The organism is Ureibacillus thermosphaericus, from assembly GCF_002370195.2.
Lineage (GTDB): Bacteria > Bacillota > Bacilli > Bacillales_A > Planococcaceae > Ureibacillus > Ureibacillus thermosphaericus.
In genome coordinates this window covers 310,343-368,013 of sequence record NZ_AP018335.1, presented here as the reverse complement: position 1 = coordinate 368,013, position 57,671 = coordinate 310,343, and the positions used below count along the sequence as shown (strand labels likewise).

At 35.4% G+C, this 57,671-nt stretch carries 51 protein-coding genes and 1 riboswitch (2 of these 52 running past the window's edge); of the genes, 36 read left to right on the top strand and 15 right to left on the bottom strand.

Annotation, left to right across the window (positions count from 1 at the left end):
• Positions 1-1,304 carry the 3' portion of a hypothetical protein gene (locus UtA1_RS01745; RefSeq protein WP_096549855.1) on the top strand. It extends 391 nt beyond the left edge of the window, so only the last 1,304 of its 1,695 coding nucleotides appear in the window; the start codon falls outside the window, past its left edge; the stop codon is at positions 1,302-1,304.
• A 32-nt stretch (positions 1,305-1,336) separates the two neighbouring features.
• Here UtA1_RS01745 and UtA1_RS01740 read toward each other — a convergent pair whose 3' ends face one another.
• Together UtA1_RS01740 and nfsA are read right to left on the bottom strand one after the other, a co-directional pair.
• A complete protein-coding gene (locus UtA1_RS01740; RefSeq protein ID WP_096549854.1) occupies positions 1,337-1,789 on the bottom strand; it encodes a hypothetical protein in 453 nt (150 codons plus the stop codon).
• 103 nt (positions 1,790-1,892) lie between these two features.
• Entirely contained in the window at positions 1,893-2,627 is a 735-nt protein-coding gene (nfsA, locus tag UtA1_RS01735) for an oxygen-insensitive NADPH nitroreductase (RefSeq protein WP_016837656.1), read from the bottom strand.
• Positions 2,628-3,032: 405 nt separating this feature from the next.
• Here nfsA and UtA1_RS01730 point away from each other — a divergent pair, with 405 nt between their 5' ends.
• Complete coding sequence (locus UtA1_RS01730) at positions 3,033-4,697, top strand: amidohydrolase (protein ID WP_096549853.1); 1,665 nt, start codon at positions 3,033-3,035, stop codon at positions 4,695-4,697.
• A gap of 55 nt (positions 4,698-4,752) precedes the next feature.
• Here UtA1_RS01730 and UtA1_RS01725 read toward each other — a convergent pair whose 3' ends face one another.
• The gene (locus tag UtA1_RS01725; protein WP_016837658.1) at positions 4,753-5,397 is read right to left on the bottom strand and encodes a glycerol-3-phosphate acyltransferase; all 645 of its coding nucleotides are present in this window, start codon (positions 5,395-5,397) and stop codon (positions 4,753-4,755) included.
• A gap of 145 nt (positions 5,398-5,542) precedes the next feature.
• A riboswitch (SAM riboswitch) is annotated at positions 5,543-5,650 on the top strand.
• Between the two features lie 112 nt (positions 5,651-5,762).
• On the opposite strand from UtA1_RS01725, the gene UtA1_RS01720 reads away from it, so the two are divergent.
• From UtA1_RS01720 to UtA1_RS01710, 3 genes are all read left to right on the top strand, one after another.
• Complete coding sequence (locus tag UtA1_RS01720) at positions 5,763-7,064, top strand: O-acetylhomoserine aminocarboxypropyltransferase/cysteine synthase family protein (protein WP_096549852.1); 1,302 nt, start codon at positions 5,763-5,765, stop codon at positions 7,062-7,064.
• Between the two features lie 622 nt (positions 7,065-7,686).
• On the top strand, positions 7,687-8,076 hold the full coding sequence (locus UtA1_RS01715) for a hypothetical protein (protein WP_096549851.1): 390 nt from the start codon (positions 7,687-7,689) through the stop codon (positions 8,074-8,076).
• 289 nt (positions 8,077-8,365) lie between these two features.
• Positions 8,366-9,352: a homoserine dehydrogenase gene (locus tag UtA1_RS01710; RefSeq protein ID WP_016837661.1), complete on the top strand. Its 987-nt coding sequence runs from the start codon at positions 8,366-8,368 to the stop codon at positions 9,350-9,352.
• Positions 9,353-9,633: 281 nt separating this feature from the next.
• On the opposite strand, the gene UtA1_RS01705 is transcribed toward UtA1_RS01710, so the two are convergent.
• Complete coding sequence (locus UtA1_RS01705) at positions 9,634-9,864, bottom strand: DNA-binding protein (RefSeq protein WP_096549850.1); 231 nt, start codon at positions 9,862-9,864, stop codon at positions 9,634-9,636.
• Positions 9,865-10,040: 176 nt separating this feature from the next.
• Here UtA1_RS01705 and UtA1_RS01700 point away from each other — a divergent pair, with 176 nt between their 5' ends.
• The 6 genes from UtA1_RS01700 (at position 10,041) to UtA1_RS16930 (ending at position 15,465) form a co-directional block, all read left to right on the top strand.
• Complete coding sequence (locus UtA1_RS01700) at positions 10,041-10,961, top strand: DMT family transporter (RefSeq protein WP_096549849.1); 921 nt, start codon at positions 10,041-10,043, stop codon at positions 10,959-10,961.
• A gap of 127 nt (positions 10,962-11,088) precedes the next feature.
• Positions 11,089-11,781 carry a response regulator transcription factor gene (locus UtA1_RS01695; protein ID WP_096549848.1) on the top strand — a complete coding sequence of 231 codons (693 nt, stop codon included), beginning with the start codon at positions 11,089-11,091 and terminating at the stop codon, positions 11,779-11,781.
• Positions 11,759-11,914 (top strand): hypothetical protein, encoded by a 156-nt coding sequence (locus UtA1_RS16935; protein WP_172597806.1) that lies wholly within the window; start codon positions 11,759-11,761, stop codon positions 11,912-11,914. The genes UtA1_RS01695 and UtA1_RS16935 overlap by 23 nt, the downstream gene beginning before the upstream one ends.
• A gap of 12 nt (positions 11,915-11,926) precedes the next feature.
• Positions 11,927-14,122 (top strand): sensor histidine kinase, encoded by a 2,196-nt coding sequence (locus tag UtA1_RS01690; RefSeq protein ID WP_096549847.1) that lies wholly within the window; start codon positions 11,927-11,929, stop codon positions 14,120-14,122.
• Between the two features lie 212 nt (positions 14,123-14,334).
• The gene (locus UtA1_RS01685) at positions 14,335-15,165 is read left to right on the top strand and encodes an undecaprenyl-diphosphate phosphatase (protein WP_016837667.1); all 831 of its coding nucleotides are present in this window, start codon (positions 14,335-14,337) and stop codon (positions 15,163-15,165) included.
• 153 nt (positions 15,166-15,318) lie between these two features.
• Positions 15,319-15,465 carry a hypothetical protein gene (locus tag UtA1_RS16930; protein WP_172597805.1) on the top strand — a complete coding sequence of 49 codons (147 nt, stop codon included), beginning with the start codon at positions 15,319-15,321 and terminating at the stop codon, positions 15,463-15,465.
• Between the two features lie 521 nt (positions 15,466-15,986).
• Here UtA1_RS16930 and UtA1_RS01680 read toward each other — a convergent pair.
• Both UtA1_RS01680 and UtA1_RS01675 read right to left on the bottom strand, forming a co-directional pair.
• A complete protein-coding gene (locus tag UtA1_RS01680) occupies positions 15,987-16,403 on the bottom strand; it encodes a hypothetical protein (protein WP_145986152.1) in 417 nt (138 codons plus the stop codon).
• A 3-nt stretch (positions 16,404-16,406) separates the two neighbouring features.
• Entirely contained in the window at positions 16,407-17,204 is a 798-nt protein-coding gene (locus tag UtA1_RS01675; RefSeq protein WP_016837669.1) for a TIGR00266 family protein, read from the bottom strand.
• Positions 17,205-17,376: 172 nt separating this feature from the next.
• Between UtA1_RS01675 and UtA1_RS01670 the strand changes: the two genes are divergently transcribed.
• The 3 genes from UtA1_RS01670 (at position 17,377) to UtA1_RS01660 (ending at position 22,481) form a co-directional block, all read left to right on the top strand.
• On the top strand, positions 17,377-18,855 hold the full coding sequence (locus tag UtA1_RS01670) for an aldehyde dehydrogenase family protein (RefSeq protein WP_096549846.1): 1,479 nt from the start codon (positions 17,377-17,379) through the stop codon (positions 18,853-18,855).
• 21 nt (positions 18,856-18,876) lie between these two features.
• On the top strand, positions 18,877-20,046 hold the full coding sequence (locus tag UtA1_RS01665) for a saccharopine dehydrogenase C-terminal domain-containing protein (RefSeq protein WP_096549845.1): 1,170 nt from the start codon (positions 18,877-18,879) through the stop codon (positions 20,044-20,046).
• A gap of 266 nt (positions 20,047-20,312) precedes the next feature.
• Positions 20,313-22,481: a beta-propeller domain-containing protein gene (locus UtA1_RS01660; RefSeq protein WP_096549844.1), complete on the top strand. Its 2,169-nt coding sequence runs from the start codon at positions 20,313-20,315 to the stop codon at positions 22,479-22,481.
• 377 nt (positions 22,482-22,858) lie between these two features.
• On the opposite strand, the gene UtA1_RS17565 is transcribed toward UtA1_RS01660, so the two are convergent.
• A complete protein-coding gene (locus UtA1_RS17565; protein ID WP_096549843.1) occupies positions 22,859-24,259 on the bottom strand; it encodes a polysaccharide deacetylase family protein in 1,401 nt (466 codons plus the stop codon).
• A gap of 118 nt (positions 24,260-24,377) precedes the next feature.
• Between UtA1_RS17565 and UtA1_RS01650 the strand changes: the two genes are divergently transcribed.
• On the top strand, positions 24,378-25,127 hold the full coding sequence (locus UtA1_RS01650) for a threonine/serine exporter family protein (RefSeq protein ID WP_096549842.1): 750 nt from the start codon (positions 24,378-24,380) through the stop codon (positions 25,125-25,127).
• Positions 25,128-25,139: 12 nt separating this feature from the next.
• Complete coding sequence (locus UtA1_RS01645) at positions 25,140-25,619, top strand: threonine/serine exporter family protein (protein WP_016837675.1); 480 nt, start codon at positions 25,140-25,142, stop codon at positions 25,617-25,619.
• Positions 25,620-25,670: 51 nt separating this feature from the next.
• Here the strand turns inward: UtA1_RS01645 and UtA1_RS01640 are convergent, their stop codons facing one another.
• Positions 25,671-27,683 carry a GGDEF domain-containing phosphodiesterase gene (locus tag UtA1_RS01640; protein ID WP_096549841.1) on the bottom strand — a complete coding sequence of 671 codons (2,013 nt, stop codon included), beginning with the start codon at positions 27,681-27,683 and terminating at the stop codon, positions 25,671-25,673.
• A 184-nt stretch (positions 27,684-27,867) separates the two neighbouring features.
• On the opposite strand from UtA1_RS01640, the gene UtA1_RS01635 reads away from it, so the two are divergent.
• The 3 genes from UtA1_RS01635 (at position 27,868) to UtA1_RS01625 (ending at position 32,447) form a co-directional block, all read left to right on the top strand.
• Positions 27,868-28,779 (top strand): DMT family transporter, encoded by a 912-nt coding sequence (locus UtA1_RS01635; RefSeq protein ID WP_096549840.1) that lies wholly within the window; start codon positions 27,868-27,870, stop codon positions 28,777-28,779.
• 111 nt (positions 28,780-28,890) lie between these two features.
• On the top strand, positions 28,891-30,615 hold the full coding sequence (locus UtA1_RS01630) for an ABC transporter ATP-binding protein (RefSeq protein ID WP_096549839.1): 1,725 nt from the start codon (positions 28,891-28,893) through the stop codon (positions 30,613-30,615).
• Entirely contained in the window at positions 30,615-32,447 is a 1,833-nt protein-coding gene (locus tag UtA1_RS01625; RefSeq protein WP_096549838.1) for an ABC transporter ATP-binding protein, read from the top strand. Before UtA1_RS01630 ends, UtA1_RS01625 begins: the two co-directional genes overlap by 1 nt.
• A 189-nt stretch (positions 32,448-32,636) precedes the next feature.
• Here UtA1_RS01625 and UtA1_RS01620 read toward each other — a convergent pair whose 3' ends face one another.
• From UtA1_RS01620 to UtA1_RS01610, 3 genes are read right to left on the bottom strand one after another with little or no spacing between them, the layout of a single operon-like run.
• On the bottom strand, positions 32,637-33,242 hold the full coding sequence (locus UtA1_RS01620; protein ID WP_096549837.1) for an ABC-2 transporter permease: 606 nt from the start codon (positions 33,240-33,242) through the stop codon (positions 32,637-32,639).
• A complete protein-coding gene (locus tag UtA1_RS01615; protein ID WP_096549836.1) occupies positions 33,236-34,111 on the bottom strand; it encodes an ABC transporter ATP-binding protein in 876 nt (291 codons plus the stop codon). The genes UtA1_RS01620 and UtA1_RS01615 overlap by 7 nt, the downstream gene beginning before the upstream one ends.
• Entirely contained in the window at positions 34,111-34,488 is a 378-nt protein-coding gene (locus UtA1_RS01610; protein ID WP_016837682.1) for a GntR family transcriptional regulator, read from the bottom strand. The genes UtA1_RS01615 and UtA1_RS01610 overlap by 1 nt, the downstream gene beginning before the upstream one ends.
• A gap of 389 nt (positions 34,489-34,877) precedes the next feature.
• On the opposite strand from UtA1_RS01610, the gene UtA1_RS01605 reads away from it, so the two are divergent.
• Positions 34,878-35,756, top strand: a complete 879-nt coding sequence (locus UtA1_RS01605; protein ID WP_096549835.1) for a GNAT family N-acetyltransferase — start codon at positions 34,878-34,880, stop codon at positions 35,754-35,756.
• Positions 35,757-35,884: 128 nt separating this feature from the next.
• Positions 35,885-36,796 (top strand): 1,4-dihydroxy-2-naphthoate polyprenyltransferase, encoded by a 912-nt coding sequence (locus UtA1_RS01600; protein WP_096549834.1) that lies wholly within the window; start codon positions 35,885-35,887, stop codon positions 36,794-36,796.
• 627 nt (positions 36,797-37,423) lie between these two features.
• Here the strand turns inward: UtA1_RS01600 and UtA1_RS01595 are convergent.
• Positions 37,424-38,356 carry an aldo/keto reductase gene (locus tag UtA1_RS01595; RefSeq protein WP_096549833.1) on the bottom strand — a complete coding sequence of 311 codons (933 nt, stop codon included), beginning with the start codon at positions 38,354-38,356 and terminating at the stop codon, positions 37,424-37,426.
• 970 nt (positions 38,357-39,326) lie between these two features.
• On the opposite strand from UtA1_RS01595, the gene UtA1_RS01590 reads away from it, so the two are divergent.
• From UtA1_RS01590 to UtA1_RS01560, 7 genes are all read left to right on the top strand, one after another.
• Positions 39,327-39,512, top strand: coding sequence for a hypothetical protein (locus tag UtA1_RS01590; RefSeq protein ID WP_126434383.1), 186 nt, complete (start codon positions 39,327-39,329; stop codon positions 39,510-39,512).
• A gap of 28 nt (positions 39,513-39,540) precedes the next feature.
• A complete protein-coding gene (locus UtA1_RS01585) occupies positions 39,541-40,377 on the top strand; it encodes a putative RNA methyltransferase (protein WP_096549831.1) in 837 nt (278 codons plus the stop codon).
• A 79-nt stretch (positions 40,378-40,456) separates the two neighbouring features.
• On the top strand, positions 40,457-41,059 hold the full coding sequence (locus tag UtA1_RS01580; RefSeq protein ID WP_096549830.1) for a lysophospholipid acyltransferase family protein: 603 nt from the start codon (positions 40,457-40,459) through the stop codon (positions 41,057-41,059).
• Between the two features lie 49 nt (positions 41,060-41,108).
• Positions 41,109-41,573, top strand: coding sequence for a low molecular weight protein-tyrosine-phosphatase (locus UtA1_RS01575; protein WP_016838364.1), 465 nt, complete (start codon positions 41,109-41,111; stop codon positions 41,571-41,573).
• A gap of 141 nt (positions 41,574-41,714) precedes the next feature.
• Entirely contained in the window at positions 41,715-42,434 is a 720-nt protein-coding gene (locus UtA1_RS01570; protein WP_096549829.1) for a YebC/PmpR family DNA-binding transcriptional regulator, read from the top strand.
• Positions 42,435-42,641: 207 nt separating this feature from the next.
• Complete coding sequence (locus tag UtA1_RS01565; protein WP_232019885.1) at positions 42,642-43,175, top strand: YdcF family protein; 534 nt, start codon at positions 42,642-42,644, stop codon at positions 43,173-43,175.
• Between the two features lie 133 nt (positions 43,176-43,308).
• Entirely contained in the window at positions 43,309-44,388 is a 1,080-nt protein-coding gene (locus UtA1_RS01560) for an AI-2E family transporter (RefSeq protein WP_096549827.1), read from the top strand.
• A 300-nt stretch (positions 44,389-44,688) separates the two neighbouring features.
• Here UtA1_RS01560 and UtA1_RS01555 read toward each other — a convergent pair whose 3' ends face one another.
• From UtA1_RS01555 to UtA1_RS01545, 3 genes are all read right to left on the bottom strand, one after another.
• Positions 44,689-45,705 carry an inorganic phosphate transporter gene (locus UtA1_RS01555; RefSeq protein WP_096549826.1) on the bottom strand — a complete coding sequence of 339 codons (1,017 nt, stop codon included), beginning with the start codon at positions 45,703-45,705 and terminating at the stop codon, positions 44,689-44,691.
• Between the two features lie 21 nt (positions 45,706-45,726).
• Positions 45,727-46,347 carry a DUF47 domain-containing protein gene (locus UtA1_RS01550; RefSeq protein ID WP_016838358.1) on the bottom strand — a complete coding sequence of 207 codons (621 nt, stop codon included), beginning with the start codon at positions 46,345-46,347 and terminating at the stop codon, positions 45,727-45,729.
• A 214-nt stretch (positions 46,348-46,561) separates the two neighbouring features.
• Positions 46,562-47,725 (bottom strand): class I SAM-dependent methyltransferase, encoded by a 1,164-nt coding sequence (locus UtA1_RS01545; RefSeq protein ID WP_096549825.1) that lies wholly within the window; start codon positions 47,723-47,725, stop codon positions 46,562-46,564.
• A gap of 273 nt (positions 47,726-47,998) precedes the next feature.
• On the opposite strand from UtA1_RS01545, the gene putP reads away from it, so the two are divergent.
• The 8 genes from putP to UtA1_RS01505 all read left to right on the top strand — a co-directional run.
• Positions 47,999-49,489: a sodium/proline symporter PutP gene (gene putP, locus UtA1_RS01540; RefSeq protein ID WP_096549824.1), complete on the top strand. Its 1,491-nt coding sequence runs from the start codon at positions 47,999-48,001 to the stop codon at positions 49,487-49,489.
• 234 nt (positions 49,490-49,723) lie between these two features.
• Complete coding sequence (gene hflX / locus UtA1_RS01535) at positions 49,724-51,007, top strand: GTPase HflX (RefSeq protein WP_096549823.1); 1,284 nt, start codon at positions 49,724-49,726, stop codon at positions 51,005-51,007.
• 349 nt (positions 51,008-51,356) lie between these two features.
• Positions 51,357-52,844: a peptide MFS transporter gene (locus UtA1_RS01530; RefSeq protein WP_096549822.1), complete on the top strand. Its 1,488-nt coding sequence runs from the start codon at positions 51,357-51,359 to the stop codon at positions 52,842-52,844.
• 351 nt (positions 52,845-53,195) lie between these two features.
• Positions 53,196-54,149: an ABC transporter permease gene (locus UtA1_RS01525; protein ID WP_096549821.1), complete on the top strand. Its 954-nt coding sequence runs from the start codon at positions 53,196-53,198 to the stop codon at positions 54,147-54,149.
• On the top strand, positions 54,139-55,095 hold the full coding sequence (locus tag UtA1_RS01520; protein ID WP_096549820.1) for an iron chelate uptake ABC transporter family permease subunit: 957 nt from the start codon (positions 54,139-54,141) through the stop codon (positions 55,093-55,095). Before UtA1_RS01525 ends, UtA1_RS01520 begins: the two co-directional genes overlap by 11 nt.
• Positions 55,092-55,859 (top strand): iron ABC transporter ATP-binding protein, encoded by a 768-nt coding sequence (locus UtA1_RS01515; RefSeq protein ID WP_096549819.1) that lies wholly within the window; start codon positions 55,092-55,094, stop codon positions 55,857-55,859. The genes UtA1_RS01520 and UtA1_RS01515 overlap by 4 nt, the downstream gene beginning before the upstream one ends.
• A gap of 205 nt (positions 55,860-56,064) precedes the next feature.
• On the top strand, positions 56,065-57,093 hold the full coding sequence (locus UtA1_RS01510) for a siderophore ABC transporter substrate-binding protein (protein WP_096549818.1): 1,029 nt from the start codon (positions 56,065-56,067) through the stop codon (positions 57,091-57,093).
• Between the two features lie 440 nt (positions 57,094-57,533).
• Positions 57,534-57,671 carry the start of a phosphatase PAP2 family protein gene (locus tag UtA1_RS01505; RefSeq protein WP_096549817.1) on the top strand. 192 nt of this gene lie beyond the right edge of the window, so only the first 138 of its 330 coding nucleotides appear in the window; its start codon is at positions 57,534-57,536; its stop codon lies off the right edge, out of view.

Genomic DNA, 57,671 nt, shown 5'->3' with positions numbered 1-57,671 from the left:
TTGATGAAACAAAAACACCTGCCAGCGTACCGCCGCATTTTGCGGAAAATAAAATGAAAAAAGCATTCGGACAGGTGCCTAATACAAGTTACTATGAGCTTGGGAACTTGCAAATTCAAAAAGTAAACGGTGAATTTGTTTATATTGCTCCCGTTGAGTTTTCAGGATTTTTCAAATGGTTAAATGGGGATACAACGCCCGGCTATTTTAAAATGAGTGCAACGGATTCCAATGATAATCCAGTATTTGTTGCGAAAGAAATGGTCTATGTACCGTCTGCCTTTTTCAATAAAAATTTAGAGCGCCATATACGTTTACAATATCCAACACTTATTTTCTACGGTGAGCCTCAGCTTGAGGTGGATGATGATGGTACACCTTATTATATCCGTTCCTATGGTGAATTCATTTCTGCCCGAAATGGATTTGATGTAAAAGGGATCGTCATGGTTGATGCTTATTCAGGAGAGACGAAAAAAATTCCTTTAGAAGAAGTGCCGAAATTTATTGATGGTGCTGTATCGCCTGAAGCAGTGAGCCTTCAAAATAGTTATTTCGGAAAATATGTGCATGGATTTTGGAATAGTCTCTTTGGAAAAAAAGATGTGAAATTGCCTTCTGATGAAGGAACAGAAGCGAATGTGAGTCCAGTCTTTAATCAAGATGGAGAAATGTATTATTTTACTGATTTTACAAGTCCGAAAGAAGGCGTTGATTCGATGCTCGGTTATTCATTGACTCACGCGCGAACAGGTGAAGCGGTGTATTATACAGGGAATTTAGAAGAATCATACATGGATTCTCAAGGGGCATTAGCTATTATAGAGAAGAAGTTTATTGAAAAAGAGTGGCAAGGAGTAATGCCTATTCTTTATAACTTCTACGGTGAAGCAAGTTGGCTTGCTCCTGTGCTTGATTCAAACGGCTTCTTGCAAAATTACTTTATTGTATCTGCAGCGAATCCGGAAATTTCCGTTTATGGATCCACACCAAATGAAGCGCTAAGACAATATAAAACGGCTTTAACAAGAGGAGCAAGTTCGGTGGAAGGATCGAGTAATGCAGAACAAAAAACGATTAAAGGGAATGTCCTTCGCGTCTATAAAGAGCGAGTAGGGGATTACACAATTGTGTCCTTCTTACTGCATAATGGTCAAAACTTTGTTGTCAGTTCTCAAAATGAACCGCTTTCCATTTACTTAAAAGAAGGGGACGAAGTGGTCATTCGGTATTTTGAAACTGGAGAAATGTTTTTACCGGTGAAAGAGTTGAAAATTGAAGGTGTAGTCAATATTGGCCAATAATAAAAATCCCGAGGCATTTGCTTCGGGAAATTTTATTGTTCAAGTTTTTCGTTTTTAGTTGATTTTTTTGAACGCTCCTTTATAAATTTGAGCATTTGTTGTTTTCTTAATTGTATTTGTTCTTCTTTAAATGGGTTCACTGTTGAAAAGAGCTTTCTTTGTTCTTCGAGCTGAAGGCGTTCTGATTTAAAACGATTTTTTGGTTCATGCTCAAAAATGTAGTCTAAATGAAAAAACTGCAGTAGTGCCACTTCTGGATTCTCTAAATTATATACGAATTTGATATTCCAGACGCTTGTGTAGGAAATATATTGATTTACATATTCCGTTGCATAGCGATATTTTTGCTTCTGGATTCTTCGTTCGATATTACGATGAATATTCCCTAAGCATAAGTTAATTTCTGCTAATGTACGATAGTAACTTTTAACATGTTTGAAATGCTGTTGTTCAAGGGATAAAGTGACTTGTTTATCTTGTTTCATGTTCATCTTTCCTTTGTAATTACCTTAATCCTTTATGGAAAGAATTTTTATAACTTATTAATTATACCGTTAAATTGTTTGGATAGCTCTACTATTCAATAGATTATTTCCAAGTAAAACCTTTAGAAGCTAAAAATTCTTTAATATGAGGACGTCGTTGTTCGATTAAGAAATCTGCCATTTGTTTCGTCCAGTTTGCCAATTTTTGATTCGAGCTTCTAGAAGCATAATATTTTTCCATGATTGCATCGTATTCATCTAACAGTTCATCATATTTTTCAACATTATATTCATTTTCGTGTAACACAGCTTCTACTGGTAATCTCGGTTTCGTTTCATTAACTTTCGTTGGTTTACCAATCGTCATCGCAAAGAGAGGGAAGACGTAATCAGGCAAGTTAAATAATTCGCTGATTTCTTTCGGATTGTTTCGTGCTCCTCCGATATAACAAATTCCATAACCTTCTGCTTCTGCGGCGATGACAAAGTTTTGAGCAAAAATTGATACATCGGCCACTCCAACTAATACATTTTCCGCTGTGTCCACAGTGATATCAACACCATGTTTTTTTCCAGCCGCTTCTAAACGTTTAAAATCTACGCAGAATAGAAAAGCGGCGCCTGCTGTTTGAAATTGAAATTCATTGTTTGATAGTTTCGCAAGCTTTTGCTTCTTTTCTTCATCTGTTACCCAAATTACGCTGTAAGCCTGTACAAAATGAGAAGATGCAGCCATTTGAGCAGTTTGAATTAAGTCAATAACCGTCTCTCTTGGAATTTCTTCTCCTGTATATTTACGAACAGAAGTATGGCTGCGTAATAACTCTTTTACACTCATGTTTTACACCCCTTATGTATTCATCAATAATAGCGTGAATTTCATCCTTTAAGGCTATATTAGTACACTTTCTTCTAGATGACAAAAATTTGAATTATAGAAGCCCCAATCGATTTACAGTACGTTGTTGAAAAAGAGTACTAGAAGATAAGCTCATTCATTAAGGTATTCCCAATTTTAAAGAAAAAGCACCTGTACCGTAAGCCGACGTGTTTTGTGGGGCACTTAATGATAGTAAGAAATAGATCGATTATTCATTCCCTTATTTTACCAGTTAATATATGGTTAAAACTTTACAGTAATTGAACAATTATTGAACTTGTATCAATACATAAAATGTATTCATTATTGAAAAATGAATATCCTATATTGAAATAACGTTCCTAAAGAAGCGAGGTGGTATACATGAAAAGACGTATTTTCATCGTACTTCTCGTGTTATTGTTGGTAGCTTTCCATTTCAAACCAATTGTTGCAGAAGAAGAAATTGTTCAAGCGGATTTAGTAATTGAAAATGTTGAAGTATTTACTGTCGACAAAGTAAACGAGAAAGCAGAAGCCATTGCGGTGAAAAATGGAAAGTTTGTTTATGTAGGAGATCGGGAGGGCGTACAAGCCTATAAAGGTCCAAAAACGAAAGTAATGCATTTAGATAATCAGCTGTTATTGCCAGGATTTGTTGACGGTCATAATTATGCATATTTAAAAGCCGAGAAACTGTATTTATTGGACTTAACCCCTTACTCAAATTTTGAACAATATAAAAGAGCGATTTTAACGTATCGTTCACAAAATCCACAATTAAGGCAGCTTCGTGCTGTTGGATGGAATCAAAATGTGACGGAAGAAGCGAGTCAAAAGAGTGGACAAACTCCGAGAGAATTAATTGATCAACTTGTTTCAGATATCCCGTTTGTAGCTTTTTCAAATCATCGAGACGAGCTTTGGGTTAACTCAAAAGCAATCGAAATTTCAGGATTGGATGTAGAAACAGAAAAACAGGAACAAGGACAAATTGACCTTTTAGAAAAAGGCGAGTTGGGAGTAGTTCAAGGACAGTTCATTAAAGTAGTTATCCAATCTTTGCCTCAACCAGATTTTACAGTAGAACAATATAAGATAGCATTGTTGGAATTTCAAAAAGAAGCGGCAACATATGGAATTACGGCAGTATTTATTCCGTTCCGATACCATTCGGAAAATTTATTAAAAGCTATTGATGAACTTGATCAACAAGGTAAGCTGACGCTTTCCTATGAGTTAGGGTTATACGTAGATCCTTTTAAAGGATTAGAACAAATTGATTCGTTAAAGGAATGGAGAGATAAGTATCAGGGAGAGAATTATAGTTACCAAACGGTGAAATTGTATGGTGCAGAAGTTTTATCAAAAGATGGTTCATGGAATAGGGACAAGTTTTATCAACTGTTGGAATTGTTAGATCGGGAAGGTTTTCGAATACATGTGCAAGCAGATGGGGAATTAGATGAAATTGTAAAGGTGTTTGAATATGTTCGAGAGCATAATGGAAAACAGAATTTCAAGCATACTATTTCCAATATCCCTTTTATGACGAGGGAAAATTTAACCCAATTTCGAAAGTTTGGTCTGATTCCATCTGTTCAGCCATCTCTCTTTTATCACACAATGGGAGTTAAAGAAAAGGTGGAAGAATTAAAAGATTTGCATCGAATGAAAAGCTATTTTGAGCGGGGATTACCAGTTGCATCTTCGAGTAATTATCCTTTTGGCGAGTTGAATCCACTATACGGAATTGAAACGGGAATGACTAGACTTCATGCAAAAGAAGAAAAAAATCTTAAACCATTATGGCCAAAAGAAAGTGCTACGTTGAAACAAATGCTTCGTAGTTACACCATCTATGCGGCAAGACAAATAGGAAAAGAAGAATGGATTGGGAAGATTCGTGTGGGGAAACAAGCAGACTTTATCATATTAGATAAAAATATCTTTAAAATACCTCCTAGTGAGATAAGTGAAGCGAAAGTCGTGTTAACTTATTTTAAGGGAAAAGAAATATATCGTGATAATTCTCATATCGATGAATGAAATAAAAAGAACCTCCCGTAGTTGTTAGGTGTATTACCTTTACGGGAGATTTTTTTTATGCGGTTTCATCTTTCTCTCTTTTAAAAGCTGCGTTGATGGTTGGTTCTGTCCCGAGTTTAATGCGTTTAATGTTTTCTAAATGTAAAATCGTTGCAACCAATAACAGCAATATTACGATGATAAATGGCCAAATAGTTGGTTCAAACAGCAAAGAGTTTATAGCAAAAACGATATACAAAAAGAATACACCGATAATTAAATAGTTGGATAATAAGGAAACTATGACAAGAGCTATCATAGAAAGTAGACCAAATTTCCAATTGATTGCAAGGAAAATTCCGATGAGGGAAGCAGTTCCTTTACCGCCTCTGAAATGCATATGAATGGGAAAATTATGACCTAGAATTACTGCGGCACCTGTCAAATAGAGCAATATTGAGATTTGTTCAGTTTCAAATAGTGTATAGTGATCTAAAAAATATCTTGTTAAGATAATCGCAAAAACTCCTTTTCCGATATCAATGAATCCAACAAGTATGCCGTATTTCCAGCCCAGCGTAAGAGTAGCGTTGGAAGCTCCTGCATTGCCGAGTCCAGCTTCTTTTAAATTCACACCGGAAAGTAATTGTGCTGCATTTGACCCATGAATACATCCAATAAAATAGCCGACAATAAGAAATGTAATCACTGCAGTTATCATTCTATTGGACTCCTTTATAGAAAAGTGCATTTTAATATATTATACTCAATAAAATAAAAAATAGTTTCAAATTTTTTAAAAAATTAGTTGACAGAGTGGCATACTATGTTTTATAGTTAATCCAACGATGGAAATCAAATCAATACTCTTATCAAGAGAGGCGGAGGGACTAGGCCCTATGATGCCCGGCAACCGGCAAGAAAATTGCAAAGGTGCTAAATCCTACAGATCATATTGATCTGAAAGATAAGAGGAGGAAATGTACGTGCATACAACACCCTCTTCTTATATAAGAAGAGGGTTTTTGTTTTACTTCAATGCCTCCTCAAGAAATCCATCAATTATTTATTTAGGAGGAGAAAACGATGTCCGAATTCAAGCCAGAAACGTTATTACTTCACGGTGGCCAACAACCTGACCCTACTACAGGTGCTATTGCTGTTCCTATTTATCGCACAACAGCATATGCATTCAAAGACACAGAACATGCGCGCAAATTATTCGCTCTTGAAGAAGTGGGTAATATTTATTCTCGCATTATGAATCCAACTGTAGATGTATTTGAAAAGCGTGTTGCTTTACTAGAAGGTGGTACTGCAGCTGTTGCTTTATCTTCCGGTCAGGCGGCGATTGCATTCTCCATTTTAAACATCGCTAATGCAGGAGATGAAATTGTTTCAGCTGGTTCCTTATATGGTGGAACATACAACTTATTTGCAAACACATTGCCGCGCTGGGGAATTACTACAAAATTTGTAGATGAAAGAGATCCAGAAAACTTCCGCAAAGCGATTACGAACAAAACAAAAGCGATTTATGCTGAAACGGTAGGAAACCCTAGTTTAAATATTTTAGATATTGAAGCGGTGGCAAAGATCGCTCACGATAATGGCATACCATTAATTATTGACAATACGTTCCCATCTCCATATGGATGCACCCCAATTGAATTTGGAGCAGACGTCGTAATACACTCGGCAACAAAATGGATTGGGGGACACGGTACAACAATCGGAGGAATTGTTGTAGATGGGGGTAAATTTGACTGGACACAAGGTCGATTCCCAGGATTCACTGAGCCCGATCACACATATCACGGAATTCGTTATGGTATTGATACAGCCGAAGCTGCTTTTGCAACAAAATTACGTGTACAATTATTACGTGACTTAGGTCCAACTTTAGGGCCAGATGCAGCGTTTAGCTTCTTACAAGGTTTAGAAACCCTTCATCTTCGTTATGTAAGACATGGTGAAAATGCAGAAAGAATTGTGGAATTCTTGAAAAACCACCCATACGTAGAATATGTGAATTATCCAGGGGATGAAAACTTCCCATCTCACCACCTTGCGAAGAAATATTTAAAAAACGGTTACGGATCAATGGTAACATTCGGAATTAAAGGTGGTCGTGAAGCAGGTCGAGTGGTAATTGACAACGTGAAATTATTCTCTCACGTAGCGAATGTTGGAGATGCAAGATCGCTCATTATTCATCCTGCATCAACAACTCACCAACAATTATCTGCTGAGGAATTAAAAATTGCTGGAGTAGGAGAAGAACTCATTCGCTTATCCATCGGCTTAGAAAATGTAGATGACATTATTGCAGATTTAGATCAAGCTTTAGCAAAAGCTGAGGCAGAATTTAGTGTAAATAAGGCTTAATCATTCGTTCAAGCCCTCTAAGAACCGCTATTGAATCGCTAATAATAGCTGCTCATTTGCGGCTGTTAAAAAATAAAGCATTAAACGCTCCCCATAATAGTCGTTAAGAGAAGAGGTTGCTCATGTACAACATTAAAATCCTCTATGGTCCAAAAGATAAAATGCTCATTTGCAGTGAAAATTTAATAGGAAAGTGCTGCTCATTCGCAGCCGATCCAATTATTCAAAGTTTCTTAAAATAATTGATTGAGTAAGGCTGCTCATTTGCAGTAGATAATTCAAATTTTTCTCAAAGGCGTTTAATCGAAAGGCTACTCATTTGTAGCAAAAATAATTTAATACGATGTGAGTTGTATTCCCATTCGAATACAATTCACATTAATAAATAGGCTGATCTGTCATTTTGGTAGAACCAATCGTTCTCAATTCTAGACACCCCATTTTCGATATATAAAATTAATTCCTAGTAAATTAATTAGGTTACTTGAATTTTTTCGTTTAATCATTTATAGTGTATATAAGAGTTGATTGAATGCCATTGTATTTGGTATTTTCAATAATTCCCCCTAAATGTTTACGGAAAGCCTTTAATGGCTTTCCCCTTTAAAAGGAGTTGAATCCTATGAAAAAGATTTATAGTGCCCAAAATTTTGCGGCTTATATCATATACGAATTAAATGACATGAATACTTTTGTAAATGCAAAATCATTGCAACATTTGCTTGAAATAGTAAAAAAACAGTGGGAAAGTGTTTTTGGATACAGCCCGTATAAAGAGCAAACCTATACGCTTTTAGCACACGGGTATATAGTAAAAGAAGTATACGATGCATATAAAGAATTGGGTGAACAACCAATTTTAGAACCTGCAAAAGAATGGTTTTTAACATATGGGGATTTCCAATTGATAAGAAGACCTTTTGCTGTTCCTGCCTTTTCAGCGGAAGAAGAACGATTGATGAGAAAGATTTTACGTAACTATCAAACTGCATTATTAGTGCATGCATCATGATAAGATGAATGACTGGTCAGTACAATAATATAGTACTGGCTTTTTTATTTTAACGAAAAATGAATCAGTTATGCATATATATGCCCTTCTGAAGAAAACAATTGTCCATCTTGGGTAGAATTCCCTTGAGTTCCTTTGAAATATACGTTAAAATTTCTGTATGTTTCAAAAAATATTGAATTTTTTATTATTTTCATCCGCTGAAGAAAGTGTTTGTGTAGTACGAATTCGCTGCACTCACTATTCAACAATGTAATTTCATGGAAAGAAAGATGGAGGCGAAAAGGAAATGGCAACAATCAAGGCGGCCATCTTAGGATTTGGCACAGTAGGTCAAGGCATTTATCATATATTGAATGAAAAGCGAGAAGATTTACGTAATAAATTAGGTGTCGAACTAGAAGTGGCAAAAATTTTAGTGCGTGACACTACAAAGGAGCGAGTTCCAGGAACGCGACATCTATTGACGGATAGTATTGATGATTGCTTATCTGTTAAGGGGTTGCAAGTTGTTTTTGAAGCCATTGTAGGAGAAGAACCCGCATACACATATTTGAAAAAAGCGGTTATGAATAAATGCCATGTTATAACAGCGAATAAAGTCATGTTTGCAAAATATGGACTTGAATTGCAGGAACTTGCGAAACAAAATGGCGTCTTTGTTGGATTTGAAGCAACAGTAGCAGGCGGAGTACCTGTAATTAAAACTATGAAAAATATTTTGCTTGTGAATGATGTTTCAAAAATACAGGGTATTTTAAACGGTACTTCCAATTATATTTTAACAAAAATGCGTGCGGAAGGATGGTCTTTCGAAGAAGCGTTGAAAGAAGCACAAGCACTTGGATATGCAGAGGCGGATCCATTTATGGATATTTCAGGTCAAGATGCTTTTAAAAAGCTCATGGTTTTATCTGCCCTGGCTTTTGGTGAGCAGCCGAACTGGAATGATGTAAAAGTAATAGGAATCGATGACATTACGCCGGAACAAGTGAAAGAGGCAACTGAAAAAGGACTAAGGTATCGTCACGTCGCAGAAGTGGAAAAGTTAGCAGACGGTACAATTTTTGCCCAAGTTGGACCAATGCTAGTTGATAAAGAACACCCACTTTATCCAATTGACGATGTATTTAATGCGGTTACGATGGAAACAAACTATATCGGAACGCTGACTCTTGTTGGCCCAGGTGCTGGAATGTATCCAACTGCAAGTGTGATGGTAGAAGATTACGCTGAAATTATCGGAAAACGTGCTGGTTTTGTGGTAACAATATAGATTAGTTGCTTCTGGAAATGCTTCTGAAAAACTTTCGGTTTAAGAGGCATTTTATTTCTATAAATCTAAAAGATTATATTCAACCATTCATATGATGAACTTCATCGAAAGAATCAACATTTATATTTTATTTTAAGCATTGAGAATTGTGCTATCTGAAATGATGTCTTAATTTTATGGTAGGGGATGAAGCCATTGAAAGGAAATATAATTGGAGAAAAAATGATCATCCATGTGGGGTTGGATGATCATTTTTTAATATGTTGCATTGGCAACCCTTGTTAATCTTCATCTTTGACGTCAATATCTTCTGGTATAGGCGTGTTCCGCCAAAATTCAATTTCTTTCTTTATTTGCTTTAATTGTTCGTGGTATGTTTCAAATTGAGCGCTATTGATGAGAAATTGTTCTCCATCATGAACTGCTTTAATACGCCCTTCATAAATGTAACGCAGGACCATTTCTTCAGTCATTGAAATATCTTTTGCCGTCTCGCTCACTGTTTTGTACACAACATGACCCGCCTTTCATTTATGATTTCCCTTAAAGAAAATTTCTGACTAATGGTAAGTTTATTTTACAATATTATTATGGGAATCGAAGAGTTTTTAAATCAAAATTCCGATGTTGCCAATTAAAAATTATGATAGCATTACAATAAATTGTATTTTGAGTGGGAGGATATGCAATGAACATATTGAGATATATCTTTGTATTGCTTGCAGCGATGTTTTGGGGAACCGTTGGGACAACCCAAACTTTTTTACAGGAAGGCATTTCACCGATTGCTGTTGCTGGAGTACGATCAGCGATTGGAGGAGGGGTATTACTCATTGCAGTCCTCGGGATGCGAAAAATCAACTTAAAAAAATGGTCTTGGAAATGGACGATTTTAGCTGCATTGACAATTGCTTTATTCCAAAGTTTATTTTTTACGTCTGTTCGTTACACAGGAGTTGCTGTTGGGACGGTCGTTACGATTGGAAGTTCGCCGGTGTTTGCAGGAATTATTGAATGGTTGATTTTTAAACGTCGACCAAGTCGAGTTTGGGGAATTGCCACGTTGCTGGCGATTATCGGTTGCATCCTGTTATTTGTTAATCGTGGAGAAACGACGATTCATCCTCTAGGAATCTTACTTGCCCTATGTGCTGGGTCGATGTTTGCACTTTATACGAATAGCAGCAAGCAATTAACTGAAAGGGAAGAGACGTTACCGAGTGTTGCGTTAACCTTTACGTTATCCGCTATATTTTTACTGCCTTTTTCTCAAAATGGTGTTTCGTGGGTGTTAAATACGCAAAATCTTTGGCCTATGCTCTTTATGGGGCTCTTTGCCACGAGTTTAGCTTACATATTGTATTTAGCAGGTCTTGAGAAAATCAGTTCTTCTTCTGCGGTGACGTTATCGTTAGCGGAGCCTTTAACGGCAGCGTTACTCGGTGTGTTTTTAGTTGGAGAATATTTAAGCCCTACTAGTTGGATTGGCGTAATGTTACTGCTTGGGGGCATATTGGTGCTGACTCTTGGTAGTAGAAAATCGATTAAACAGACGAAAGAAGTAAATTTACAACAGCAAAATGATGTTGTATCTAAAGAGACTACTTAAGGGGGACCTTAAGTAGTTTTTCTTTTCTTTTTGTTGTTCTTCAGAAATTCTTAAGATTTTCCCTAGCAATTTTGTAAGAAACATACTTTATGATAAAACTATAAGAAAAAGAGATGAGGAGATGCGAATGCAACTTACTGTACTTGTAACAGACGATGATCAGGACATTCGTGACGGCATCGAAATTTATTTAAAAAACGAAGGATACAATGTGTTGAAGGCAAAAGACGGAAAAGAGGCTCTCGAAATTCTTTCCAAAAATGAAGTGCATCTGATTATCCTTGATATCATGATGCCGAATTTAGATGGCATTCAAGCAACGTTTAGGATTCGGGAGGAACGAAATATCCCGATTATTATGCTCAGTGCGAAAGCGGAAGACACAGATAAAATACATGGACTTTCAATTGGTGCAGATGACTACATTACAAAACCTTTTCATCCGTTAGAGCTGATAGCTAGAGTAAAATCCCAATTAAGACGATATACCCAACTTGGTACGTACAATGGAGCAACCAATTCGAAAATCGAAGTAAATGGTTTATCAATCGATCGTGAAGCAAAAGAAGTTCGACTCAATGGAGAAATTGTCAAGCTCACCCCGATTGAATATAAAATTACCGAGCTATTGCTCACGAATGCTGGTCGCGTCTTTTCGATACAAGAAATATATGAACGGGTTTGGAACGAAGAGGCGTACAATGCGGAAAATGTCGTTGCTGTACACATTCGAAAAATACGGGAGAAAATTGAAGCAGATCCAAAAAATCCGAGATATTTAAAGGTTGTGTGGGGCATTGGTTACAAAATTGAAAAATAAGTTAGAAGTCGGTTTGATGGGAGCAAGCCTCATTGCATCGATTATCGGCATCATATTGATTATTAGCTTTACGATTCGATTTTTAACAAAAGAATGGAACAACATTATCACGTTCTTTGTCAAGATCTTTTGAGGAGGAAATGTTATGAAAGAAAAAAGTAAAATACTCCTCTCTCTTTTTCTTATATCTTGGACTCTTTTTTCAGTTTTCTTATTAATTACTTATGGATCGCAATATATCGGAAAATCTTACTTTGATTCGAATTCCTTTAAAGGAAATTTAGAAACTTTTAAAAGTGAAATAGGGCGATATGTATTAGATCCGTTTGATGTGGAAGAGGCAAAAAAGCAAATTACTGTAACAAAAGAGGAAATTGAATATCACCGAAATTATTTTGGGTCGCTAACCGATCAAGTGGAAAATATTAAACATCAATATCAAGAACGAATTGAACAAGCTGCTGACGATCCGGAATTGAAAGAATTGCTTCTACAAGAACGGGATCAAAAAATTGAAGATATTAAGAAAAACTTTCAGGATGATAGTCACGTAGAAGAAAAAATTCGAAAGCAAAAAGAGGCAATTATTCACCGGTACGCTGTTTTAGAGAATGAAAATAAAAAGGCGTTTTTAGATGAGTATAATTACTTTGCTTACAGTTTACGAAATATTGAAACGGGAGAAACCTTTCAATCTGGCGATGTGAATGCGGAAGCGGTGTTTAAAGAGAATTTTGGAGATAAAAATTCGTATTTAGTCGTAAACAGTTCAAGAACGATTTCCCCAAATGAATATGACTACACAATTATGAAACCAGAGATGACGATTGAAGGAAAAGTATCTCGTTATGAAGGTACTATCATCATTCCAAAATCGATGATGCAGAATACTCAATTTAAAGAAGATTATCAAGTGTTTATGACTGTAAAAATAATACTTTATAGCATTTGGGCTACTTCTTTATTGGCGATTGTTGGGTTGATGACGGTAGCGAAGCCGTCCTTTAGAGACTTTTTATTTGAAAACCGCTTAAAAGAATACTTTTTAAAAATGCCGATTGACTTACGTATTGCAGCAACGTTATTTGCAATACTGATTACGTCTTTAATATTTGACATTACAGGTAATTTCATCCGGTTCAATTATTATTACATGAATCATGAATGGATTCAAATCGGCATTCATTTAGCAATCGACTTAGTATTAATTTATATTTTTACAAGCATTAGTATTTTGGGAGCACTATGGACTTGGGAATCCGTGAACAATGAAGAAAATATTAAATATGAGTGGAAAAGATCATTAGCTTATCGTTTATCTGACGGCATCCAAGATTTATTTTTATCTCGGTCAATCGGAATACAAGCTTTGGCAATTTTAACGGTTGCATTTTTGGCAGGATTCGGGCTTGCGATTGTTTTCATAGAGCCAATTTTTCTATTAGTTTATGCAATACTGTTTATCTTCATTGCATTACCAGCCTTGATTCTCTTTTTACGAAATGCAGGGTATTTGAATCGAATTATGAAGCAAACGAAAGATATGGCAGAAGGACGTTTGACGAGAGAAGTACAGGTAAAAGGGAAATCACCGCTTGCACAACATGCACAGAATTTAAACGAGTTGCAAGAAGGGGTTCGGAAATCTTTAAGCGAACAGGCGAAAAGTGAACGATTAAAAACGGAATTAATTACAAATGTGAGCCATGATTTGAGAACACCACTCACATCAATTATTACTTATACAGATTTATTAAAAAACCCCAATATTACAGAGAATGAGCGGAAGAGATATATCGAAATATTAGAGAAAAAATCCCACCGTTTAAAAACGCTTATTGAAGATTTGTTTGAAGTGTCGAAAATGTCTAGCGGGAACGTGGAATTAAAAAAAGAACGAATTGATTTAACACAGCTATTACAGCAGGCGATTGGTGAACATAAAGAAGCTTTTGAAAAAGCGAATTTAGATCTTCGCGTTATGTTACCAAATGAGCCCCTTTATGCCTATGTTGACGGACAAAAATGGTGGCGAGTGATTGATAATTTAATTGTAAATGCATTGAAATATTCATTAAAAGGTACTAGGGTATATATTACATTGAAAAAGGTAGATTCAGTTGCTGAATTAGCTGTGAAAAATATTGCAAACTATGAGTTAGGTGATAACGTAGAGGAATTAACAGAACGTTTTAAACGAGCGGATGAGTCGCGTCATACGGAAGGTTCTGGCCTAGGACTTGCCATCGCTCAATCGATTGTGGATATGCATAATGGAAAATTGAGAATTAGCGTCGATGGTGATTTATTTAAAGTTGTTGTGACGGTGACTGCAGAATAATGGAGAGGTTGCGATATGAAATTCGCAACCTTTTTCTTTTATTTCGTTCGTCAATTCAGTTGGAATACTTTAGCGGAAGAATAAATAATGTAGTAAGGGTTATTAAAGATGGAAACCAAAATGGAATTATTACGTTTTTTAAGTGATGGACATTTTAGAAAGTATCGTGTATTGTAAATTGAGTGAAAAGAGAGTAAGGGGAATTACGTCTTATGGAATTCATTGAATTATTAAAAGCACTCATCCTCGGGTTTGTAGAAGGGATGACGGAATTTGCTCCTGTCTCATCTACAGGTCATATGATTATTGTGGATGACCTATGGTTAAAGACGACGGAATTTTTAGGACAGGGGTCCGCAAATACATTTAAAATTGTTGTTCAGCTTGGTTCCATTTTGGCGGTCGTTGTCGTCATGTGGAAACGTATGTTAAGTCTTGTTGGTTTATACAAAATCGATGGACAAGAATATTCGAAACGTTTTAATTTAATGCACGTAATTGTGGGAATTATTCCAGCTGGCGTGTTTGGCGTATTGTTTGAAGATTTTATCGACGAACATTTATTCACAACCGAAACGGTCATTGTTGGGTTAGTTTTAGGTGCTTTCTGGATGATTATTGCTGATAAATTTGGACCAAAACGACCAGCAGTTACTTCATTAGACAAATTATCTTATGGTAAAGCATTTAAAATTGGATTAATTCAATGTCTTTCTTTATGGCCAGGCTTTTCCCGCTCTGGTGCGACGATTGCCGGTGGGGTGATGATGGGGCTTGACCATAAAACGGCATCGGACTTTACGTTTATTATGGCTGTTCCAATTATGGCAGGAGCTAGTGGATTATCTTTAGTAAAAAACTGGGATCAAATTAATCCTGATCATTTTTGGTTTTATGCTGTCGGATTTATTAGTGCATTTATCTTTGCGTTAATTGCTATTAAATTTTTCTTAAAATTAATTTCTCGTATTCGATTAGTACCTTTTGCTATTTACCGTTTAGTGTTGGCAGCGGTATTGATTGCGGTATTATTCGTAATGTAATGAAAATATCCTTTCTCATTAAGTGGGAAAGGGTTTTTTTAATTATTATGACTACAAATAAGTGTAGAATGTACAATTTTGTGTTGTAATGTCATATCCACACGAGTTAGGGTGCCAACAGCACAAGAGTGAGTATTATCCACATGAGTTGGAGTGTCATCCGCACAAGAAGAGGGTGTATCCACACGAGATGGAGTGTCATCCGCACAAGAAGAGGGTGTATCCACACAAGTAGGGATATCATCCGCACAAGAAGAGGAAGTATCCACACAAGTTGAAGTGCCATCCACAGAAGATTAGATCATATCCATTCAAGCTGGGTAAACATTGTAATTAGAGGATTTTAAGCAGGTTGACATCATACTTTGTTCATATAGAATGAATAAAAGGGGAATTTTGGATATTAAATATCACTTTCATTCATAAGGATTCGTTTTCTTTACTTCTATTTTAGGATTGGAGTTGGTAATAAGAATTTATTTAGGATTTATGAAAACAAAGCATCATCAAAACATCTAGGCATCCCACTTTTGGTATAATAAGCGAATGAATACGGAGACCAACTGCTGAGGACGTATCCACACAAGCAGGGGAACTATCCGCACAAGATTAGGGTGTACACAAGGAGATTTAGTTGTAACTTAATTAGTATTCATACCAATTGTACTGGCAGCTCTACTATTAAGAAGGGTTAGAATTATTCGATTAAATTGTGAAATACAGAACGAATAAAATAAAGAAATAGCTGAGAAAAGATAAGGCTTTGATATTCGAATTTAGGGCACTTTCCTTAAATAAGGAGAGGCCCTTTTATTATTAGGTCATATCCACACGAGTAGAGATATCATCCGTACAAGATACGAGTGTATCCACACGAGTAGGGGAGTCATCCACACAAGATTAGCTCCTATCCACACAAGTAAAGAACGATCCGCACAAGATGAAGATGTATCCACACAAGTAGGGGAGCAATCCACACAAGAGTGAGCATTATTCACACGAGATGAGTAACCATCTACACAAGTAGAAATATCATCCGCACAAGTGTAAGTCATATCCACACAAGTTGGAGTGCCATCCGCACAAGATGAAGATGTATCCACACGAGTAGGAGTGCTATCCGCACAAGATGAGAGTATATCCACACGAGTTGAGTAACCATCCACACGAGTAGTGGAGTCATCCACACAAGAGTGAGCAATACACACAACCAACATTAAAAATATTGGAAATTGCATCTTTTAATCATTAAATAAGTTAAATAAACCGCCTATACCGCCTTCACCTTTATCTTTTCCTCCTCCGCCTTGGGAAACAGGAGCTGCTGCGAATACGCGGCTTGCAAGTCTCGAGAATGGTAATGATTGAATCCAAACAGTACCAGGGCCTCGTAAAGTTGCAAAGAAGATTCCTTCCCCACCGAACAGAGCGGTTTTAATGCCACCAACAGCTTCAATGCTATAATCCACTTCTGAAGTCATTGCGACAAAGCAGCCTGTATCGATTCGAAGAACTTCACCTGGCTGTAATTCTTTTTGATGAATGGCACCGCCTGCATGAATAAACGCCATGCCATCCCCTTCAAGTTTTTGCATGATGAATCCTTCTCCACCGAAGAACCCAGCGGAGATTTTCCGTTGAAATTCGATGCCGACGGAAACCCCTTTTGCCGCAGCTAAAAAAGCATCCTTTTGACAAATTACTTTACCATTTAATTTACTTAAATCCATTGGGATGATTTTACCTGGATAAGGAGCTGCAAAATATACCTTTTTTTTCCCCATGCCAACGTTTGTGAAGGTCGTCATAAATAAACTTTCCCCCGTTAGGAGCCTTTTCCCAGCTCCCATTAATTTCCCCATGAATCCTCCACCGCTTTTAGAAGATCCATCACCGAAAATTGTTTCCATTTTTATGCCATCATCCATCATCATTAAGTTCCCGGCTTCAGCAATAACTGTTTCATTCGGATCTAGTTCCACTTCAACGTATTGCATATCATCGCCATATAATTTGTAATCAATTTCATGATTATTCATGTCCTTGCCTCCTTTAGCATTTACTTAATATATACGATATTTTCATACGTTTCCCTTTGGATAAAGTTTCAACTAGTTCAAGACATTTTATGAATTGTTGAGAAAAAAAGGGATTATCGAGAAAATGTTGAATAATAGTACAATAAGTAATTAAAAATATAAGGAGGGTGTTATGGACTTAAAAAACTATATAAATGGCCGTTGGATTGAACAAGATTTAGAAAAAGTTGCAGTCATTAACCCAGCAACAGGTGAGGAATTAGCGAAAGTCCCTCTTTCAACGAAGAATGAAGTGGAAGAAGCTGTTCGTTCAGCAAAACAAGCTCAAAAAGAATGGGCTCTCATTCCAGCTCCTAAACGAGCTGAATATTTATATGAAATTGGTTATAAATTAAAGGAAAAGAAAGAGTATCTAGCTCAAATCCTCACAAAAGAAATGGGGAAAGTGATTGAAGAAGCCCGTGGCGAAGTGCAAGAGGGCATTGATATGGCTTTTTATATGGCGGGTGAAGGCAGACGATTGTTTGGTGAGACGACTCCCTCCGAATTACCAAATAAATTTGCGATGAGTGTAAGAAGTCCCGTCGGCGTTGTTGGCATTATAACACCTTGGAATTTCCCTATTGCCATTGCTACGTGGAAGTCATTTCCTGCGATTGTTGCTGGTAATACAGTTGTTTGGAAACCTTCTACCGAAACCCCTCTCATGGCGTATGAATTAGGAAAAATTTTTGAAGAAGTTGGCCTGCCTGAAGGAGTTGTGAATATTGTATTTGGGTCAGGTTCTACGGTTGGTACGGCACTTATAGAACATCCAGATGTAAAAGTGATTTCTTTTACAGGTTCAAACGAAACAGGACGCAAAGTCGCAGAATTAGGTGGCCGACATTTGAAGAAAGTCTCCCTTGAGATGGGTGGTAAAAATGCCATTATCGTAATGGATGATGCAGATTTAAATTTAGCTGTGGAAGGAATTCTATGGAGCGCCTTCGGTACAACAGGGCAAAGATGTACCGCTTGCAGCCGAGTCATTGTTCACAAAAATGTGAAAAATGAATTGGAAGAAAGGTTAGTAGCAGCACTTAGTAATTTAACGATTGGCAACGGTCTTGATCCGAATGTAAAAGTCGGACCCGTTATTAATCGAGCAGCTTTAGAAAAAATTTATCATTATGTGCAAATCGGCAAACATGAAGGCGCAAGATTATTAACTGGTGGAGAAATTATTACAACACCACCATATAACCAAGGGTTTTTCTTTGAACCAACCATATTTACAGATGTTAATCCTGATATGACCATTGCTCAAGAAGAAATTTTTGGACCGGTATTAAGCATTATTGAGGTAAATAGCTTGGATGAGGCTATTGAAGTCAATAACAGCGTGAAGTTTGGTTTATCCAGTTCCATTTACTCTCAAGATGTAAATCGAATTTTTAAAGCGCAACGAGATTTAGATACGGGGATTGTGTATGTGAATGCAGGTACAATAGGTGCTGAAATTCATTTACCATTTGGGGGAACAAAAGGAACGGGGAATGGCCATCGAGATTCCGGTCAAGCCGCTTTAGACGTATTTACAGAATGGAAAAGCATCTATGTAGACTATAGTGGCAAGCTTCAGCGTGCACAAATTGATACAGATAAATAAAAAGAAAAGGGGATGTTTGGAATGAAAGTAGTAGTGTTAGGTGCAGGACTAATGGGGAGAGAAATTGCGAGAGATTTAAGTGCAAGCGACAAAGTAGAAAAAGTTTATTTAGCAGATTTAGATATTGAAATGGTAAATGATTTTATCAATGAAGCAAATTTACAAAAAATCGAAGCAGTGTATTGTAATGCTGAAGACGAACAACAATTGCGTGATATTATTTCAAAAGGAGACGTGTGTGTTAACGCATTGTTCTATGAGTTTAATGAACGTGTAGCAAATGCTGCAATTGATGTTGGCGTACATTCTGTTGATTTAGGGGGACATATAGGGGAAGTAACAGAAAATGTACTGAAATTAGATGAACAAGCAAAAGAAAAAAATGTAACGATTATTCCAGATTTAGGTTTAGCACCGGGAATGATTAATATTCTAGTTGGATACGGGGCTTCGAAATTGGATAGGGTAGAGTCCATTCAACTATATGTTGGGGGAATTCCGGTAAAACCTGAACCTCCATTAAACTATACTCGCGTCTTCTCCCTTGAAGGTGTCATCGACCACTATACGGAGCCAGCTAAAATTATTCGTGATGGACAATTGGTGAAAGTGGAGTCACTCTCAGGAGTAGAACCTATTTACTTCGATCAATTTGGAACATTAGAGGCATTCTATACTTCTGGTGGAACTTCAACATTATACAAAACATTCCCGAATGTGAAAACTCTTGAGTATAAAACAGTTCGCTATAAAGGGCATGCTGAAAAGTTCCAGTTATTGAGAGAATTAGGATTCTTCGATCGAGATAATGTTGTCAATGTAGATGGTGTCGAAGTGAAAGTACGCAGCGTTGTTCGAGAAGCGCTAAAGAAAAAATTGTACTTAGGTAAAAAACAAGATGCGGTAGTGCTACGAGCAATTATCGTTGGTGAAAAATCTGGTGAGCAAGTCACATACGAATATGAAACGATTTTAAAACGCGACGAAAATTCAGAAGTGACGGCAATGGCACAGGCAACAGCTGGTACGATTGCTTCCGTAGCGATTATGATTGGTGAAGGAACAATTTCACAACGTGGTGTGTTCCCACCAGAAATGATTGTACCAGGTAAAGAGTTTATTGAAAAAATGAATAAACGCGGCGTTATAATTAAAGAAACGTCTCATCGTTCATCGATTGTAAAATGGTAAAAAGGTGTTCTAAAATTATTTGTCTGAATGTTCTGTATAAAGAGCGAATGGAGAAAAGAACGAGTTTTCCCATTCGTTCTTTTGCTTTTTTAACAAGACTTGGATGTCCACTAGAACGTGAAGTGTAATGCTTCACGTTTTTTCTTTTTCTTATTTAATAGCATAAAAAATAAAAGTGGCAAAATTGAAAATTCGTTTAAAATGATGTAACTATATAGAATTTTGGCAGTCTAATCGATAAAAAGAAGAAAAAGGAGTGAAATGGGATGAATAATAAAACCAAGATCTTGGCAAGTGGATTCATTCTACTCGTTTTTGGGGTGTTTCTGAGCTTCATATTGCTCGGAAAAAAGGTTGAAGTAAATGCAGCTTCCGTCGTTTTTTATGGGCAGCCTTATGATGTTCATCTTTCCCATGCATTAGATGAACAGGCAATTCAACGCGGCAAAGTGTACGTTACTGATGAAGATGGAAACAAAGTGGACGCAACGGTTACATTAAGCAAAAACCAACGCACATTAACGGTTGAAAATTTAAAAATAGGCAAATACATTCTTCATATTGAAGATAAATCCTTCCGAAAATCTTCGGTAAATTTAAAGAATCAAAAAATTGAATTTGAAGTGATTGAAAAGTTGGAATCCATAAAGTCCGTTAAAGAATTAGAGGAATACTTCCAAACATTGCTTAATAAGCATAATCAAAACGGAGTTAAATGGGAATTTTTTGAAGAAGAACGTGTTGAGATGAAACAATCAACTGAAGCAGATACTGCTTCAAGTGGAGGAAACCATTCGACAACGAATAATCAAGTCGAAGGTATTGATGAGGGCGATGTCGTTATTACTGATGGCAAATATATTTATACAACTGTAGAACAGCAAATTAAAATTGTTGATGCACAAAATCCGAAAAACTTAAAACAGGTTGCAACGATTCAACTAAAAGGCAACGGCTATCCTCATCAGTTAATGAAAGAAGGAAATTATTTAATCATCTTATTGGATGAATTTGTAGAAGATCCACGAAATAGCCATAAAGAATATTATGGCGGAAAAACGTTTACAAAAGCAGCGATTTATGATGTCAGTGACGCTTCCAAGCCAAAACTGGTAAAGGAATTTGGTCAAGAAGGTTACATGAATGGTGTTCGTAAATATAACGGTGTACTTTACATTGTTTCAAACTATACACCAAATTATTGGATAATGAAAGATGCAGAGGTCGAGCTAAGACCATACATTGTTGAAGATGATGAATCCAACCCTTTGGAAATTGAGAAAATCTCGATTATTCCAAGCTCTACAGAACCATCTTATTCTATTATTTCAGCGATTGATTTGAACAATTTAACATCTAAAGAAGTAAATACTAAAGGATATTTAGGAAGTAGTTCTACTCTATACATGTCTAAAAATGCATTATATTTAACAGCTTTTGATTATGGAATGGCAGTGCCTTTGCCAATCGATTTAAGAGTGACGACTTCTGATTCTGAAACAGAAAAGTCGATAGCTTCTATACAATCAGGTGAGCCAAAAACGAACATTTATAAATTTGCAATTGATGGAACAAATATTGAATTTACTGGGACAGGTACAGTGAAAGGGAATGTATTAAATCAATTCTCTATGGATGAACATAACGGATATTTCCGCATTGCAACAACGGAAGGAGTTGCTTGGGGCAGTCAAGCGAATTCCAAAAACCATCTATTCATTTTAGATGAGAACTTGAAGAAAGTCGGAGAAGTTACAGGTTTAGCGAAAGGCGAACGCATTTATTCCGTTCGTTTTATGGGCGATAAGGCGTATATTGTGACATTTAAAGAGACAGATCCACTCTTTGTAATTGATACGGCAGAACCGAGCAATCCAAAAGTATTAGGTGAATTAAAAATTCCGGGCTTCAGCAACTATTTACATCCGCTTGATGAAAACCATTTAATTGGAATCGGTTATGATACAGAACAACGGATGGATTCATGGTCGAAGGAACCGTTTACTGTAACAAAGGGAATGAAAATTTCTTTATTTGATGTATCTGATTTCGCGAATCCAAAAGAACAAGATATGGTTATTATTGGAGGACGCGGAACTTATTCGGAAGTGCAATATAATCACAAAGCACTCTTTAGAAATGAAGCGTTAAATTATTATGGATTCCCAGTGATATTGTATGAAGAAGGAAAGAATGACGATGTGAAATATAAAGGATTGGGTGCGTTAGTGTACGAAATTACCACGGAGAAGGGGATTCAGTTAAAAGGAAACTTAATTACACCTGCGAAAGCCAATGAATTGTATGAAGATTGGGAATCAAGCATATCTCGTTTAGTGTATATTGATGATGCCTTGTATACAATATCACCGAAAGAAATAAAAAGCTATGATTTGAAAACTTTTGAACCAATTGGACAAATGAAAATCAAATAAGTTCAAAAAATCTGCTCTGGTTGAAGAGCAGATTTTTTATTAAGAAGGGAATATTACAAGTAAATCAACTTGAGTAGATAAGTGATCAGAACTAGCAGAGGAAATATCCAGATGGAATAGACAATCTGCACGAGAGGAGAAAGTATCCACACAAGTAGAGGGATATCCACACAAGCGAAGTATAAATCCGTACCAGTGCGAGTCCTATCCACACGAGGGAGGTAAACATCCGCACCAGTGCAGTCCTATCTACATGAGTGGGAGATGCATCTGCACAAGTAGATAGTACATCACACATGGACACAATCTACCAAGTTGTTTCTACATAAATACAAAAAATCCCCAAGCTTCATCATTGCTAAGGGGATTTTTCATATTCAATGAATGTTTAATATTTCGCTTACCGTCACACATTCATAGCCTTCTTGTTGCAAATATGCTAATACGCTTTCAAGCCCGTCTGCTGTTGACTGATGAATATCGTGCATTAATATGATTGCTCCATCGTGCAAGTTTGCTTTTATGATTGGCAATAATTTATTTGAATCGCGGTATTTCCAGTCGTAAGTATCAATTGTCCATAAAATAACAGGTACATCAATTAAACTTTCAACGTATGAATTAGTAGCACCATAAGGAGGTCTAAATAGAGTAGGATATTCTCCAATCACATCATATATCACTTGACTTGTATAATCGACTTGCCAAGAAACTTGAGAGGTGCTTTGTTTCGTTAATACTGGATGGTTATATGTATGGTTACCAATTTCATGACCGCGATTTAACACTTCATGTACGATATTTTTATGGTTTTCCACTTGTTTTCCAAGCATGAAAAACGTTGCCTTTGCACCGTACTTTTCAAGGGTGTTTAAGATTTGCATCGTCACTTGTGGATGTGGTCCGTCATCAAAAGTTAAAGCTACTTTTTTGCGGTCTGTTTTAGGAGTCACAATAGTTACATTGCTTTTCACTTCGCTTTGGAATGCGGATGCTAAAATAGGATTCAAGTAATAGATTGGGATATTAATCGTTGCAGGACCTGCATGTTCTTCAGCAAGTTCTCCTTGGTTAAAGTAAAATATAACCGATTCGCTCGTTATGGCAAAGCGATTGAAATTATTCCAATTAGGTACTGTTGTTTGCACTAGTTTTTCATCGATTATTTCTTTACCATAATATTCCTTTAGTTCAGCTTGAATGAATTCAGCTAACAAACCTAAATGCCCGATATCTTTGTTTAATAATGTACTAGAATCGATTAACTCTCCGGTTTCTTTATTAAATACAATGGTTTTATAGGTTTCTTTATAAGAAACTCGGTTCAGCGATAGCCGTTTCTTTAATACGATTGAGTAAAACTGATTGTTAAATAGGTGAATTTCTGTGGAGATGTCTAAGTCACCAATCGTTTTTACTTTATTTACATGATTTTTCTCGTTTAGTGAAGTGATATAATCTCGCTTCGAATCTTTTATGTATTTAGTAATCTGTTCATTCACCAGATCAAAAGGTGTTTTTGGGTAATCTATCGAATATGGTATTAAGCTATTCATTGACGATTCGGAAACGATTCGGATTTCCGGAAATTTTGAATCTGTTTCATCAATTAGAGAGGGAATCTCCGGATATTTTGTTGTAGCAGAAACGGTTGGTTTTTGGAATTTAAACTGTCCCGTTATGGAAATTGTAATAACAATAATCGTAGTTAACGCAATGATGGAACCAATCAATATTAAGTCAATCCATGCGCGGCGTTTTGACTTCCGCTGTCTCATCTATGGCTCTCCTCTCTATAGTTATCAAAAGGTGGTTTTATTTAAGTTGAAAAAGATATGTACTTGAGATTTGCCTTTCCGTTCGGTATGATGCAAAGAAGAAAGGGAGAATAAAACAATGGTAAATGAAAAGAATGATGAATTGGCGTTAGATTGCTTATTGTTAGCGGGACAAATTATGATGGAAAGCGGTGCTGAGACTTATCGAGTAGAGGATACGATGCTCAGAATGGCTCGCTCCCAAAATTTAGACGCCCAAAGTTATGTAACACCTACGGGGATTATTCTTTCCCTTGGTAAACAACAAAAAACAAAAATTATATCCATTTCAAGCCGTATTACAGACTTGCATAAAATTGCGAAAGTAAATAATGTTTCTAGGAAGCTTACACTTAAAATAATAACATTAGATGAAGCGTATGACGAGCTAAGAATGATACAAAAAACAAATTATTTTTTGCCAATTTGGTTGCAAATTTTAATGGCTGCCGTATCAAGTGCTTGCTTTTTAATTTTATTTAAAGGGACTTGGTTTGATATGCCAGCAGCTTTTATAGCAGGGGGCACAGGTTACCTTGCATTATTGGCCATTCAACATTTAACGAAAGTGAAATTTTTCTCGGAATTCTTCGCTTCTTTTGTCATTGCGCTCGTGGCATTTTCTACTGTTAAACTCGGTTATGGAAATGAAATCGATAAAATTATCATTAGTGGCGTGATGCCACTCGTTCCTGGGGTATTAATTACAAATGCTGTTCGAGATATGATGGCGGGTCATTTAACCGCTGGCATTGCGAAAGGGACAGAAGCGTTTTTAACGGCTTTTGCTATCGGTACGGGTGTTGCAGTGGTTGTGGCATTTTATTAAGGAGTAATGGATATGGAATATGTAATTCAGTTGATTTTTAGTTTCCTTGCAACAGCGAGTCTTTGTGTGATTTTTAACGCTCCGATTAAAGCGATTCCTTATTGCGGATTAGTCGGGGCTGTTGGATGGATGATTTTTTATAGTGCCTTGCAATTACAATTAACAGAAGTATTCGCTTCTTTTTTAGGGGCTTTCGTTGTCGCAATCTGTGCACAAGGATTTGCAAGAAGATTAAAATCTCCGATGATTGTTTTTATTGTCTCAGGGATTATTCCTTTAGTACCTGGTGGGCTTGCATATAATACATTGCGTTATTTTGTGGAGCAAAATTATACTTTAGGATTGGAAACCGGAATTCGTGCGTTTTTAATTTCAGGGGCAATTGCTATGGGGATTGTTTTTTCTGAAGTTATATTTCAATTATTCGTTCAATTTATGAGGAATAGTCTGACTTCTATGCAATCTTTTAGTCGAAATAAAAGACGACAATAAATGCATTATTTAAAAAGGCTACTCAAAACACTAAGGAGTAGCCTTTTTTATTTAAGAAGATAAAAGCTGAGGTATATTGTCTGCTGTAACAGGTTTACTGATTAAAAATCCTTGTATAGCATCGCATTCATATTGTTCTAACAGTTCTTTTTGTTCATTTGTTTCTACACCTTCAGCTAACACTGTCAAGTTCATGGATTTTCCGAAATGAACAATGCCCTTAATTAAGCGTTGCGTTTTTTCGGATTGCGTAAGTGAATGAACAAAAGTTTGGTCGATTTTTAATGTATTAATTGGTAAAAGTTGCATGTATCGGAATGAAGCATAACCTGTTCCAAAGTCGTCCAATACAAAGGTAATGCCTTCCTCTTCTAATTTACGCATTTGTTGAATGATGGATGTTTCCGCTTCAGCTTCTAATGCAAACTTTTCTGTAATTTCGATTTGTATGAGATGAGCAGGACAACCTGTTTTCGTCAATGTATCTAATATGAATTTTGCCATGTTTTTATCCCTAAATTCTCGAACAGATAAGTTAATCCCTACTTTTAATTCGAGGCCTTGTTTTTTCCATTTAGCTGCTTGTTGACATGCTTCTTCAATCACAAAAGAACCGATATCGTTAATTAAACCAGTTTCTTCAGCAATTGGGATTAATTCGTCGGGACTAACTACGCCAATTTCTTCGTCATCCCATCTCACAAGAGCTTCGACCGCATAAATTTGTCCTGTTTTTAAATCTACTTGTGGCTGATACAATACCTTTAAATTATGCTGATCGAGCGCCATTAACAAACGTTTTTCAATGATGGATTTCCGATTTAATTTTTTATGGGCAGCTTCAGAAAGAGATAATATATTATCTCCACCAGCTTCGCGAACATTAGCAATCGTTGCAAGAGAAGCGTTCATTAATTGAGTAAAGTTCGATTGATCTTGCGGAGAACGAGTAATTCCACCGCTGATTGTAATCGGCATTGCACGATTGCCAAGGTAAATTGGATTTTGTTTTAAATAGGATAAAAATCCTTGGATAAACCATTCGCCAAGGGGAGTAATCACAACAAAATCACTTTCGTTTATGCGAGCGAGTAAACTATCCTGGAAGTAAATTTTTAAGCGTTTCGTGAACTCTAAAATAAAGTTGTTGTCCAGCTCAACATGATGAAGTTCCTTCAACGTGTAGAATTTATCGATACTCAAATAAACGAAGTAAAATTGTTGTTGCTCTGCAATCATTTCTTTTACAACGTTTTCTAAGCGATGGACATTCATTAAACCAGTTTCTGCATCAACGTAAGCAATTTTTTCGAGTTTATGTTGCAATTCTTTTTCATTTGTAATATCTTGCTCTATTAATGTGTAGCGATATTTTTGTTCACTATGAGAATAAGTGGGAATGGCAGTTAAATGAACCCAATAAGTTTCACCGGTTTTTTTCATTTTTTGTACATCGCCTTGCCAAACTTTCCCTTGAGAGATAGTATTCCATATAGTATCTGCTATTTCATGGCTTTCTTCTGTATCAGGGAATAGTTGCCAAAAGCTTTTTCTTAACACTCGTTTTGGCGTCCATTTACTTGTTTTTAAGAATAAAGGATTACAGCTAACAATAAATCCTTCATAATCTAACGTAACCATCATAAAGGATGAGAGAAGCCCACTCTTTAAATCAGATAGTTCTTGGTCCGATTCTCCTAATTGAGAAAATTGTTGTTCTGGCAAGCAATAAAAAACAATGCAACGATTGTTGTTAATCGTGCATGGAATAACGATTACGTCTGCTTTGATAAGCGTTTCATTTTGATGAATCAGTTGTATATGATTTAATCGAATGTATTCTTGAGCATTCAGTATGCGCTGCCAAGTATTTTCAGATAAAGTAGAAAATAATCGTTCTTTTAATGAATCAACACTCTGAAAGTCCTGTTTTGTGTAACCAAAATATTGTTCACATATGGTGTTCCAAGTGATTGTATCTGCACTTACATTTAATGCAAAAGATGGGAAGGGAGCTTTCAGTAGCAAGTTTTCATCATGGCTTTGCGTTATATTAAGGTTCATCCTAATTCCGTCTCCTTGCATACCGTAATTTTATACCATATTTATTATAAATTATTTTGAAGTCAATAGTCACTATTGTAGGACTATCAATTTTTTGACATTAAACAATGATACTAAAATGGGCCTATAAAAATAGTAAATTGTTACAATAATAATTCTATATTATAAAAAGGAAGTTCATGCTATGCAACATTTAAAAGGAATTATATTAATCATCATAGGAGCAATGCTGTGGGGGGCAACAGGGCCACTAACAGAGTGGATTTTAAAAGATTCAGGTATGACGGTGAATTTTTTTCTTACTGTTCGATTGCTTGTTGCTGGAGTAGCGATTTTATCATTTTTACAGATTACCAATAATTCGGTTTTAGCTGTTTGGAAAACAAAATATTGGAGTCGCCAACTTGTTATATACAGCGTAGCCGGTATGCTTGGGCTACAATATTCTTTCACAATGACCATTCAAAGTAGCAATGCGGTTTTTGCAACACTATTGCAGTTTCTAGGGCCACTTTTTATTCTTGCTTATACATCTATTAAAGTTCGAACATGGCCCCCTAAATACCAAATATTAGGTGTTCTTGGTACGCTGCTTGGTTTATTTTTGTTACTAACAAACGCGAAAATTGATCAGTTATTGGTTAGTCGTGAAGCGCTTTTTTGGGGTCTTGTACTAGGAATTACTTTCGCTATTTATACGTTATATCCTGCACGTTTAATGGCAGAGTGGGGGGTTTTACTTGTAGTTGGTTGGGGAATGTTGATTGGTGGAGTCGTGTTAGGAATGGGGTCGTTTATTTGGCAAAGCGATGAATGGGGGTTGCTCTTCGATTTTAAATTATTGTTTTCTATGTTTAGTATCATTTTCTTTAGTACCGCAGCTTTTGTTATGTTTTTAAGCAGCATGAATTATATTAGCCCGGTATTAACGAGTATATTATCCACAATGGAGCCGCTCACTACGATGGTTATTTCGATGATTGTATTTTCAACAAGATTTGGTCTATGGCAAGTAATTGGAATACTTCTTATGTTAGCATGCGTAACGTGGATTTCAGTAGCGAGTGAAAAAGCGGAAAAATACAATAAAAATTAGCATGGTGAATATTTAGTAAGAATTCCATAATAAACTGTTTCTCAAATATTTGGAAGCAATGCACATTGATTAAAATTGAATTGGCGTTGTTTTATAGATTGGGGTGGGTTTGTGAAAGTTGTTTTGAGTTATTTAAAGCCATATAAATGGTTTGCGCTAATTGCCTTAGGATTAATGTTGTTAGAACTTGTAGCTGAATTGGCACAACCGATCATCATCGCCAAAATTATTGATGAAGGTATTGTCTTAAAGGATTTTCATGTGATTTTCTTATGGGGATGCATGTTGATAGGAATTGCATCTTTAGCCTTTTTATGCGGAATTGTAAATACATATTTCGCTGCACATGCGGCACAAAGTTTTGCTTTGGATTTACGAAATGCTTTATTTAGAAAAATTCAATCATTCTCCATGACAACTTTTTTGAAATATCCAACATCCAGTTTGATTACAAGGCTCACCAACGATGTTCAACAAGTACAAAGCATTTTATTTATGAGTCTGCGCATTATGATTCGTGCTCCTTTAGCGGTTGTACTGAGCCTTGTAATGGTGTTTTTCGTTAATGCCAAGATGGCGATGATATTAATGATTGGTACACCGTTTCTCGCTATTTTTTTATATATAATTGTAAAAAACGGGAGTCTTTTATTTGGACAAGTACAACGTCGAATGGATCGAGTGAATCGTGCGCTTCAAGAAAGTTTACAAGGGATTTATTTAGTGAAAGCTTATATGCGAAATGCCTACGAAACGGAAAAATTTAACCGGATAGCCGAAGATTTAAAACTAGATACGATGAAAGCTCTTCGAATGATGGAGTTAATGATGCCCATCATGAGTATTGTGCTGAATGTGAGTTTACTGCTTGCTATTTGGTATGGTGCACGAGAAGTCAGCATGAACGAGGCGCAAGTGGGGGAATTAGTGGCAGTTGTCAACTACGCTTTACGTATTACAGGATACTTCGGAATGTTTGCCTTTATTTTAAACGGGTTTACTCGAGCTAAAGCTTCCAGTGAACGAATGGCGGAAATATTAGTCATGGAAGAGGGGCTGGAAGAAGAAAAAAGCGGGACGGAAACACCGAAAGAGGAATTCGGAACGGTTCGTTTTAAAGGTGTTTCCTTTAAGTATCCAAATACGAAAAAATTAGTCCTTCAAGATATTTCTTTCGAAGTAAAGCAAGGAGAAAAATTGGCGATAATGGGGACGACTGGCTCTGGCAAAACCACGTTACTTAATTTAATTCCCCGTTTTTATGAACCCATTAAAGGAGAAATTGTTGTTAACGGAAGAAATATTTCCGATTGGTCATTGAAGGATTTGCGTAACATGATTGGTTATGTTCCCCAAAAGGCATTGTTATTTACCGGTTCGATTGAAAATAATGTAAAGTGGGGGAAAAGAATGGCAAAACATAGTGAAGTTGTAGCTGCTACGACAAAGGCGCAAATCCACGATACGATACTCAATTTTCCTGAACAGTATAAAACACGGGTTGGCCAAAAGGGCGTCAATTTATCCGGTGGCCAGAAACAGAGATTATCGATTGCAAGGGCGATTATTCGAAAGCCGCAAATTTTAATTTTAGATGATAGTACAAGCGCTCTCGATGTAAAGACGGAAGCTGCTTTATGGGATGCATTAAAGGATACAGAGGCGACGATGCTCGTTGTGACTCAAAAAATCCATACAGCAAAAGGGGCAGATCGCATTGTATTGTTAGATGAAGGAAAGATTGTTGCTATCGGTACACATGAAGAATTGATGAAAAGTAGCAAGCTTTATCAACAAATTGCCAGCACCCAAGAGGAACAGGTAGGTGATGAATGATGGAAATGTTCAAAAAACCTTTTGGATACGAACCGATTTTGACGAAAGAAGATTTACGTAACGTGGAGAAAAAGCACAAAGGTCCTAGAGCAAGCGATTGGAAAAGAACACTCCTTCGCATTTGGCAATTGGTGGATGAGCAAAGAGGATTGTTGATTGCAGTTTTCATCATGGTCATCATCAGTTCGATTGCCGGGTTATTAGGACCTTTTTTGATGGGGTATATCATTGACCATTTTGTTATTCCGAAAGAATTTCAACGTATGGTTCCGCTGATTGGTGTGCTGATTGGTGTGTACATTGTTTATGCAGTGACATTATTTATACAAAACTATTGGATGGTAGGCATTGCACAAACAACGGTATACAAAATGAGGACTGGTGCTTTTAAACATTTGTTAAAGCTCCCGATCTCTTATTTTGATAAAAGGCAACATGGAGAAATTATGAGCCGTTTGACGAATGATATTGAAACGGTGAGTGCTACGTTAAATACATCTTTTATTCAAGTGTTTTCAAGCTTTTTAACCCTTGCCGGCACAATCATCGTGATGCTCTATTTAAGCCCGTCTTTAACACTCATTACAATGATCGTCATCCCGCTTATGTTTATAGCAATGAGATGGATTACGAAAAGAACAAGCAAGTTGTTTAAAGCGCAGCAAGCAGCTCTCGGAGATTTAAACGGGATGATTGAAGAAACGATTTCTGGTCAAAGTATTGTGAGGGCTTTTTCTCAAGAGGACCACGTGAAACAGGATTTTTATATGAAAAGTAAACGTCTAAAGAACGTTGGATTTTGGGCGCTTGTATATTCAGGTTATATTCCAAAAGTCTTTAATTTTCTAAACAATATGAGTTTTGCTATTATCGCCGGAATCGGAGGAATTTTTGCTTATTACGGGTGGGTAACAATCGGAACTATTGTGATTTTTACAGAATACGCCCGGCAATTTACCCGACCATTAAATGATTTAGCGAACCAAATCAATACCGTATTATCAGCAATTGCAGGGGCTGAACGAGTATTTTCGATTATGGATGAGGAGATGGAAGAAGACCGAGGAAACCTACCTGATGATTACCAAATTCGAGGTGAAGTAGAGTTTCGAAATGTGTCTTTTAAATACGAGTCAAAAAACAAATCTGATACATTGCACAATTTGAATTTCCGTGTTCAACCAGGTCAAACGGTGGCGCTTGTTGGGCCTACTGGAGCCGGGAAGACGACAACGATGTTATTGATTGCCCGCTTTTACGATGCAAATAGCGGTGAAATTCTCATTGATGGAAAGAATATTTGCGATTATAAGCGGCAAACGTTGCGACGACAAATGGCTTTTGTGTTGCAAGATCCCTTTTTATTCGAAGCGTCTGTTCGAGAAAATATCCGTTATGGAAGGCTTGATGCAACCGATGAAGAAGTGGTGGATGCAGCAAAAAAAGCCAATGCTCATGATTTCATTATGAAGTTGTCAAAAGGCTATGACACGGTGTTAAAAGCGGATGGTAGTGAAATTTCGCAAGGTCAAAAACAATTGTTATCCATTGCAAGAGCATTTTTAGCAAATCCTGCAATTTTGTTATTGGATGAAGCGACAAGTAGCATCGATACTGTAACGGAAAAGAAAATTCAAGAGGCATTAGAGGAGTTAATGAAAGGACGAACTAGCTTTGTCATCGCCCATCGATTAAATACCGTTCGTCATGCAGATATCGTGTTTGTGATGAAAGACGGAAGAATTGCAGAATCGGGGTCTCAGCAAGAATTAATCGAAAAAGATGGAATTTATGCAAATATGTTAAAACAATCAAAAGGAGGGGGAGTTTAGAAAGGTGTAACTTTCTAAACACTCGCCCCGTCACTCCAATCAATTTTTTACAAAAAAGCTTTTTGCAGCTCGTTCACTTTATTCGTTATGTCCCAGCCTCGTAACCTGATTTCAAACATTTCCATAATTTTATTTTCAGCACCTTTTAGATGTTACGTCAAATTTTAAAAATCCTTTTAACAATCGTCTCTAAAAAACTTTTCTACTATATATTCGAATCGAGAGTATCCACGAAAGAACATAAAGAAGCCCAACCGATAATATTATGCCAAGATAAAACAGGGAATTATCCAAAGATAGTACCGTTTGGACTAGCTCTCTTACTCTATCATTCAAATTAGGTATAAAGCTTAGGGTAACCATATAAACAACAAACACACCACCAAATCCAATTAATAAATATTTACTGTTAAATAGATAAGAAAATGGGAAAGCAAATGAAATTAAACCCATTACAATGCTCGTAATAAACAATAATATTTCCCATTGCATGATTTCTCTATGAATCATCCAATTTCCTATAAAAATAGTCAGCAGAGTAAGAAAAATAAAAATTAGCGCACCAATATACTTTGAACTGACAATTTCCTTTCGTGTATATGGTAAAGAATTTAAAAGCAGATTAGCTGACGATGTTTCATCCGTTTGAAAAGCATTCATGATGATTACAATACAAAAAACGATAGCCACCCAAGAAGTAGAAACATTTACAAATAAATAGACAAACAAAAATAACAACATGAATGGCAATGTTTTCTTCTGTAATATCATATCTTTACGAATAAGATTTAGCATCTCTCTTCCCCTTTCTTTGTATATAGCATAATATCCTCAAGTGTCGGTTTCTCTATAATGACCGTATCACCAAAAATATTTTTTGTACGTTGTTTATTCGCTGTCAATGCTCGGAATCCGTGATTAGTTTTATGAATTCCGATAAATTCTTGTTCTGTATCACGATCTAATAGATTCGTTCCTCCTTTTACTATTGCGAATTCCTCTTCGATTTTATAATACTCTTTTGTAAAGATATGTTGCCCATTATGAATAAAGGTTATATAATCTGCTATTCGATCTAAATCTGTCGTAATGTGCGTTGAAAAAAGGATTGTTCTTTCTCCATTCTGCATAAGGTTGTGTAGGATATTTAATAATTCACTGCGAATGATTGGATCTAATCCCGATGTCGGTTCATCCATGATAATTAACTCAGCATGGTGGGATAATGCGATGGTTAATGAGGCTTTCATCTTCATCCCTTTTGAAAAGGTTTTTAAATTTTTCTTTAAAGGCAGTTCAAACATATCTACATATTGATTAAATAAGGTATCATCCCATTTACGATAGGCAGGTTTAATAATTTTCTTCATTTCAGCCAATGTAATATTTTCATAAAAAATGTTACTATCGAACACAAAGCCGATTCGTTGTTTTATTTCTTTTTCATTTTTTTTATAATCCATACAATCCATACCAAAAATAGAAATTGTTCCACTATCCGGTTTTAACAAATTCATTATCAGCTTGATGGTTGTGGATTTTCCTGCCCCATTACCACCAATAAACCCTGTAACAAAGCCTTTCTTAACTGAGATAGATAAGTCTTTCAATTCAAATCCTTTAAAAGCCTTATATACATGCTGTAATTCAATTACATTTTCCATCATGTATCCTCCTTATATAACAATGTAAGAAGTTCTTTTAATTCTTCTAATTCTATCCCTACTTCTTTACTATTTTGAATTGCAGATAAAAGTTGTTCTTCAATGACTTTCATTTTCCTTTCCAGAATCATTTCATTATTTTGTTCACATACAAACGATCCTTTTCCAACTATTGAGTAAATAAAGCCATCATTTTCAAGTTCTTCATATGCTCGCTTTGTTGTAATGACACTTATATTTAAATCCTTCGCTAATTGACGCATGGAAGGCAGGGACTCGCCAGGTTTTAGTTCATTCGTTAAAATTTGTTTCTTTATTTGAGCATAAATTTGCCTATAAATCGGTTCTTTAGATTGGTTCGAAATTATAACTTGCATGCAAAAACCTCTCTCGAAAAAAATGTATATATTATATATATACATTTTACACATTATTGAATTGGCAAACAATACCTTTTTAGGATATTTCCTTATGATAAAAATGGGTGAAATTCGTCCAAGCTATATATCTCAAGGGGAGTTGAAAAACGCCCGAAACTTTAACGGATACAACTGCACTCGGCCGTCTCTACATGACTTTTCAAACGGCTACTTTTAGAAATATTTGACGTTTTATTAACGAAGAATGGATGAAGCGATGAAACTTGAGAGAAAAGGTGAAAAAGAGCGAATGACGTAATTTATGGGAATGTGATGCAGCTTGTTGCAGTGGGCGAATGCTTTGTCTAAAATGTTAAAAGTAAAAGAAATAGATCGGAGTATTAAAGATGAACATTGCCTTTATGACTACATCGTTACCTATAGATGAAGAAACATATCAAGAAATTCAAAATTTATCTCGATTTGCAACAGAAGTGGACCAATGCCCTTATTCCTATGCTTTAAATCTACCTTTATTAAATAAAACATATAGCAGGGGATTTTGCATCCTTGCTTACGATGAAGAAACAAATGAGTTAGTTGGTTTTATTACGGCGGTAGATCGAATTGGTTTGGATACATATGAATGGACCATGCTAGTTGATCCTATGTACAGACAAACAGGCATAGATGATGCATTACTTAGTTTATTATCAAAAGCTTTTAAAGATCGACACGCTGTTGGAGAATTAGTAGTTGTCCTAGAAAATGACCTATACGGAAGAAAAATCATTGAAAAATACGGATATACATATAGCTTTTCGGAAGCGACTTTTGAAGCGCAAGCGGAAATGGTTGAAATGAATGATTCTATATATATAAGACCGTATAACGAATCTACGGATTTGGAACCCCTTGTTGAAATATTTAGAGAAACATTTGGCGACCTCAGGGAAGAAACAATCGAACTCATTGAATTGAATACAAAAGTTCCAGGAAGAGTGATTTGGGTTGCAGAAAAGGATGGGGAAGTTGTCGGAACTGTAACTACTTCAAAGGAAGAAATGAACCAGTGGATTACTTCCTTAGCAGTACATCCCCTCCATCAACGAAAAGGGATTGCGACAGCTTTATTGAACTGGGTGAAAGACTTTGCTTATCGAAGCGGAGCAAAACAAATTTTCCTTCAAGTAGAGATGGAAAATGAACAAGCTTTATCAGTTTATCAAAAGGCTGGATTCCAGAAGACAATTCAAATAGATTTTTATGCGTATGGGGAATCTTGATTGCCTAATGAATATAAGTCCACAATAAAATTGTGGGCTTCTTTTCATGTCATTTCATAAGTACCTGTGAATCATTTGAATTTGTTATAATTGTTTTCATGAATGATAGAAAGAGGATGAAACCAGTTATGGAAAAGAATCAGGAAATTTCATCATTAAAGCTTATGTGGCAGATGACTCGTCCACATACGTTAACGGCAACTTTTGCGCCGGTCATTTTAGGGACGGTAATGGCACTGTATGATACAAAGATCGATTGGTTGCTATTTCTGGCGATGATGATTGCGTGTTTGGCACTTCAAATTGCGACAAATTTATTTAATGAATATTACGATTTCAAGCGAGGGCTGGATACGGAAGAATCGGTTGGCATTGGTGGAGGAATCGTTCGCCACGACTTGAAGCCAAAAAATGTATTGGCGGTAGCGATTCTTTTATATGTGTTTGCTGGGATTGTTGGTGTATATATTTGCTCGAATTCTAGTTGGTGGTTAGTAGTCATCGGATTGTTTGGAATGGCGGTAGGTTATTTATATACTGGTGGTCCGCTGCCGATTGCCTATACCCCTTTTGGTGAGTTATTTGCAGGAGCTTTAATGGGAACTGCTTTCGTGTTAATTGCCTATTTTATTCAAACAGGTGATGTCACGCTGCTTTCAGTACTCCTTTCCATTCCATCAGGGATATTAGTAGGCGGAATCAACATGGCTAACAATATTCGAGATATTGAGGAAGATAAAAGAGGCGGAAGAAAGACGCTTGCCATATTAATCGGTAGAACCAATGCAGTGAGATTACTAGAAATCGGTTTTATTATCTCCTATCTTTGGATTGTCGGATTAGTGGTGACGGGAAGCATCAGTCCTTGGGCGCTAGTAGTGCTGTTAAGCGTAAAAAAACCTATAGACGCTATTCGAGGCTTTCAAAAGGGCGAAAGCGAAATGCAGTTTATGCCTATTGCCATGAAATCAACAGCCATGACGAACACAATTTTCTGCTTTTTATTATCAGCTGGGTTGTTACTAGGATATATATTTTAGTGGGATAAATGAAGGTTTATGTTAAAGCCTTGCCCATTCGAACGAATCGCTTCCTTTTGGAGGCGATATTTTTTTAAAAATTTTTATCTTACTAAAATAATATTGTAAAATTAGTTTACAAAAATCCGAACTGTTTATTGAATAAAAACAAGTCCTAAATAAGGGAAATAGAGAATATAGGGAAAGTAGCATTTTTTATTGTAATAAAGAAATGCTGGAATTTCAGTTGGTGGAGCAGATGTACTTGAAATAGATGGATTATTTTTCAGTTTGGGGCAACACTGATTCATGATTGTTATTCTCGCGGGGGAATAATAGCCAAATCCATGACAATAATAGTCATTCTATAAAGCATAATAGTCAATCAAACAAAAATTGCTCTTGAAATTTATGATAATAGTCAAAATCGAATCAGTTATAGCCAAACTACAGAAGATAATAGTCACACTCTTCAACTTATTAGTCAATCATCTAAAAACGCCTCTTGGAGAATACGATAATAGTCGAAATTTAGCCAATAATAGTCAAGCTACTAAGGATAATAGTCAAATCTAACAAAATAATAGCCAACAAAGAGTGAGCTAGAAAATTAACTTATCCGCTCTTTGTTGGCGTGCACTCCTCATATTATTTAAATAATTCATCAATTTCTTGAATTTCTTCTTCACTCAATAATACTTTGGCTGTTTTTAAATTGTTCAATACTTGCGCAGCACATTTTGCTCCTGGAATGATGGCAGTTATGGCTTCTCGTGTCAAATACCAAGCAAGAACGACATTTGCAACCTCTACATCTTTCGATTGGGCGATTGTGCGTAATCGTTCCACTTTTTCTACGATTTTCTCATACGTTTCTTTTTGGAAGAACTGAGATTTTTGACGATATTCAGGTATTTCAGTATCCTTTGTATATTTTCCTGTAAGCAAGCCAGAAGCTAAAGGAAAATATGGGATAAAAGCAATCTGGTGTTTTAGTGTGTATGGAAACAGCTCTTTTTCAGCATCTCTATGAATTAAGTTATAGTGTTCTTGAACCACATCCACATAGCCATCTTTATTCGCTTCCTGTAATAGTGCTAATGAAAAGTTAGAAACACCGATTGCTCGAATTTTTCCTTCATCCTTTAATTCTTTCAATGCTCCAACCGCTTCATCCTTTGGTGTATGCTCATCGGGAAAATGAATGTAAAGTAAATCAATATAGTCTGTTTTTAAGCGTTGCAAACTTTTTTCCACTTGTTCTTTTAAAAATGAAGGAGAGTTGTCTATAACTCGTTGGCCATCAACCATTTTAGCTCCGACTTTTGTTGCAATGATCAGTTCATCTCGGTTGCCCATTTCTTTTAAGACCTCTCCAATGAGTTCTTCTGAACGGCCTAATCCATACAAATATGCCGTATCAATGAAGTTGATTCCGTTTTTGATAGCAACACGAACAAGCTCTTTTCCTTCTGCTTCACTTAGATGAGGGTGAATATTGTGTCCACCGACTGCATTCGCTCCTAATCCAATAGGGTTCACATAAAGCTCCGATTTTCCTAATCGCACATATTTCTCCACAAAATCATGCCCCCTTATTACTTATTAATTTACAGGGAGTTGGTTTTAATTACAAGAAATTTACAAGATTAAGAGAAAATAAGCAGTAACAGGGAATATTAGCTGCTGAACTAAAAGGGATTATGTCGATATAAGAGTGTAAAATTGTTGCATGTCGAATTACTGAATGCCAATAGATATTTGAATTGGAAAAATAGGTATATTGAGGATTCGATTTGGATTTATTGTAAACAAGGTTATCAAAAAAGAAAGTAGGTTTGACGGTTCTTGTAAAAATTTGCGTATAATTTCTCGTTACTCCGTTAGATAAAGTCAAAATAGTGATAAAAATGGATTAGGCATATTACCAACTGCTTTTTTATATACTAAGGTTTACAAAAAGAAATGGAACTGTCGAAAACAATAGAATGGGTATGTTTCAAAACAAAAATAATATCTTAATCATGATATTTAAATAAAATAGAAGATAACATTAACAATAACGAAAATGAAATGAATATTAATATCAACCAAGTTAACAATCTACCTTTATTGAGATAAGGAGCTGTCGAAATCTAAATGTTATTCAAAGAAAGTATATAAAATGAAAAGATATGCAGTAAATCAATTAAGTTTATATATTAATAAAACAATTTGTCGCATTACTCCGAGTAATCATTAGTATAAAATGTATGTGAATTAAAGTGTCGAATAATATTGATAAAATTAAGGACTGATAATTTCCTTTTTATCCTGTCATAAAATTAGTTGCTTAAGGGAAGAAAAAGTCACAGTCGACAAAGAAAGAGTTTAAAGAAATTGAATCGACAATATTTCCTAGGAAATTTCGATATTTTTCACCAAACAATAAAGGCAAAAAATAGATTCGATTCAAACGGGTTATCATAGCCAATACAAGGTGCATTTGGTAGAATAATGAGTAACATCATTCAATCGTTCTATTTACAGATAGTTGTTCATTAAAAAAATTATGACGAAATCAAATAATGTGCCAGTAATAAAAGTAAATGAATTAAAGCGTTTTTGGAAAAAACGAACTGATAAAAAACATACAGTAGAGGATATCCAAAAAATTCATCATTCACTAGAACAATTTGTTAATATTCATCAACCTTCTTATAAAATGAACATGGATCAAGCAACTACTAATCATTAATATCACAGTATATTGAAAGGAAATAACAATGGGAAAGCGCTCAAAACGGCAAAACAGCATAGAATTTATGAAAGAAAATAGCAGATTGTTTTCTTGTCCGATTTGTAATAATGAAATGGATGTCCATAATGACGGAGAGGTTTTCTGTAGTAATCGTCATAACTTTACGATTGCAAAACAAGGATATGTGAATTTTTTGACAAAACCTGTCCGTTCTATGTATACGAAAAATTTATTTGAATCTCGTAAAGTTGTAATTGATAGCGGTTTGTTCAATGAAATGCATAAACAAGTAGCAACTATCATTGGAAATTCAGTTAAGACAATTTTAGATACTGGATGCGGGGAAGGTTCCCATTTGGCTCGTATTTGTGAGCAATTAAATGATGAGGTAGTTGGTGTAGGGGTTGATATTGCTAAAGAAGGAATTATTACTGCGGCAAAATATTATGACCGGAAAATTTGGTGCGTTGGAGATTTAGCAGATAGTCCTTTTCGTGAACAATCATTTGACGTAATATTGAATATTTTATCGCCAGCAAACTATGGTGAGTTTAAACGCCTGTTAAAGCAAGGGGGAAAATTGATTAAAGTAGTTCCCCAATCCGAATATTTAATGGAATTAAGAAAACAAGTATTTGCAAACTCAAAAAAAGAGCTTTATTCTAACGAGCAAACTGTCTTTCGATTTCATGAGCAATTTATGAACGTGTCACAACAAAGAGTTACTTATAAAGTGCCTATTAAAAAGGAACTAATTCCTAAATTAATTGAAATGACTCCTCTAGGATGGCATGCAGAAACCCATGATATATCTTTAGAGGAATTGACGATTGATTTGGATATATTAGTGGGAGAAGTGTAAGTTTGTGATGAGATTGAAAGAAAGGGATGTTTTCTTTAAAATAAGAATGAATAAAAAAATTTAAGGGTAGGAATCAACAGTGTTATACGATTTCGGAGCTAGAGTAGTTAACGTATTTTTAACAATAAATGGATCAAAAGCGAAGGTATATGGTAAGGAAAATTTACCAAAGGATGAGGGATACATCGTTGCGTGTACACATAATGGATATATTGATATTTTAAACCTAGGTCTTTCCGTATATCCTAGACAAATACATTTTATGGCAAAAAAACAACTATTTGATATTAAAGTGTTAGGTTGGTTGATTAAAAAACTGAACGCTTTTCCTGTCGATCGTGAAAATCCGGGACCGAGCGTGATTAAAATACCTCGTCAACTTCTAAAAGAAGGAAAAATTGTTGGAATTTTTCCGAGTGGTACTCGTACAACAAAAAACGCAGAGTTAAAACAAGGAGCGATTACTATTGCTCAACTTACAAAATCGAAAATTGTTCCAGCAGCCTATATTGGTCCAAAAAATATAAAGGAAGTAATAAAAAGACAAAAAGGGTATTTAATATATGGTAAACCTTTTACCGTTCCTGCTGGAAAAGAAGCGCGGGATGAATACACTGCCTTTTTAGAAAAAGAGCTTCAAAGATTAACAGAAGAATTAAAACGAACAACAAATGGAAAATAATTAGCACTTTCCTTCAACGGAAGGTGCTTTTTCAAAAGGGGTTGTTATGATGAAACGTGTACTTTTTGTATGCCTAGGAAATATTTGCCGCTCGCCAATGGCTGAAGCAGTATTTAGAGACTTGCTAAAAAAGAGAGGATTAGAAGATAAAATCGAAGTGGATTCTGCCGGAACAAGTTCATGGCACGTGGGGGAACCGCCGCATTACGGTACTTCCAACAAATTAAAAGAATATAATATTTCCACAGAAGGAATCACTGCGCGGCAATTGAAAAAAGATGATTTTGAAAAGTTTGATTATATTGTTGGTATGGATGAAAGTAATATAAGGGATATATGTAGAATATTAGGTCAAACGGAACATCCAAAGATTTTCCGTTTTCTTGATTTAACTTCACACAAAAAAGACGTTCCAGATCCATATTATACGGGGGATTTCCAAGAGACATATGACTTAGTTGTAGATGGTTGCGAAGCATTATTGAGCAAAATAATAGAAGAGATGGAAGATTAAAGTTTGACATTATAAAGGCATTTTACAAAAAAATCAAGTAGCGATTATTTTCATCAAAGAAATCATGGTGTATAATGATACAGTCGTATTTGTCAGAATGAAATTTTACTGATATTTTGATTAGGAAAGAGAGTGAATCCAATGGGTCGCAAATGGAATAATATTAAAGATAAAAAAGCAGAAAAAGATAAAAACACCAGCCGAATTTATGCAAAATTCGGTAAGGAAATTTATGTAGCTGCAAAAAAAGGTGAACCAGACCCAGAATTAAATCAGGCATTAAAGGCAGTATTAGAAAGAGCAAAAACATATAATGTACCTAAACATATTATTGATCGTGCCATTGAAAAAGCGAAAGGTGCTGGCGGAGAAGATTATGAAGAACTTCGTTACGAAGGCTTCGGTGTCGGTGGAACAATGGTGATCGTTGATGCGTTAACAAACAATGTGAACCGTACTGTTTCAGAAGTCCGTGCTGCTTTTGGCAAAAACGGAGGAAATATGGGGGTAACAGGTTCGGTATCATATATGTTTGATTCTACTGCGGTATTTGGAATTGAAGGTAAGTCAGTAGATGAAGTATTAGAAATTTTATTAGAAGCGGATATTGATGCACGTGATGTGTTTGATGAAGAGGGAATCACAATCGTTTATGCGGAGCCAGATCAATTCCATGTTGCTCAAGAAGCATTCAAAGCAGCAGGTATTGAAGAGTTTACAGTAGCTGAATTAACAATGCTTCCACAAACTGAAGTAAAACTAACTGGGGAAGACAAAGTGAAATTTGAAAAAATGATTGATGCATTAGAAGATCTTGAAGATGTACAACGTGTATATCATAACGCAGATTTAGAAGATTAATATTCAATAAAGGAAAGACCGTAACATGTTGAGTGTCACGGTCTTTTTTCATTGTCAGTTTTTGGGGAACTGGACTTTCAAAGAAAAATTCCACGTTTCTAAAGTATAATTTTGGAACTTTATAATCGTTTAAACGTAAGTACTAAGAGAAAATCTTAAGGTGATCATATGAAAAAAAGTTTTTTAATAATATTAGGAATTTTAATAGTGAGTAGTGTAGCTTTATTTACTTGGTCCTATAAAACCATGAAACAGCCAATACCGGTTGCAGATGGTACTTATGAATATGCGATTTTATTAGGAGCGAAAGTAGAATCGGATGGAAGACCAAGCTTAACTTTGCAGTATCGTTTGAAAGAGGCGATAGAGTATTTGAAATCCTATCCTCATGTAAACGTCATCGTTTCTGGTGGGAAAGGGTTGGACGAACCGATTAGTGAAGCTGAAGCAATGTACACATTTTTAGTGGAATCAGGAATTGAAGAATATCGAATTATCCGTGAAGAACAAGCAACGTCTACATACGAAAATTTGCTATATTCAAAAAAATTACTGCCAACCAATACAAAAAACGTTACGCTTATTACAAGCGATTTTCACTGTGCACGTGCAAAAATATTAGCAAATAAACTGGACTTAGAAGTGGACATAGTTGCATCAAAAACACCGAAAATTGTTGAGCAGAAGTTACATATTCGTGAACAGTTTGCACTCATAAAAACATTAATCCTTGGAAAATAAAACTTCCAACCGAATTGTAATGAGTGGAAAATGCTCGCAATTAAACACTCTTTATTGATTCTTTTTTATAAACGAAAATAGATTTGTATAGGAATTTTCAGGAAGTGTTAAACTTGGGTAGGGGTGAGTGAACATGACAAAAAAATTATGGTTTCAAGTGGGAATTGGATTATTAATTGCCTTATTAATTATTAAATATGTAATAGAAATTCATTGGATTTTTAATCCCATTGTTATTATTATCAAAACAATTTTTATTCCAGTGTTATTAAGTGGCGTCCTTTTTTACATATCAGAGCCTTTCCAGCGTTGGCTAGAAAAAAAGGGGCTTCCTAGATGGGCAAGTATTTCAACGATTGTATTAGTATTAGCAGGATTAGTAACGGGATTATTGTTAATTGTCGGAAATCCGATTGCTGAACAAGTGAACCGCTTAGTGCAAAATTCCCCAAATATTGGCGATAAAATAATGGAAGCAACGGATTTTATTCTAGAAAACAAAGACAATTTACCTCCTCAAGTTGAAAACTTCGTTGATTCTGTAACAAGTTCTATTCAAGACATTGTCGTTGTAGGTAGTAAAAGCATTGTAAACTTTGTTAGCGGTACTGTTTCTACAATTTTTACTTTAATTTTGGTTCCATTCTTTTATATTTTCATGTTAAAGGATCATGAAAAATTTGCACCAAATATTTACAAGATTTTTACCGGCGAGCGTCGGATATGGGTAAAGAATACGTTAGAAGACATCAATGAAGCACTAAAAAACTATGTACAGGGACAAGTACTTGTGAGTTTAATTTTAGCAACGATGATGTTTATTGGATACTTAATTATCGGACTTGAATACGCTTTATTACTTTCAATTTTTTCCTTTTTCATGAATATGATTCCGTTTATTGGTCCATGGATTTCGTTGGCGCCAGCAATTCTTGTCGCCATTATTCAAGATCCAGTCTTGGTAATTTGGGTATGTGTGATTACCCTTGTTGCTCAACAATTGGAGAGCAATTTAATTACTCCAAATGTTATGGGGAAATCTTTAGATATCCATCCGTTAACGGTTATTACAGTAGTATTAGCTGCTGGTAATATAGGTGGTTTTATTGCAATTATGATTGGAATTCCAACTTATGCGGTATTAAAAGTAATTGTAAAGAATATCTATGAGGAGCGGAAGAAAATTAAAGAAGCTGCAACGAAAACGTTATAATATAAAACAGTATACACCTAAAGAGAAGCTGTTTTTTTAAATCTTGTATTGTATACTTAGATAAGGCATTTTTATGAGAGAGCGATTATTAGAAAAAGGGGATTTTGTATGAGCGGAAAGAGAGCTGCTATCATTCTCGTAAGTATTATGCTTTTAGTTAGTATTTTGGTGATCGTTGCCATTTCAATCTTTTATGCCACTTATCAGCCAACTATAAACCAAAGTATGATACCTTTTGAATTGAGTCATTCCAATAATACAATATAAAAAACACGAGCTATAAACGCTCGTGTTTTAATTTTAGAAGAATAAATCCAATATGAAATAAACACAACCAGCAATTACTGCTGAAATTGGCATTGTAATAATCCAAGTTAAAACAATTTTACGAGCTACTCCCCATTTAACACCTTTTACACGTTGAGCAGATCCCACACCCATAATGGATGAAGAGATAACATGAGTTGTTGATACCGGTAAGTGAATTAAGGTTGCTCCAAAAATAACAGTAGCAGATGCTAAATCGGCTGCAGCGCCATTAACAGGTCGGATTTTCATAATTTTTGTACCAACCGTTTTAATGATTTTATATCCTCCGATGGAAGTTCCTAATCCCATTGCAAGCGCACAGGCAATTCGTACCCAATCTTGTACATCGTTATCTGATTGGATGCCGGCAGCGATTAAAGCCATTGTAATGATTCCCATCGCTTTTTGGGCGTCATTCGTACCGTGAGTGAAAGCCTGTAATGCTGCGGTAAAGATTTGCATCGTACGGAATCCTTTATTGGTACGATAAAGGTTTAAATTTTTAAACAACAACTTGAATATTGACATGAATAAAAATCCGACACCAAAAGCGATAAATGGAGAAAAAATTAACGCCTCTAAAATGCCGATAAAACCTTTATAATTGAGAATATCAAATCCCGCTGCAGCAATTGCTGCTCCAGCAATGGAACCAATTAATGTATGAGAAGAGCTAGACGGAATTCCAAAATACCAAGTAAGTAAGTTCCATGTAATCGCAGAAATAAGTGCTGCTAAAATAACGACAGATCCCGTTGTATCATCTGGCGTTTGATTCAGTGAAAATGGGTCTACGATATCGCTAGCAATTGCTTTTGCTACTCCTACAAAAGAAATTGCTCCAAGGAAGTTCATGATAGCAGCAAGCATTACAGCTGTACGCGGTGGCAGTGCACGGGTTGAAACAGACGTAGCAATCGCGTTTGCTGTATCGTGAAATCCGTTAATAAAGTCAAATGCGAGCGCAAATATAACGATTAATATTGTGATGATTAAAATGGCATCCATATCTAAAACTCCGCTCCGTTATTATGCATTGCGCATGATAATTGTTTCTAGTGTATTTGCTACGTCTTGGCAATGGTCAGCGATATCTTCCAATTGGTTGTAAATATCTTTATATTTAATTAAACGGATTGGATCTTTTTCATTTAAGAATAGTTGTTTAATGGATGAACGGGATACTTCATCACATTCTCGTTCATAGTCCTTGATTAAAATAATATGATTTCTCATTGAAGTTAAATCTTTTTTATTTAACAAGTCGATTGCTGATACAATTTCATCTGCACTTCTTGTTATGTATTTTAAAAATGTGCGCATTGACTCGTCTAATTCTGGAATGGAGAACATCTCTAAGTGAGCAAAACATTGCTCTATACCATCTAATACATCGTCCATTTTAATAGCTAATGCTAAAATATCTTCTCTTTCGATTGGTGTCATAAATGACTTATTTAACATGACGATAAGTTCGTGTATTAAATTGTCACCATCCGTTTCAAATTTTTTAACTTTGATACTTAATTCCTTTAAATCAGCAATTGAATCGATATTAAAGTCGTTAGCAAAGTGAACTGCATCCCGCATGTTTTCAGCAATTTTGTGTAATGACACAAAAAATGGATCTGATTTTTTTGGATTAAACATGAAAGTAATGCCCCCTGATATACGTTAGTTTTAAAACCTTTATTATGATAGCAAAAAAAATTCAAAAACTATAGAATGTAAATGCGGAAAATAACAAAATTTACATTCCTGTAATATTTATTTGGTAATAATTAGTTATTGTAGTGAAAATAAGGAATATAAATAAGCATATTAATTGGCAGTGCCATATTAATATGCTTATTATGGATTGACTTTATGATAAGTATTCTTCAAGTTCCTTTTGCAAAAATGGCTTTGCTGATAAGAATTCAATAAAAGCTTTGTATCTTTCGAATTCGTTTTTGCCCGGTTTCTTTCCAGTATAAAAACCACGTATCAATATATTTTTAGGTGTATGCTCCATATCGATAAATTCCATTAACTGTACTTCATATCCGACTAATTTTAAAATTTCTGCACGAATTGAATCGGTTGCGAGAGCGGCAAAACGTTCTTTGATTAATCCGTGTTGTGTCATGATTTCTAAATGCGGGGCGTTTAATTGACGGTTCAATTCATGTTGACAGCATGGTACGCTTAAAATGACTTTTGCTCCCCACTTTACAGCTCGAGCCAGTGCCATATCTGTCGCCACATCACAAGCATGTAATGTTACGACCATATCGACAGAAGTCTCTTCATCATAATCATTTATATCTCCTATAATAAATTCTAAATTGTCATAATGTAAATCTTTTGCAATATTATTACACTCTTCGATTACTTCTTTTTTCAAATCTAGTCCTGTAACTTTAAGATCTAATCCTTTTTCAATTTTCAAATAGTGATATAAGGCAAAGGTTAAGTAAGACTTCCCTGAGCCAAAATCGATAATCCGAATTTGCCGATTTGTCGGTAAGTAATCTAAGGAATCGTCAATAAATTCGAGAAATCGGTTAATTTGTCGAAATTTGTCATATTTTTGCTTTTTGACTTTTCCATCAGGAGTTTGAACCCCAAGCCGCACTAAGAATGGATAAGGAGTTGTTTCATTCAGCAAGTAATTCTTTTTACGGTTATGGGCTAAAGACAGCTCTTTTTTCATTTCTGTTTGTTCTTCTTTCCAAAAGACTTTATTCTTTTTAGATAATTGGATTTGAATTAAGCGATCGGTGAATTGCCCGTGAAATTGTCTAAATTGCTGTAGCAACTCATCTAAATAGGGATGGAAATTTTCTAATAGGATATTTTTATGTTTTAATATCCTTTCATATTGATATTCCAGTTGAATATGGTATTGTCCCTTTATTTCAACTGGCTTTAATTTAACTCTTTTCAATTCATCTGCTTTTTTCCTTGGTTGACTAATGGTTGCAGATATTAGTTTTTTATTAAAAATATGCTCAAGCAATTGTTGTTTCATATCAGTAAATTCCATGGATATCAAACCTTCTTCGTTTTAGGATAATCGACAATAGTTTAACACATAATACATTATTGTTATAGAAAAGGTCGGGAAAATTGTAAACCATGTTGACGGAAAATTATTTTAAAACGGAAAATTATACAAAAAGAGAATTTTCCAAAAAAATATTATATCCAAAAACCTATCCCTATGTTAAAGTATTGTTATAAAAGATTTCTTAGAAATCGACATTATTTTCTCTATTTCGACATATTTTAAGTATGTAACAACAAGGAGGAGAATTTTATGAGTGAGTATGCTTTCCAAATGTTAGCGATCATATTATATATGATTGCAATGTTATTAATTGGTTGGTATGCATTCAAAAAAACATCTAACTTAAAGGAATACATGTTAGGTGGGCGCGGATTAGGGCCAATTACAACCGCTCTAAGTGCTGGAGCAGCCGACATGTCAGGTTGGTTATTGATGGGGTTACCTGGTGCCATTTATGCAGCAGGTTTAGTAGAAGCGTGGATTGCGATTGGTTTAACAGTTGGACAATATTTAAACTATGTTTTAGTCGCACCGCGTTTACGCGTTTATACGCAAATTTCTAAAGACTCTATTACAATCCCGAGCTTTTTAGATAACCGACTTCGTGACAATACGAAATTGCTTAGAATTGCATCAGGAATCGTTATTCTTGTATTCTTCACGTTCTATGTATCTTCCGGTATGGTTTCTGGTGGTAAGTTTTTCCAAAGTTCCTTTGGATTTGATTATCACACTGGGATGATTGTTGTAAGTGCAGTTGTTATCATTTATACATTATTTGGTGGATTCTTAGCGGTAAGTTATACAGACGTAGTACAAGGAACGATTATGTTCTTCGCTTTAATTTTAGTTCCTCTTGTAGGCGTTTTCATTACAGGAGGATTAGGTGAAACAGGAACTGCTATCACTGCTGTAAATCCTGAGCATTTAAGTTTATTACCATCAACAGCAGTAGCTGCAGGAATTATTTCTTCTGTTGCTTGGGGTCTTGGATATTTCGGACAACCACATATCATCGTTCGCTTCATGGCGATTAATACAGTAAAAGAAATGAAAAGTGCCCGTCGTATCGGTATCGGTTGGATGATTTTAAGTTTGGTTGGTGCGATGTGTACGGCGCTAGTGGGTGTTGCTTACTTCCAACAAAACGGAATGACACTTGATGACCCAGAAACGATTTTCATTGTAATGGGACAAATTTTATTCCATCCATTTATTGCAGGTGTTTTACTTGCAGCCATTTTAGCGGCAATTATGAGTACGATTTCATCTCAATTAATCGTTACTTCTTCAGCATTGATTGAGGATATTTATAAAGCGTTGTTCAAAAAAGATGCTTCCGATAAGCACTATGTGACAGCTGGACGTTTAGCAGTATTACTAGTATCTATTATCGCAATGTTTTTAGCTTGGAATCCAAATAACTCAATTTTAGATTTAGTTGGATTTGCTTGGGCTGGATTTGGTTCATCCTTTGGTCCAATCATTCTCCTTGCTCTATATTGGAGAAAGTTAACAAACATTGGTGCATTAAGTGGAATGGTTGTAGGTGCTATTGTAGCATTCGTTTGGGGTCAATCCGCTACTCTTTCAGGCATGATTTATGAAATGGTTCCTGGATTCTTCTCTAACTTAATTGTGGCTGTTGTTGTAAGTATGATGACGTATAAACAAAATCCAGAAATTGAAGAAGAATTCAATCAAACATTAGAGGTTTTAAAAGCTGAAAAGCAAAAATAATGAGTTATTAAGGAAGGGTCCGTCTGAAAAGTTATGTTGAGACGGCCCTTTGCGACGAGGATAGTGGAAACTTGTTTCGACTACCGCAGGAGCAAAGATTTAGCAAAGATTATGATTATGAATAAGTAAGGGTGTCTGGAAAGTTTTCGACTTTCAAGACACCCCATTTCTTTTTCTTTCGCAGGGTATACTGTATAATAACGGGATAAGACCCATTGTTCGGAGGGAAGGATTATGACTCAGTTAAAAGAAGTAGAGATGATTAAAGAGAAAGCAATTTTAGTGGGTGTCAACTTAAATGACCCAAATTTCGAATATTCAATGGAAGAATTGGCAAATTTAGCGGAAGCCCTTGACGTCGAAGTGGTAGGGCAAGTAATTCAAAATTTAGAGCGCATTAATCCATCTCATTATGTAGGAAAGGGAAAAGTAATAGAAATTAAAAATTTTTTTGATGAAGTTGGTGCAAACTTAGTTATATTCAATGATGAACTATCTCCTTCACAGATCCGAAATTTAGAAAATGATTTAGATTGCAAAGTGATTGACCGAACAACGTTAATTTTAGATATATTTGACCGCCGAGCAAAAACAAAAGAGGCTAAGTTGCAAGTAGAATTGGCACAGCTGCAATATATGTTGCCTAGATTAGTTGGATTACATTCTTCTTTATCAAGACAAGCTGGAGCAACAGGTGGGGGTCTTCGAAATAGAGGGCTTGGTGAGACAAAACTAGAGCTCGATCGACGGAAAATTGAAGACCAAATTTCAAAGTTGCGAAAAGAACTAGAACAAATTAAGGAACAACGAGAAACGCAAAGAAAAAAACGACGAAAAAGTGAAATTCCTGTAGTGTCACTAGTAGGGTATACTAACGCAGGGAAGTCAACAATTATGAATCAAATGCTAGCGAAATTTGGGCAAGAGGATAAAGAAGTTTTTGAAAAGGACATGCTGTTTGCAACGCTAGACACCTCTGTGCGAAAAATTGAATTACCGGATAAAAAACAATTTTTACTTACTGATACCGTTGGATTTGTAAGTAAGCTTCCCCACCAATTAGTAAAAGCCTTTCGATCAACATTAGAAGAAGCGAGAGATGCGGATTTATTGTTACATGTAGTGGATGTTTCTAACAGTGAATATAAGTTTATGATGGATGTTACGAATCGTACATTAAAAGAAATCGGAGTAGAAAATGTTCCAACCATTTACCTTTATAATAAATGTGACTTAGCCAAAATTTCTTATCCAAAAGTTTACGGAGAAGACCTTTGGATATCTGCGAAAGAAGGCAAAGGATTGAATGAGTTAGTTGAATGTATTCGTAAACATCTTTTTTCAAATTATTACACTTGTGAAATGTTTATTCCTTTCAACCGGGGGGATATCGTATCCTATTTGAACGGGAATGCTTCAGTAAAGTCAACAGAGTATGAAGAAGCGGGAACAAAGTTAATAGTAGAATTGAAAGAATCAGATTATAAAAAGTTTGAAGACTTTGTAGTCAAGAAATAGTAGAAAGCGAGTGGAATCAAATTCCCCTCGCTTTTTTGGTATGTATAGACTTGATACATTCCAAACTACATAACAGGTGACAAATTATTAAGAAGAAAAACTTTTCAGAGGATAGTAAATTAGTGAAATTGTTATACCAAAATAATAAAAACGGTGGTTATAGAGACATAAAACAGTTAAAATGATAAGAAATTTTGAAAAATATCAAATAAACTTAAAATTTAAACATTATACAGATATATTGAAAATGCTATGGAAATTATTTAAAAATAAATATTGTGGTTGCTTCAAAAGTGATGAAATTTTCAGAAAAAAATAAAAAGTAAAATAACAGAAAGAAGGGAAATATATGTTATCTAAAGAAGAAATTGTGAAATCCGTCCCCCAGAAAGGCTTTTTTGGACATCCTAAAGGATTATTTACACTATTTTTTACTGAGTTCTGGGAACGTTTCTCATATTATGGAATGCGCGCCATTTTAATTTTTTATATGTACTATGAATTACATGAAGGTGGATTGGGGCTTGAACGCGGAACTGCAAACTCCATTATGGCCATCTACGGTTCTTTAGTTTATATGTCTGGTATTATTGGTGGATGGTTGTCTGACCGAGTTTGGGGTCCTCGTAAGACGATGTTTTATGGCGGAATCCTCATCATGATCGGGCATTTCATTTTAGCTCTTCCACTTGCTTTAACAGGTCTCCTTATATCAATGGTATTTATCATTATTGGTACAGGTTTATTAAAAACGAATGTTTCATCAATTGTCGGCGAGATATACGCAGAAAAAGATAGCCGTCGCGACTCTGGTTTTAGTATTTTCTACATGGGTATTAACATGGGAGCATTTTTAGCTCCGTTTATTGTTGGGACTGTAGGGGAAACTTATAGCTTCCATTTAGGATTCGGTTTAGCAGGTATTGGAATGCTGATCGGTTTAATTATTTACATAGCCACGCAAAAGAAAAATCTGGGCTTAGCAGGTCTTCAAGTTCCAAACCCATTAAATGAAGCCGAGAAGAAAAAAGCGATTTTGAATTTCACAATCATTATTTTAGCGATTGTTGTTGTATTAGGCGGTTTGTATGCAACTGGCAATTTAACAATGGGTGTATTTAGTACGATTATTACAACTTTAGGTGTACTAATTCCTACAGCATTTTTCATCATCATGTATAGAAGTCCAAAAACGACAAAAGATGAAAAATCTCGTGTGTTAGCATACATTCCTTTATTTATTGCAGCAGTAATGTTCTGGGCAATTCAAGAGCAAGGTGCAACAATTTTGGCAACTTATGCAGATACGCGAACAAATCTAAATGTTGGCGGCTTTGAATTAAAAGCTTCTTGGTTCCAATCGTTAAATCCATTATTTATTATTCTTTTTGCTCCAGTTTTTGCGTGGATTTGGGTAAAACTAGGTAATCGTCAACCTTCAACACCACTGAAGTTTTCCTTTGCACTGTTCTTTGCAGGTGCTTCATTCTTAGTGATGATGATTCCTTCAAAACTGTCTGGTGGAACAGAATTAGTAAGTCCATTATGGCTAGTATTATCATTTTTCTTAGTTGTAATAGGGGAGTTATTGCTTTCCCCAGTGGGGCTATCGGCAACGACAAAACTTGCTCCACAAGCTTTTGCTTCTCAAACAATGTCTCTTTGGTTCTTAACTAGCGCGGCTGCACAAGCAATCAATGCACAGCTAGTAAGAATTTATGAAGCCGTTACGGAAATTGTTTATTTTGGTGCACTTGGTGGATTATCCATTATTCTTGGTGTCATCATATTACTATTTACTCCGATTATTTCTAAAGCAATGAGAGGCGTAAAATAATAGGAAGGGGAGCTGTTTGATATTTTGAAACGGCTCCTTTGCGATGGGATAGATAGGTAGAAGTGTTTCAACTACCGCAAGGAGTAGAGATTTTAAATAAATCATAATTATGACAAGGTGAGGGGGCTTAGAAAGTATATGTTTTCTAGCCCCCCTCTTTTTTATTGTGTGGAAAATAAGAATATACAGTCAGGATGGTATATAAAATAAGAAATAACGCTAAAATTCATTTGATTTTCATTCTCAATTGTATTTGATTTTTATAGTTTTTCTCTTTATAATGATATTGTACTTGGTGATGAGAATCATTTTCATTAATGAGTACAGAAAAGAGAAAATTGGGGAGCAAAAATGAGACTATGGATGTTGATAGTAGCAGCAATCATCCTGTCATTCATTTCGCTATTCATTGGAGCAATCGATATAAAACCTACTGATTTACTAAACTGGGAATCACAAGAAACTCAAATATTTCTAATTAGTAGGGTTCCTCGATTACTTGCCATTATTTTAGCGGGTGCAGGAATGAGTATTGCTGGTTTAATTATGCAAAGTTTAAGTAGAAATAAGTTCGTATCACCTACGACAGCAGGTACTCTAGATGCAGCTAAGTTAGGGATCCTTATTTCAATTTTGTTATTCTCACAAGCTGCATATATGCAAAAAATAATTTTTAGCTTTGTGTTTGCATTTGCAGGTACGATTTTATTTATGCAAATTTTAGACCGCATCAAATTTAAAGATGTGATTTTCGTACCGTTAATCGGTATTATGTATGGAAATATTTTATCCTCCATTACGACGTTTTTTGCGTATGAAGGGGATTTGATTCAAAACATAAATACTTGGTTAATGGGTAGTTTTACACTCATTATTTCAGGACGTTATGAGCTGTTATATGTAAGTGTTCCTGCCATTATCTTGGCTTATTTATATGCGAATAAATTTACGGTTGCCGGAATGGGTGAAGACTTTGCAAAAAATTTAGGCTTAAGTTACAAAGCTGTGTTGAACCTCGGTTTAATTCTTGTGGCGACCATTTCTACGACCGTTGTTTTAACAGTCGGTGTAATACCTTTTCTAGGTTTGGTTGTTCCGAATATTGTGTCAATCTATATGGGGGACAACTTACGTAAAACGATTCCACATACAATTGTACTGGGAGTTGTTTTCTTATTAGTCTGCGACATTATTGGTCGAGTAGTGATTTATCCATACGAAATACCGGTCAATGTAACAGTTGCAGTAATTGGTAGTTTGCTCTTCTTAATTATGTTGTTTAGGGGGAGAGCATATGCGAAATAATGTTGTGAAATTAATAATATTAGCGATTATTGCAATCATTTGTATTTTATTTTATGGATTTTACGATATTAAAGGTGGATTCGATTATGCTTTCCCTCGACGTATGATGCGCGTTGGAGCAATGGTGATTACTGGTTTTGCAATCGCTTATTCAACGGTCATTTTCCAAACAATTACGCACAATCGAATATTAACACCATCGATTATGGGAATTGACTCCATGTACGAAGTGGTGCAAACCCTTATATTCTTCTTTGCAGGATCTGCATCAATCTGGGTAGTCAATCAATATTTAAACTTTTTCGCGGCGCTCGCCGCTATGATCATATTTGCTATTTTGTTATACCGTACATTATTTAGAGCAGACAAATATCCAATCTATTTGCTTTTATTAATCGGAATGATTATCGGAACATTCTTAGGTAGCTCCGTTTCATTCTTGCAAGTATTAATTGATCCAGTTGAATACTTGAGTTTACAAAACGTACTTTTCGCAAGCTTTATTAAAATTAAAGTTCAACTGTTACTTGTTGCAAGTATTATTTTAATCTCTGCCTTCATTATAGGTTTTAGAATGCTACATCAATTGGACGTTGCTACATTAGGCCGAGACAATGCTATAAATTTAGGTGTTAATTACGATCGTTTAGTGATGAATGTATTAATTTTAGCTTCAGTTCTTATTGCAACATCAACAGCATTAGTTGGTCCAATTACATTCTTTGGATTGATTGTTGCAAATCTATCCTATCAATTTTTTGTAACGTACAAGCATTCAGTTCTCATATTAGGAGCTGGTTTAATTGGTGTTATTGCGTTAGTCGGCGGGCAATTTATTGTTGAACATATTTTTGAAATGAAAACGACTTTAAGTGTCATTATTAATTTTATTGGTGGTATTTACTTTATATACTTATTACTAAAGGAAAGTAGGGCACAAGGATGATTGAAATTAAAGGGTTGACGAAAAAGTATGGTAATAAACCAGTTGTAAGTGATGTATCATTATCGATTCAACCAAAGGCTATTACTTCCTTTATTGGACCGAATGGTGCTGGTAAATCGACATTGTTGTCAATGGTTAGCAGGTTAATTGATGCTGATACTGGCGAAGTGTTATTGGACAAACAGAACGTAAAAAATTGGAAGTCTAATGAATTTGCTAAACGAGTTTCAATCCTTAGGCAATCAAACTTTCTTAACGTTCGATTAACTGTAAGGGAACTTGTGTCTTTTGGACGTTATCCATATTCAAGAGGAAGACTTACACCTGAAGATGAGCAATATGTGGACCAAGCGATTGAATACATGAATTTGAAGGGAATTGAAGATAAATTTTTAGATCAATTGTCTGGTGGGCAAAAACAACGAGCTTTTATTGCAATGGTTATTGCTCAAGATACTGAATATATTCTTCTAGACGAACCATTAAATAATTTGGATATGAAGCATTCTGTGCAAATTATGAAGATATTGCGCAAACTTGTTGATGAATTAAATAAAACGGTTGTAATTGTATTACATGATATCAACTTTGCTTCAGTTTATTCAGATTATATTGTGGCATTAAAAGACGGTAAAGTTGTGAAAAATGGGCCTACAGAGGAAATTATTAATTCAGAATCTTTACGAGAAATTTATGATATGAATATTCCAGTGCAAGAACAAAATGGTTGTCGCATTTGCGTATATTTTAACTCTCATACGTAATCATAATGATGATTTAGAAAAGCTTAAATGCTTTTCTAAATCATTTTAAAATGTAATACTTTTTAAATCATTTAATAAAAAATGTAAAAAAGTATATTGACGAACAATAAGCTAATGATTATAATTAGAGTCAGTTATTGATAATGATTATCAATATCAAATAGTATTGAAATATAAAATATAAGGAATAGGAGAGAAAGTTATAATGAAGAACTGGAAATTATTCGCAGTTATTCTAACAATGCTTGTATTTGTTTTAGCTGCATGCGGTGGCAAAGAGGCAGAACAAAATACGGGCTCAAATACAGATGAAGGAAATACACAGGGACAAGCTCAAGAAGATGGCCGATTCCCAATGACAATTACATCTACAATTTCAGAAAGCAAAAACGAAGAAACTGGTGCAACTACTGTATTTGAAGATGTTGTTTTAGAAAAAATGCCTGAAAAAATTGTTGTATTTGACTATGGTTTCCTAGATACACTTGATGCTCTTGGTGTTGAAGGAATTGTTGGTGTTGCAAAAGATGGTACATTACCAGAACATCTTTCTAAATTTGCTGCTGACGAATATGCAAGTGTTGGTTCATTAAAAAGCCCATTACTTGAAGATATTGCTGAATTACAACCAGACGTAATCTTCATTTCTGGTCGTCAAGCAACTTTCTATGACCAATTAAAAGAGATTACTCCAAACGTAATTTTCGTTGGTACTTCTCAAGATGATTACTGGAACACATTCTTAAAATCAGTAGATATTGCAGCACAAATTTTCGATAAAGAAGAAGAAGCGAAAGAATTTTTAGCGAAATTCGATTCAAAACTTGAAGAAATTAAACAATTAGCAAGCCAATACAAAACTTCATTAGTTACAATGTATAACGAAGGTAAATTATCTGGCTTTGCTACAAATTCACGATTCGGTTATGTCTATGATATTTATGGATTTACTCCAGTAACTGAAGATATCGAAGCTTCATCTCACGGTTCAAATTTTGGTTTTGAAGCCATCTTAGAATTCGATCCAGAAGTATTATTTGTAGTTGACCGTACTGCAGCTGTAGGCGGACAATCAAACATCGAAGCTGACATGGAAAACGCAATTATCCAAAAAACACAAGCTTATAAAAACGGTAAAATCGTATACTTAGATGGTCCGCTTTGGTATTTAAGCGGTGGAGGCTTACAATCTGAACTTGCGAAAATTGATGAAATTTTAAATGAATTAAAATAATAAATCGTTTATCCAGTCATGGTCACCCAATACATCTTTGGGTGATCATTTTTTTGTCTGTTAACATTGATTTTGCAAATGTGATGAAATGAATCCATTATTACTGTTATTATTGTATAATATACTTTCGACTGAATAACATCTAAATTGCACAATATGTTAATAAGTAAATTTATTGTTATTATTAAGCTTTCATAAGGGTGATTTTTAATATTTTAAGGTGGAGAAGTTGATGAATAATCGTGTATTACTTTACATTAGTGGACTGTTTCATTTATTCCCTTTATTATTTTACGCTATACTAATGACACTTCTACTATCGTTTCATTTGATCAAAACATGGAATTATTATTAAAAGGTAATAAGTTTTTCAGCTTTTTCCACTATTTTGGTGAAATTTCACTAATAGATTTAATCGCTATTATTGTATTATTCATTTTATGGTTAAAGTTCAAAAATTACGAGGAATGCTTTTTGTGATTCTTACTATTCCGATTGGCCGATTGATCAATCATTTCGTAAAAGAATGGGTAGCACGTCCACGACCAGAAATAGCAGATCAAATGGCATCGTATAGC

Bases quoted from the DNA above. Each gene is read 5' to 3' on its own strand.
- UtA1_RS01740 (WP_096549854.1), bottom strand. From the start codon at position 1,789: ATGAAACAAGATAAACAAGTCACTTTATCCCTTGAACAACAGCATTTC.
- nfsA (WP_016837656.1), bottom strand. From the start codon at position 2,627: ATGAGTGTAAAAGAGTTATTACGCAGCCATACTTCTGTTCGTAAATAT.
- UtA1_RS01730 (WP_096549853.1), top strand. From the start codon at position 3,033: ATGAAAAGACGTATTTTCATCGTACTTCTCGTGTTATTGTTGGTAGCT.
- UtA1_RS01725 (WP_016837658.1), bottom strand. From the start codon at position 5,397: ATGATAACTGCAGTGATTACATTTCTTATTGTCGGCTATTTTATTGGA.
- UtA1_RS01720 (WP_096549852.1), top strand. From the start codon at position 5,763: ATGTCCGAATTCAAGCCAGAAACGTTATTACTTCACGGTGGCCAACAA.
- UtA1_RS01715 (WP_096549851.1), top strand. From the start codon at position 7,687: ATGAAAAAGATTTATAGTGCCCAAAATTTTGCGGCTTATATCATATAC.
- UtA1_RS01710 (WP_016837661.1), top strand. From the start codon at position 8,366: ATGGCAACAATCAAGGCGGCCATCTTAGGATTTGGCACAGTAGGTCAA.
- UtA1_RS01700 (WP_096549849.1), top strand. From the start codon at position 10,041: ATGAACATATTGAGATATATCTTTGTATTGCTTGCAGCGATGTTTTGG.
- UtA1_RS01695 (WP_096549848.1), top strand. From the start codon at position 11,089: ATGCAACTTACTGTACTTGTAACAGACGATGATCAGGACATTCGTGAC.
- UtA1_RS01690 (WP_096549847.1), top strand. From the start codon at position 11,927: ATGAAAGAAAAAAGTAAAATACTCCTCTCTCTTTTTCTTATATCTTGG.
- UtA1_RS01685 (WP_016837667.1), top strand. From the start codon at position 14,335: ATGGAATTCATTGAATTATTAAAAGCACTCATCCTCGGGTTTGTAGAA.
- UtA1_RS01680 (WP_145986152.1), bottom strand. From the start codon at position 16,403: ATGCAATTTCCAATATTTTTAATGTTGGTTGTGTGTATTGCTCACTCT.
- UtA1_RS01675 (WP_016837669.1), bottom strand. From the start codon at position 17,204: ATGAATAATCATGAAATTGATTACAAATTATATGGCGATGATATGCAA.
- UtA1_RS01670 (WP_096549846.1), top strand. From the start codon at position 17,377: ATGGACTTAAAAAACTATATAAATGGCCGTTGGATTGAACAAGATTTA.
- UtA1_RS01665 (WP_096549845.1), top strand. From the start codon at position 18,877: ATGAAAGTAGTAGTGTTAGGTGCAGGACTAATGGGGAGAGAAATTGCG.
- UtA1_RS01660 (WP_096549844.1), top strand. From the start codon at position 20,313: ATGAATAATAAAACCAAGATCTTGGCAAGTGGATTCATTCTACTCGTT.
- UtA1_RS17565 (WP_096549843.1), bottom strand. From the start codon at position 24,259: ATGAGACAGCGGAAGTCAAAACGCCGCGCATGGATTGACTTAATATTG.
- UtA1_RS01650 (WP_096549842.1), top strand. From the start codon at position 24,378: ATGGTAAATGAAAAGAATGATGAATTGGCGTTAGATTGCTTATTGTTA.
- UtA1_RS01645 (WP_016837675.1), top strand. From the start codon at position 25,140: ATGGAATATGTAATTCAGTTGATTTTTAGTTTCCTTGCAACAGCGAGT.
- UtA1_RS01640 (WP_096549841.1), bottom strand. From the start codon at position 27,683: ATGAACCTTAATATAACGCAAAGCCATGATGAAAACTTGCTACTGAAA.
- UtA1_RS01635 (WP_096549840.1), top strand. From the start codon at position 27,868: ATGCAACATTTAAAAGGAATTATATTAATCATCATAGGAGCAATGCTG.
- UtA1_RS01625 (WP_096549838.1), top strand. From the start codon at position 30,615: ATGGAAATGTTCAAAAAACCTTTTGGATACGAACCGATTTTGACGAAA.
- UtA1_RS01620 (WP_096549837.1), bottom strand. From the start codon at position 33,242: ATGCTAAATCTTATTCGTAAAGATATGATATTACAGAAGAAAACATTG.
- UtA1_RS01615 (WP_096549836.1), bottom strand. From the start codon at position 34,111: ATGGAAAATGTAATTGAATTACAGCATGTATATAAGGCTTTTAAAGGA.
- UtA1_RS01610 (WP_016837682.1), bottom strand. From the start codon at position 34,488: ATGCAAGTTATAATTTCGAACCAATCTAAAGAACCGATTTATAGGCAA.
- UtA1_RS01605 (WP_096549835.1), top strand. From the start codon at position 34,878: ATGAACATTGCCTTTATGACTACATCGTTACCTATAGATGAAGAAACA.
- UtA1_RS01600 (WP_096549834.1), top strand. From the start codon at position 35,885: ATGGAAAAGAATCAGGAAATTTCATCATTAAAGCTTATGTGGCAGATG.
- UtA1_RS01590 (WP_126434383.1), top strand. From the start codon at position 39,327: ATGACGAAATCAAATAATGTGCCAGTAATAAAAGTAAATGAATTAAAG.
- UtA1_RS01585 (WP_096549831.1), top strand. From the start codon at position 39,541: ATGGGAAAGCGCTCAAAACGGCAAAACAGCATAGAATTTATGAAAGAA.
- UtA1_RS01575 (WP_016838364.1), top strand. From the start codon at position 41,109: ATGAAACGTGTACTTTTTGTATGCCTAGGAAATATTTGCCGCTCGCCA.
- UtA1_RS01570 (WP_096549829.1), top strand. From the start codon at position 41,715: ATGGGTCGCAAATGGAATAATATTAAAGATAAAAAAGCAGAAAAAGAT.
- UtA1_RS01560 (WP_096549827.1), top strand. From the start codon at position 43,309: ATGACAAAAAAATTATGGTTTCAAGTGGGAATTGGATTATTAATTGCC.
- UtA1_RS01555 (WP_096549826.1), bottom strand. From the start codon at position 45,705: ATGGATGCCATTTTAATCATCACAATATTAATCGTTATATTTGCGCTC.
- UtA1_RS01550 (WP_016838358.1), bottom strand. From the start codon at position 46,347: ATGTTTAATCCAAAAAAATCAGATCCATTTTTTGTGTCATTACACAAA.
- UtA1_RS01545 (WP_096549825.1), bottom strand. From the start codon at position 47,725: ATGGAATTTACTGATATGAAACAACAATTGCTTGAGCATATTTTTAAT.
- putP (WP_096549824.1), top strand. From the start codon at position 47,999: ATGAGTGAGTATGCTTTCCAAATGTTAGCGATCATATTATATATGATT.
- hflX (WP_096549823.1), top strand. From the start codon at position 49,724: ATGACTCAGTTAAAAGAAGTAGAGATGATTAAAGAGAAAGCAATTTTA.
- UtA1_RS01530 (WP_096549822.1), top strand. From the start codon at position 51,357: ATGTTATCTAAAGAAGAAATTGTGAAATCCGTCCCCCAGAAAGGCTTT.
- UtA1_RS01525 (WP_096549821.1), top strand. From the start codon at position 53,196: ATGAGACTATGGATGTTGATAGTAGCAGCAATCATCCTGTCATTCATT.
- UtA1_RS01520 (WP_096549820.1), top strand. From the start codon at position 54,139: ATGCGAAATAATGTTGTGAAATTAATAATATTAGCGATTATTGCAATC.
- UtA1_RS01515 (WP_096549819.1), top strand. From the start codon at position 55,092: ATGATTGAAATTAAAGGGTTGACGAAAAAGTATGGTAATAAACCAGTT.
- UtA1_RS01510 (WP_096549818.1), top strand. From the start codon at position 56,065: ATGAAGAACTGGAAATTATTCGCAGTTATTCTAACAATGCTTGTATTT.